Below are 56,934 nucleotides of genomic sequence, written 5' to 3'. Positions count from 1 at the left end.
GTTGCTGCTTTTGTGGCCCGGCTCCGACACCGCCGGGGCCGCCGGTCCGGGGCCCGATCGCGCTGCTGCCGCCTGTCGCCGCCTGGGGCGGTTCCTGCGCGACGCCGCCGACACCGGCCACGCCGTCCGTCCGGGACAGGGCCGTCGGCCACACATCCGTCCAGGCCACGACCTTGTCGCTACCGCTCGCCACGGTCCCACAGCATGGCGGACGTTGGGCCCCACGGGCCTCTCACCCCAACTTGTACACGCCCGCTGACTGCCGATTACCACCCGTCAAACCGGTCGACGGAGGCGTGATCGGAACGCCTCCGTGGCGCGCCGGACCCGGCCTCTGGTGGTGAATTCCCAGCAGCCAGCGCCCAGTTGAGGAAACTGGGGAGCGTGGCTCACCCATGAGCCGACGCAAGACCGGGAACAGTTGCGCAGCGGGCGCGGGAGTCCAGAAATGCGGCGATCTTGCTCGGGTTGAACACCCACATCACCTTGTGTATGCCTTCCCTCGAAGCGGCGATCGTCAGGATCGCGGTGGGAGAACCGTCGCGGTACATCATCACGCTCGTCCGGCCATTGGCCTGGACCAGCCCCAGGTCCGCCTCCCGCCAGAACCGCGGAGTGGCGGTCGCCAGGTTGGCCACACGCGCACGGCCCACCACAGGTACACGGGCGGCGCCTCGGAGACCATTGCCGTCGGACAGGCTGACGGTGTCAGGGGTGAGGACGGCTTCCAACGAGGCCACATCCCCGGTGCGAGCCGCTGAGACGAAGGCATCCAGCAGGCGTCGATGCTCCACCGCGTCCACACTCGCCCGCGGCTCGCCCCACAGACGCTTGCGGGAACGACTCACGATCTGGCGCACGTTGACGACGCTGAGCTGCAGGATCCCAGCAATCTCCGGATAGGAGTAGTCGAACGCCTCGCGCAGGACGTACGCGGCCCGTTCAGTGGGACTCAGCTTCTCCAGTACCAGCAACAGGGCCAACTCCAGTGCCTCCGCCCGCTGCGCGCCCACCTCCGGGTCCAAACTGGTGTCGACAGGCTCGGGCAACCAGGGCCCGATGTAGGTCTCCCGACGCACCCTCGCCGACTGCGCCACATTGATGGCCAAGCGGGTCGTCGCGCTCGACAGGAAGGCCACCGGGCTCACCACAACGGAGCGGTCGGTCTTCTGCCAACGCAGCCACACCTCCTGGACCACGTCCTCAGCCTCGACCACGCTGCCAAGCACACGGTAGGCAATCCCGAAGAGGCGCGCCCGGTGCTGCACAAAGGCAGAAACAGCCTCGTCAAGGTCACTCGTCGTAGGGGACGACTTGAGATACATGATTCTGTGGTCCTCGTTTTTCCGGATACGGCTTTCGCGTGGCGGGATCACTTCCCTACCGCGTGCAAGCAGGCTGATTCGACAAGCCGTCCCTGCGACGCGCTCCTCACGGCCGACTCGCGCCGGGCATGAGGCTCCGCTTGGCTTGTTCGGGTGCTGCGGGAAATGCGGCCACCAAAAGTCACGACTGGTTCCATCGCATCTGAACCAGAGATCCGAATCGGTCCCGCTCCTCCGACCGAACCGGCACATAGGAATGTCGCAGGCTGTTGTCAGAACAACGGCGGTCAGGCAGAGACATCGTGGTCTCGCGGCCCACCCCTTGGCTCACACCAGGACTCTGAGCAACAGCTGCACTTTTCTTCAGGTAATGGAATGCATTCTTCGCCAACCAGGCCATAATGAGTCACATTGGCGTGTAGGCGCATCGCATAATCGAGTGATTCCGCTGGCCGGCAGAGCGGCAGAGCCTGCCTCAGGGTGTCGGCATGCGGTCTCTTCCGAACATGGCCTTCGGCACAGCCAACGGTTGGCCATCGACCCCGCGCTGGGACGGGCAATGAATTTCGCAGCCTAGCCACAGGGAATGTGACAATGGCGTCCTCGAACCGAGGACGGTGGGAGCGCCGAAACAGCCCCCATTCGCGGCACCGGCCCTCTGTCGCGCCTCCATGTCCTAGCGCGGAATACCGACTGCGCCGTAGCGCTGCTCGCCGACACGCTTCTTGCTCTCGGCCCACGACCAGCCGACCGGCACGTAGACGTGCCACGGATGGCGGTTCGATCCGGACGGCCCAGGCAGCGGCGGACAGCACGCGCTCCAGCACCTCCTTCGGGACATGCCGGTCGGTGAATCCGCGCACCGCCCGGCTGCTCATGCGCGGCTGAGCAGTTCGGCGGCGAGGGCCCGCCCGCCTCATGGACGTCCAAGACCACCCGCCTCCCTCATCCGCTCGACCTGTCGAACCATTGACCGGCGAGGATCGAAAAATGTGACACGGAGCCCGACACACCATGAGCGGCAGTCACACACGGACGCTCCTCACACAGGCGCTCATGCGGTGGGCACCGCGTCCGGACAGCCCCGAACAGCCAGAGTGACCCCGCTCGCCCCTGAGACGCATCGCATGATCTAGTGATTCGACTCGACCGCCGGCCGACGGGCCCGCAATCGCGCAAACGCACCGTTGGGGGCAGTGAGGCTTTTCAGTACGGGCACCGGTCGAACGCGGCATCGCGCGACGGCAGTCGTGGTGGATCTTCCGCCGAGCACGATGGAGCCTGGTCAGACGTCACGGCGCCCTTGTGGGCTGATGCATGTCATGTCGGCGGGGTACCCATTTCCGCGTCCGGGCCGAGCGGCACGCAGCTATAACGAGACGTGGCTGGGGGTACAGGATGAGAGGAACGCATGGTCTCTGTAACCCATCCGACGCACGACATCGAGGTCACTGCCGAACGCCTCCAAGAGGATTCGGCCTGCCTGCGGATCCAGAAGCAGGCGCTGGAAAGGGAACTTGCTGCGATCGTGGCGCAACCTCGGCTCGGTGCGACGGGCTCTCAGCACCTTCGAGTCCTTGATGCGTGCCCCAGCTGCCGCGAAGCAGGCCCAGATTCCGAAGCCCGTCGTCCTGCAAACGGAGATTGCCTCCACCTGCACCTCGGGCGCAGAAGCCGCCGAGCAGGAGCGAGGACGCGGACCGTCCTGCTCCGGCCGGGGACGACCCGGGTACGACCAGCTCACCGAGCAGATCATGGAGCACTTCGCCGCAGCCGACGACGTCGATGTACGGGCCTTGATATAGCCGCCGCTCTGGGCCGTGACTCCGATAGCGGAAGCATCAATGGTGTTCGCAGCACACTCGAACGCCATGGGTCGGCGACAAACAAGGGGGTCGGGTCCGCCGAGTCGACCAAGGCCACTCATCGATGACGAGGCGAGCGTCGGGCCGCGGTCCACTGCCCTGAACTGCTGCTTCGCTCGCAGCGGGCCGAGGGGGCCCGCACTCCGGGTGATAGTGAGCGGCGCCCGGCAGTTCAGCCCAACGACCCCAGGAGCACAGCGAAGCACAAGGTCATGGCCACAGTGATCAGGATCATCGCGGTGAGCGTTCCTCGTAGCCATCGCATGAAGCGGACACGGTGCTGCTGCTGCACCTCGCTGATGTTTGCAGCGAGGTGGTCCGTCACCATGCGTGCGACGTATGTCTGTTCCTTGAGGTACCAGCTCGCGATATCCACCTTCTGCTCCTCGGTGAGCCCCGGCACCCGCGTGGTGAAAACCCTCACGCGCTGCCGTGCTGCTTCCAGATGAGCGTGCCTGTACAGGAAGGTCTCGATGTCGGTCAGGCCGCGTGCGGCCTCCTTACTGGTGTTCATGGTGTGCTCCGCAGGAAAGGCAGTAGGCCCGGGTGCGTGAAGGCGGAAACGCCCTCGGCGCTTGGTAGGTGGACGAAGGCAGGGACCGAAGCCGGACGCCGTGTAGAGGGCTGAAGCAAGCGGTAGGGGCGACAGACGTGGCAACCTCGTCGTACGACACCGGCCGAATGTCGGCGGGTGCGGCCCAGACGGCCGTGTCTTCGGTGGAGGCGTCGGCCATGTCGCCAGCGGACTCGAAGGGCTGGGTGGAACGGATGGTCGAGAAGGGCATTCGCGACTGCCTGACGGGCAGAGCGACATGGTGCCGTACACCGGCGACTACCTCTGTCGAAAGGAGGTTCGCCATGGTGCGGCACAACGTCTCCGTGACGGCCTCGTCATCGATCACCAAGCCCAAGTCCTCGGACAGACCTTCGTCCGTGAGTACGTAGCCTCCGCTGACGGCCGGAACCACAACCGCCTCATGTCCGTGAGATCTGACGCTCGCAGCGTTCTCGGTATCCATGCGCCCCCCGTCGTCGATCGCAACGGCCCTCATGGGGAATCCTTCCCTTGCATGACGGCTTCCCACGGGAGAGCCGTAAGGACACCGTCCATCGCACCGTTGTGGTGCGGCCTTCACAACAAATGGACCGAGCAGCTCATCCACCTGTGACAGGCGTCCTGCGGCTGCCGGATGAAGGGAAGCCCACGATGCAGCACGCGTGGCCGCATCGTGCGCGGCGACGTTCCCGTGAGCCGACGACGAGTCAGTCTGTGGCAGCTCGGATCGTCCGATCGGTCGGAAACACCTGCCGCGCCGCGCCACGAGCCCAGGCCCAGTTGCCGTGCTCCGTCTCCAGCCGAGCGGCATGCCTCCGCTCACCGCCCCCTCCGGCAGGCTGCTGCCGCCTGGCGTCGGCAGCCTCACGGCCTTTCCCGCGTGCTCATGCGGCCCTGCGGCCACTCGTCGGGCTCTCCCCAGGGCGCTGCGGATCGCCGCTCGTGACGAACGCGTCCCGTGGATGCTGGACGGAGGCGAGGGAGACGAGATCTCGGCCGAAGACCGCAGCCGTGAGCCAGACCGTGAGGACGCGGATCTTACGTTCCCACGAGGGCACGGCCAGGACGTGATAGCCCCGGTGCATCAGCCAGGCAGGAAGCCCCTTGATGACGATCCTCTTGTACTGGAAGATGCCCCGTCCCAGCCCCAAGGTCGCCACCACCCCCAAACTGCTGTGGCGGTAGTTTTTGATCCGCCCCCCGCGCAGGTCGGCCACGATGTTCTTCGCGAGGAGTCTGCCCTGCCGTACGGCGTGCTGGGCGTTCGGCACCGTGTGAGCCCCCGGCACCGTTGAAGCCAGGTCGGGAACGGCCGCGTCGTCCCCGGCCGCCCATGCATCCGAAACGAGTTCGCTGTCGGTACCCACGCGCAGATCGGGCCGGACCACAAGCAGACCTCGCTCGTCGATCGGAAGATCCGAGTGGTTGTGCACGACCGGATTGGAGGCATTGCCGGCGGTCCATACGACCAACGCGGAATCGAACTCCTCCCCGTTGGAAAGCACTACATGGCCGTCGGCGAGGGAGTGGATCTGCGTGTTGAGGTGAACGTGCGCGCCACGGCGTTCCAAAGAGCGCACCACCCAGGCGCCCGGCTTGTCCCCCACCTCGGGCAGAATGCGGCCCCGAGCCTCGACCATGTGGAAGGACAGCTCGTCGCTGTTCAGCTCCGGATACGACTTCAGCATCGCCGTCGCGAGCGACAGCAGTTCTCCGAAGCCCTCGACTCCGGAGAACCCGCCACCCACGCACGTCACGGTCAGCAGCCTTCGCCGCTCGGCGCCGGGAGGCAAGGACGCCGCCTGGTCGAACGCGGTCATCAGCCGGTCGCGGATGGCCACCGCCTCTTCGACGTGCTTCAGTCCGATCGCGTGCTGCGCAAGCCCCGGGATGGGGAAGGTGCGGGTCACGGCGCCGGCGGTGACGACGAGGGTGTCATAACGCAGTTCGTAGTCAGCTCCCTTGGCAGGCCGTACCGTGATCGTCCGGTCTGCATGGCGGATCGCGGTCACGGTCCCTGCGATCAACCGGGCACGGCGCAGGTGCCGCCGCAGCGACACGGCGGCGTGACGAGCCTCGACCGATCCGGCCGTCACCTCCGGCAGAAACGGTTGGTATGTCATGTAAGGGCGGGGGTCGACAACCGTGATCCGCGCCTCTGCTGTACCAAGCCTCTTTTCGAGGCCCCATGCAGCGTAGAAGCCTGCATAGCCGCCACCGACAATCACAATTTCACGCATCAGACCCTCTGTTTGTTGTTCGACACCTCTTAGACAAGACAGGGCCAGACGGTGTGACACAGCTTGTGGCAGTGGGATCCCGCACTCATGTGACAGCACAGGCACTGGCCGTGCCGCAATTTGCCGGTGCTCTGAGGCGGGCATCATCAACGAGGCAGAGCCTTGCAGGGCCTGGGCTTATCCGCCTTTGCCGGATCCCCTGATGAGCAGAAGGGTCCGCCGGAGGCCGGACAGTCAGGCGGCGTGCGCGGTGAAGGCTCGCTGCCGCCCCTCCGCCTCCACGAGGGCGAGCAACGACTCGTGAGCGGGTTGGACACAGGGCGCATCGAGTCGTACGTGGTCCGGGGCCTGTTGCAACCGCCGATCACACGACCTCGCGACATGCAGGATCCCGCCGACGCGGCGATCCGGTCAGCAGGAACAGCCCCGCCACACAGAGGGCGATCCATACCGACAGCACCACAATGCCGCTGGTCAGTCCGTCGTGGTGGAAGTAGGCGATGCCGTCCACCGCGCGGACGCCGCCGCCGGCGGGCATGACCGAAGCGAGCGGCGTCACCAACCGGGCAGAAATTCGGGTGGCAGCACGCCACCGCTGGTGGCGTTCCCCATGACCAGCATGAAGATCGACGCCAGCGGAGCTCCGACCGGACCGAAGATGCGGATCGGGAGCACGGTGGCTCCGCGACGGCCCCGCCGTCAGCATCACGAGGCCGCACCCGCCGAGCCGGACGGCACTGGAGAAGCCATTCACCGAGCGCAGCCAGACGGCGCGGGGCTCCCTGTGTCTCACACATGAGGCATGACCCACCAACGGTGCCCCATCCGTGCTTGCGCGCTCATAGGCGTTTGACAGTGCCCCGGACATCCACCATGCTTCCATTAATTCATTAGCACAAGCATGGTGGAACCGAGGAAGGCGACGTGATCGACTACCGGATCGACCGTGGCAGCGGCGTACCGGCCTACGTGCAGATCATCGAGCAGACCGAGCGAGCGCTCCGGATGGGCTTCCTCAAGGTCGGGGACAAGCTGCCCACGGCAAAGGAGGTGGTGGCGGCGACCGCCATCAACCCCAACACGGTACTCCGGGCCTACCGTGACTTGGAGCAGGCCGGCCTGGTCGAACTGCGCCGCGGTCTCGGAACCTTCGTGACGCGATCACTCGTCCGGCCCGGCACAGAGGACGACTCGCCGCTGCGCCGGGAGGTCACCGACTGGGTGGCACGCGCCCGGGCCGGAGGCCTGGAACGGGCCGATGTACTCGCCATGGTCACAGCAGTTCTGGACGCCTACGGCAACGAACACGACAGCCACACCCGGGCGACCGGGAAGGGAAGAAGGAGGACGCATGACCAGGCCTGACGCGCCGGCCGCGTTGCGCGCCACGGGACTCGGATTCCGGTACCGGCGGCGGAGCGGCTGGGCCCTGCGGGAATGCGAGTTCACCGTACCCGGCGGTCGTATCGCCGCCCTCGTAGGACGCAACGGCGCCGGCAAGAGCACCCTGCTGCACCTGGCCGGCGGCCTCCTGCAAGCCGGCTCGGGGAACTGCGTGTGCTGGGTACCGCGCCCGGCACGTCCGAGGCTCGCGCCCGGGTCGCCCTGCTCACCCAGGACAAGCCGCTCTACCCCCGTTTCACCGTGGCGGACACCCTGCTGATGGGCGAGAAGCTGAACTCCTCGTGGGACCGGACGGCCGCCGAGCGGATCGTCCACGAGGGCGGCATCCCGCTCGACGCCCGCGTCGGCGACCTGTCCCCCGGGCGGCGCACCCGCGTCGCGCTTGCCCTGGCCCTGGGCAAGCGGCCCGAACTCCTGCTGCTCGACGAGCCGTTGGCCGACCTCGACCCCGTGGCACGAGGCGAGATCATGGCGGAACTCATGGCCGAGGCCGCCGAGCGCGGCACGAGCATCGTGCTGTCCTCGCACGTCCTGCCGGAACTGGAGGAGACCTGCGACTGGGTGCTGGTGCTGCGCGACGGCCGCGCCGAGCTGAGCGAGGACGCCGAGGCACTGCGCGAGAGCCACGCCCTACTGACCGGACCCGCCGACCGGGCCGACGCCCTGGTCGGACAGCACACTGTCGTACAGCGCCGTACCGCCGGCAGGCAGCTGACCGCCCTGATACGGCAAGGCGGACCACTGCGCGGTGACTGGCACGTAGCACGGCCCAGGCTGGAGGACATCCTGATCGGCTATCTCCAGGCCGGCGAGACACCGGGGCATCCCGCCGCGGGCGAGCGGACGGAGGCGGCGGCGTGAAGGGCTCCTTCTGGCTCGCCTGGCGCCAGCAGCGCGTACCAGCAGGCATCGGCGCGGCCGCCCTGGTCCTCACCGCGGCGATCGCCGCGTACTACCGCTCGGGCATGCTGGACGCACTGCGCAGCGGGCTGTTCAACCACTGCGCCACCGGGCCGCTGTACTGCACACGGTCCGACACCGGCCTGCCGCTCCTGCTGGATGTCGAACCGCTGAAGTACCTCGGGGCGCTGAACATCGCCCTGCCCGTCGTCATCGGCGTCTTCTGGGGCGCCCCGTTGCTGGGCCGCGACCGGGAACTGGGCACACACCGCCTGGTCCTCGCCCAGGGTCTGAGCCGCGGTCAGTGGTTCGCCTCCCGGTTCGCCCTGGCCGCGGCGACCACGACCGTCCTGTCCGGCCTGCTCGCGGGAGCGTTCGCATGGTGGTGGCGACCGGCCGCCGACCGCAGCTACGGCCTGTTCTGGTACGACAACACGGCCCTGAGCGGCTCGGGCCCGCGCGTCGCCGCGGCCGCCCTGTTCGGCCTGACAGCCGGCACGCTGCTGGGCCTGCTGGCCCGCCGGGTCCTGGCAGCGATGGGCCTGACTCTGCTGGTGACGGGGATGATGACACTCCTGCTGGAGTGGACACACTGGACCCGGCTACTGGTCCCGCCGCGCACCTACGTCAGCGCCGGCGGCGCCCCCAAAGCGCCGATGGGCGATAAGTGGTCGACCGGTAACTACGGCCTGATCACAGCCTCCGGCCGCCACGACTCCGTGTTCAACTGCCCCTTCCCGTCAGGTGCCCAGCTCAAGGAGTGCATGACGGCGCACGGGTACGTGGCCCGCTTCTACGAGGCCAACCCGGCCGGTGACTACTGGACTTTCCAGTGGACCGACACCGCAGTCCTCGGCGGCCTGGCCGTGCTGCTCACGGTCGTCACCGTGCTGCTCCTGCGCCGCCGCGTCTGACGTCGTCGCCGTACCGTCTCCCTCACCCCTCACCCGGATCCCCCCTTTGTCTGTACGGAGGTCGCTTCGCCATGCCCGCCGACGCCAAGTCGCCGAAGAAACTGCGCCACAACCGCGCCGCCCTCACCCACAAGACCGGTTACGCCCTGCGCCACCCCGGCCGCGTCGTCCCGTACCTTCGCCGGGCCGGCCGGGACGCGTGGCTGTGTCTCAAGCACCCCGACCACGTCGGCTACTACCGGGCCGTGATGGCTTCGGACACCCGCCGCAACCCGGAGGCCGCAGTCGGCAGCCAGACCCACGACCGGTGGCTGGCGCTCGGGCAGATGCAGTTCGACCACCTCGTCGAACACGGCCTGCGCCCCGAGCACCGCATGCTCGACATCGGCCGCGGCAACCTGCGCGGCGGCTGGCACTTCATCGGCCACCTCCACACCGGCAACTACTACGGCTTCGAGGGCTGGGAGCAGCGCCCGCACGGCCCGTCGAAGATACGCGTCAGCCACTCGCCCCTACCCACTGTCTGCTGACACGGCCCCGACGTGCCGTCCCCCGAACCTCGCAATGAGCAGTCGCGCCTGACCACGATAGACGGGCTACGTCTGGTGGCAGCGCTGATGGTGGCCGCGTACCACTTCCTGGGAACGCCCACCCCGCACTTCTGGGGCAGAACCGAGCTCCGGGATCTCGCCCCGTTCCTGCACGACATCGGCGGCTACGGGTGGCTCGGCGTCGAGTTCTTCTTCCTCATCAGCGGCTTCGTGATCTGCATGAGCTGCTGGGGAAGAACTCCCGCACAGTTCGCCGTCTCCCGAATCTCACGGCTCTTCCCGGCCTACTGGTGCGCGGTACTCCTGGTCGTCCTGCTCGTCCTGGCCTCGCGGCTGGGCCATCGGCCCGCCACCACGCACATCGACCCCCGTACGATTCTGGGGAACCTGACCATGGCCCCAGGGCCGCTGGGGCTCGATCCGGTCGACGGAGTCAGCTGGACCCTCTGGGTGGAGGCACGCTTCTACCTGCTGATGGCCGCACTGCTCGTCTTCGGCCTGTCCTACCGGCGGGTGGTGGCCTTCTGCGGAGCCTGGCTCCTGGCCGGTGTCATCGCCCTTGAACTCCACTCGCCCCTACTCGACGACTTCGTACTGCCCCGGTACACCGGCCTGTTCGTCGCCGGGATCGTGCTCTACCTCATGCACAGGTTCGGACAGAGCCTGCTGCTCTGGCTGCTGCTCGGTTTCGCCTGGTGCTACCAGCTCACCGTGCTCGAACTGCGGGTGGCCGACCACGCCGCCGTACCCCCTGGCGAGGGCCGGCCCTCTTGGGCCGTCTGCGCGGTCGTTCTCACCCTCTGCCTCGGGCTGCTGGCCCTCGCCGGAATCGGCCCGCTCGCCGGACTGCGATGGCGTTGGCCGGTCACCGCGGGGGCGCTCACCTACCCCTTCTACCTCGTCCACCAGAGCCTCGGAATCCCATTGGCCAAGGGCTTGATCCGGGCGTTCCCGAGGCTGGGGCCGCTGCCCTCGATGGCACTGTCCGTCATCTGCATGCTGGGGCTGTCCCTGCTGGTCCACACCCTGGTGGAGCGTCGGCTCGGACGCCGTCTGAGGTATCGCCTGACACTCGACATGCGGCCGCGGGACCTTGCCGCGCAACCCGCTCTCACCCGCACGCGGTAACCCCGCAACCCCACCCCACCGAAGAAAGGGCTCGTATGTTCTTCAACGCACGTACAAGACGGTCACGCATACTCATCGCCGTCGCGGCAGCGGCGGCCGTCGTCCTGGCCGTCGCCGTGACTCTGGCCATGACGGTGACGACCTACGATCACACCTCGCCGCGCGCCGCCCGGGGCAAGGCATCGGGATCGGTGGCCGGGAACGTCGACTGCCGCAAGGCGAAGTGCGTGGCCCTCACCTTCGACGGCGGCCCCAGCCTGACGACCCCCAAGCTGCTGGACATCCTGAAGCAGGATGATCTGCACGCGACGTTCTTCGTCCAGGGCCAGGGCCACATCGCGAAGTACCCCGCGATCCTGCGTCGCATCTCGGACGAGGGGCACGAAATCGGCAATCACACGTGGTATCACGAGGTTTTGACGGATATCAACGAGAACGACGCCCGTCAGGAGCTGGCCCGGACACAGGACGCCATCGAGAAGATCACCGGCACCAGGCCCATCCTGATGCGTCCGCCGGAGGGCCGCACCAACCGCAAGGTGGCCAAGATCTGCCGGGACTTGGGGCTGGCGCAGGTGCTGTGGAGCGTCACGGCCAAGGACTACGAGACGACCGACTCGGCCCTGATCACCAAGCGGGTGCTCGACCAGACCCACCGCGACGGCATCATCCTGCTGCACGACCTGCACAAGGGGACCGTTCCCGCGGTCCCGGGAATCATCAAGGCGCTCAAGCAGCGCGGCTACACCATCGTCACGGTGTCACAGTTGCTCGCCCCCGCCAAGCCCCAACCCGGGATGGTGTACCGGCCCTGAGCCACTTCAACGGCGAGCCCTTATGCATCAAAGGTCAGAGCAAGGGTGCCATCCCGCAAACGCATCTGCACGTTTCGATGCGGCGCCCCCGAAGCGATCAGGATCCATGAAGTCGAGTAAGGTCACGTCCGCTTTGGTGAGACTCCGAGCCGGAGGGTCGAGTGCGGGGCCGAGTTCGTGCACGTGCCAGCGCAACCGGTTGATCACGCGGGTGCGTTCGGCGACCAGGTTGTCGCGGTGGTCCATGAGCAGGCGCACCTCTCTGCTCGCGTCGTCGAGGTGCGCGGTCGGCAGGTCCGGTTCCCGCAGTGCCGCTTTGGCTGCGACCAGGGCGTCGATGGGGTCGGACTTGCGTAGGTGCAGGCGGCGGTATGGCAGTGAGCCATGAGCTGGGGCGGGACGCGCACGATCCGCTCGCCGGCGGCGAGGAGATCTCCCTCAAGACGGCGTGAGAGCTGACGGCAGTCTTCCGCCGGCGAAGTGCGGATCACTCCCGCGGACGCGGGGGTGATCCGCTGCTCTCCGTCCCGTTGGCGTCTCCCGGCCTGTGCCCGCCACTGGGTATCCGGGCATGACGTCCAAGAGCAGCGGGAACTCTGTGGGACTTTTCTGGGACTTCCGGCCGCGTCAACGAGCACGAGCGTGAGACAGCCGAAAGGCCATCTACGCACGTCAGTAACACGAAGCCGCCCCGCATTCCAGGTCACGGGGTCGTCCGGTCTCTTCCGGGACAACTCACCATGTGGGCGCGCCCGCGATGTACTGGCGCAGTCCCTGCGGCAGTACTGCAGCATCTTCCGTGCCGCCATCGGCCACGAAGCGTGACCGGAGCACATGGTCGGCGGGCCTTCCAGAACACGCCCAACGATCACCACCCGGCAACCCTCCTGGGGAGAATCTGGGGAGCATGAGCCGCCGTGGGGAGCGCGTGGGGAGAATGGGCTGCGTGACGCGGCAGGATCCCGAAAGAGCCTGAAAGGGTTATCCAGGCAGGTCAGAGTCGGTGCCGAACTCATCACCGCAGGTCAGGGCATCTCGGTAGACAACTTCAAGAAGATCTCTTCGTCACCCGAACCAGCCGTCACCACGCACCCACCGAATCCCGGAGGGCTTCTGTGAGCCGACCTGGTCACACAGACGCCATCACCTGCACGTCGCGCCCCGACCCGAGTCGATCACCACGAGACGCGGCCCTCCCCCCGGGCCGTTCCTGCCCAGGAGGACGCCCACCACGCCACACGGACACCCGACCCATGCGCATAACCGCAGGTCAACGCACCCGGCCCCGTGGCTTCAGCGGTACTGGCGGGAGTTCGGGAGCGGGCAGGGGGGCGCCGTCGTAGCCATGTACCTCGCCGAAGCGGGTGCCCTCCATCCAGTCCTTGCGGCCCTCTTCGATTTCCTGCTGGGAACGGCCGATGAAGTTCCACCACATGACCAGCTCCTCCTCGAACGGCTCGCCGCCCAGGAGCATGAGGGACGCCTCCGACTCGGCACGCAGGGGGAGTTCGGTGCGACCGCAGCCGAGGTAGAGCATGGAGCCCGGGAGCATCGGTACGCCGTCGACGTGCGCCTCGCCGGACATGGACAGGACGGCGTACTCGAAGTCGGGCTCCAGCGGCAGTCGTACCTCGGCGCCGCTCGCGAGGGACAGGTCGGCGCCGACGATCGGGGTGTACGTCGTGCCGGGCGAGGTCGTGCCGTCGACGGTGCCCAGGATGAGCGTGGCCTTGAGGCCGGCGGCCGTGACGAGGGGCAGCTCGGCGTGGTGCTCGAAGTGCGGGTCGGTGTGGCGGTGGCCGTCGGGGAGGGCGACCCACAGTTGCGCGCCGTGCAGGAAGCGGGCGTGCGACTTGGGACTCTCCTCGGAGTGGCTGATGGCCCTTCCGGACGTCATGAGGCCCAGTTCGCGCGGGCGGATCGTCTGCAGGCCGCCCGTGGAGTCGCGGTGCAGCACCTCGCCCTCGTGGAGCCAGCTGACGGTCTGGAGTCCCATGTGCGGGTGCGGCGGGACCTGCATACCGGGCTCGTCGGCGATGTCGTCGGGCCCGTAGTGATCGACGAAGCACCACGCGCCGATCATGCGGCGGCCCAAGTTGGGCAGCAGGCGGCGGACTTCGGTGGACTCGCCGAGCTTGACCCGACGGGGACTGAGGAGTTCACGCACCGGCTCGGCCACCACGAAACCGCGGCCACCGCACAGCGCGGGAACTGCCTCGCGATCAAGATTGCTCATGGGCCACAACCTAGACCCGTCGGGGACCGTCCGTCAGGCCGTCCTCCCTCCCCTGGGCTCCCCCGGACCCCTCCGGACTCCCCCGGACGGGGGTACTTGGGCCGGAGTCGGTGCGGTCCTAGGACCACGGGCGGAGGTCGGTGGGGCGTTGGTCGGGGACGGCGCAAAATAGTAGCCATGGATATAGTAGCCATGTATGGTTTTTCTCATGAGTTCGACATCCGAGCACGCGACCCCCGGCTTTCTCGTCTGGCGCCTGTCCACGAAGTGGCGCGTGGCCGTCGATCGGGCGGTCGCGCCGCTGGGTCTGACCCACGCCCAGTACTCGCTGGTCGCGTCGCTGTACGGGATGCACAGGGCCGGGCGGCGGCCCAGCCAGCGTCAACTCGCCGATCACACCGGACTCGAACCGCTCTACGTATCGAAGCTGGCCCGTGTCCTGGAGGCGGCCGGTGTCGTCGACCGGACGCGCGATCCCGCCGATCCACGTGCGATCCGACTGTCGCTCACGGAGGACGGACGCGAGGTCGCACGGCGCGCGATCGGGGTGGTCCAGGGGCTGCTCGAACAGCTCCTGGAACCGCTCGGCGGGCTCGGCGGCGAGCGCACGAAGGCGTTCAGCCGCGAGCTGGCGACCCTGCTCGACGTATCGCTCGATACGCCGAGCGACTCGCCGAGCGATGCATCTCTCGACACACATCTCGATTCACATCCTGAGGAGTAGCCATGAGCATTCCCACTCCCCCGGTCGGCGGCCAGGTCCTGGGGCTGGCCCACTACGCGAGCCGCGCGGCCCTGGAGGCCGTGCTGGTCCGCATCGGAAGCACCTTCAACCAGTCGGTGGCCCTGCGGGCCGTCGCGGACCAGGGCGGCACCGTCGAGCGCGACCGGCTCGTGGGGCGGCTGACCGGGGCACTGAAGGTCGAGGAGTCGGCGGCCGAGGAGACCGTCGCGGAAATGACGGCCCTCAAGCTGCTGACGGAGACGGATGCCTCGCTGGTGTCGCTCACCGAGCACGGCCGTGAGGTGTTCGAGGAGATCCGCACGGCCGGGAACGAGATCGCGGCCCGGCTGTACGCGGGCATCCCGGCCGAGGACCTGGCGACGGTGGGGCGCGTGCTGACCCTGGTGACGGAGCGGGCCAACGCGGTGCTGGCCGGCGGATGACGCCCACGAGCGAGGTGGTGGAATATTCAACCATCGGGTGAGGTTCTGGCACTCGAAGGAGGTCAGCAGTGGACACGAAGTACTACGACCAGGGGACGGCCGCGGAGCGCTGGGAGCGGGCGCAGCTGTTCTTCGACGCCAAGGACTACGCCGGCGCGGCGCGCGTTCTGGGCGGCCTTGTGGACGAGGTGCCGGAGCAGACCGGACCGCGGCTGCTGCTGGCCCGCGCGTACTACCACTCGGCCCAACTGCGCCGTGCTGAGACCGAGTTGCGCGCGCTCGTCGAGCGTGACCCGGTGGAGCACTACGCCCGGCTGATGCTGGGGCGCACGCTCCAGCGCCAGGGGCGTCACGACGAGGCCGAGTCGCACCTGCGGATCGCCTCCGCGCTCGCGGGTGACTTCGAGCAGGCGTGACCGCCCTTGCGGGTGCGACCGCACCTGGGAGCGCGCAGGCCCGCTGAGGACGTGAACGTCTCCCGAGGGCATGAGCGTCGAGGGCGTGAACGTCTCCGAGAGCAGGACGAAGAGGCCGGGTGCCGGAGCGCCGTGGCCGGTCATCGAGGTGACCGGCCACAGCCACGGCACCCGGCCTCTGCCGTGTCACGCCGCGCGCGGCTCCATCAGCCGTGCCAGCAGGTCGTCCAGGCTGACCAGACCGGTCAGCCGCCCCGTGTCGTCGCGTACGACGGCGAGGGAGGCGCGGTGCAGGCGGAGCTGTTCGACGGCGTGGGCGACCGTGTCGTGCGGTGCCAGCTCCGGGACGGGGCGGGCCAGGTCGCGGGCGACCGCGGGCCGGCCCTGCGCGCGGGCGACCAGGGCGTCACGGGCGTGCACCGAGCCGAGGACCGTGACGCCGTCGCGGACCAGGAGGCGGGTGCGGTCACTGTCCCCGGCGACGCCCAGTACGGCGTCGATCGTGGCGTCGGCGGGGACCGAGGTGATCCGGTCGGCCGGGATCCGGAGGTCGCCGACCGGGTGCTGCGGTTCGGTCAGTGAGCTGGTGATCAGCTCGGAGTCCTCCTTGCTGATCAGCCCGAGCCGCTCCGACTCCTCGACGAGGTGGGTGAGTTGCTCGCGGTTGTGGACCGAGGCCAGTTCGTCGCGCGGAGTGACTCGGCAGAGCCGGACCAGCGCGTTGCTCACCTTGTTCAGCCCCACGATCAACGGACGCACCGTCCGGGTCAGGGCCCGGAACGGCGGCGTGAGCAGCATGGCGGAACGCTCGGGGTGCGCGATGGCCCAGGACTTGGGGGCCATCTCGCCGACCACCATGTGCAGGAAGACCACGACGAACATCGCGAGCGCGAAGGACACTCCGTAGCTCAGGCCACTGGGCAGGCCAGCCTTGTGGAGCAGTGGGTCGAGTTCGTGCGAGATCGCGGGCTTGGACACCGAGCCCAGGCCCAGCGTGCAGACGGTGATGCCCAGTTGGGCGCCCGCCAGCATCAGTGACAGCTCGCGCATTCCGGCCAGCGCGGCCCTGGCGCCGCGTTGCCCGGCCGCCGCGGCCTGTTCCAGCCGGTGCCGCTTGGCGGCGACCAACGCGAACTCGGCGGCCACGAAGAACCCGCTGCCGATCAGGAGCAGCACGGTCACGAAGAGCGCCATCGAGAAACTCATGCCTGCTTCTCCGCACTGTCCCCACGGTGCGTACGGTGGACGCGGTCCGTGCCGCCCACGCCATCCGTACGGTCCGTACTCTCCGTACTCTCCGTACTCTCCGTACTCTCCGTACTCTCCGTCGCCGGCAGACGTTCCAGACGGACCCGTTCCGGTACGTGGCGGTCCAGGGCCTGTACGTCGATCGAGACGCGGCCCCCGTCGGACAGTTCGACGACGACGCGGTCCTCGATGGCCGGGAAGCGACCTAGGCGGTCGACGATCAACCCCGCCACCGTGTCGTAGTCGTCCTCCTCGGGCAGGCCGATGCCGGTCGCCTCGGCGACCTCGTCCAGTCGGCGGCCGGCGTCGACGAGCCACCCCTCCCCGTCGGCGACCGCGATCTCCTTGACGGTGTCGGTCTCGTCCGCGATGTCGCCGACGAGTTCCTCGGCGATGTCCTCGTAGGTGACGACGCCCGCCACGCCCCCGTGCTCGTCGAGGACGACGGCGAACTCGTCGTCGTAGGCCCGCATCTGTGCCACGGCCTCGGGCAGCGGCAGGGTGTCGGGCAGCAGCAGCGGTCCGCGGCCGAGCGCGCCGGCCGTCGTGCGGGTGAACCGGTCGGCGGGCAGCCGCATGAGCTCGCGTACGCCCAGGACGGCGGTGATGTCGTCCGGGTGGTCGCCGAGGACGGGGTAGTTCGAGTGTCCGTGCTTGGCGATCAGCTGGACGGCTTCCGTGGCCGTCGCGCCCCTGCGGACGAAGACGGCGTCGGCGCGCGGCACCATCACCTCGTCGAGGGTGCGGTCGGAGAACTCCAGGGCGTGGTCGAGGAGGTCGGCGGTCTCGCGCGGCAGCTGCCCGTGCTCGTGCGACTCGCCGATGAGGTGGCCGAGTTCCTCGAGGGTCGCGCCGTGGTGGAGTTCCTCGACGGGCTCGATGCCGACCTTGCGCAGCAGCTTGTTGGCGGCGCCGTCGAAAAGCCGTACGACCGGGCCGACGACCTTCAGATACGCGAGCGTGGAGCTCGCCAGGGCCTTCGCGAGGCGCTCCGGGACGGCCAGGGCCAGGTTCTTGGGGGCCAGTTCGCCCAGCACCATCTGGAGCACGGTCGCGAACACGAAGGCCAGCACCACCGAGATGCCGGTGACGGCGCCGTCCGGGATGCCGGTCCCGGTGAGGACGGGCTTGAGCAGGGCGGACACGGACGGCTCGGCGAGGAAGCCGACGACCAGACCGGTCACGGTGATCCCGAGCTGGGCGCCCGACAGCATGAAGGACAGCCGCTCCAGCACCTTCAGGGCGCGGGTGGCGCGTCGGTCGCCCGCTGCCGCTTCCCGCGCGAGCGCGAGGCGGTCGGCGGCGACGTACGCGAACTCCTGGGCGACGAAATAGCCGGTGCCGGCGGTCAGGACGAGGACGGCCAGCAGGCCGAGTGCGGCACTCATCGAACACCACCCCACTGTGTGCCGCGCTCAAGAGAGATCAGGCGGGGTGGTTCGGGACTGTGTCCCGGGGGGTCCGTCGGTCTGGCGGACAAGGAAGCGCTCCTCCGGAGTCGGCGTGTCCCTGGGAAACGATTCTGTTCGCAAACGAGTTCCCAGCCGCCGACGTTCTTTCTACACGGCTGTAGGAACCACGAGGAGTGGTGGCGGAGCAACAGAGGAGTGGCGGCCGAGCTGCAGCGGCGTAATGGCCGAGCTACAGCGGCGGCAGCGGCGTGGCCGCGTGCAGGATCAGGACCATCGTCACGGCCGAGTTCGCCGACGACATCGCGGAGACGAGCGTGCCGACCGCGGCACCCCAGGCGGCCAGCCCCACGGACGTGAACACGGACGGCCAGCTGCGGGCCGCCGGCGCGGGGCGCAGCAGGGCGGCGACCCGGCGCGACACAGAACCCGCGGACGCGAATCCGGCGAAGCCGGTGAACGTGGCGAACGCCGGCACCGGGCCCCCGCCCGACAGCAGGGCCGCCTTGCCGATCGCCCGCGCCACCACCGTGCGGTTGCCGACCGACCGGGCCGCGTCCTCGTCCGCCCACCGCTCCGTGGTGTAGACGACGGTCGTACGCAGCGGCCGCAGGAACGGATTGGCGCGCGCCGCGAGTCGTACGGCGAGCAGGTGGCGGTGGTGAGCGGCCGTCAGGTGGGCCCGCTCGTGCGCGAACAGGGCACGGCGCTCGGGTGAGGTGAGGCCACGCAGCAGGGCCGTGGTGACCACCACGCGGTCGCGGCGTCCGCCGGGGAGAGCGTAGGCGTAGGGCTTCTCCTCGGGCAGTACGACCACGGAGCGGCTGGGCAGCGCGGCGAGCGCCCGCCGCGCGCGCTGGGCGACCCGGCGGTGGCGCCACAGGGTGCGTGCGCAGACCGCGAGGACCAGGACCAGGGCCGGGATCGCCGCCTTGCCCGCGATCTCGTCGTGCGGGACCGCCGCACGGACCTCCGCGTCGGACCAGCCGTCCGGGAGGGGGTTGCCGGGCAGCTGCGCGGTCCCGACGACCATGAGCAGGGCCAGGCAGAGTGTGCTGCACAGGGCCATGACGGTGGCGACCGCCGTCAGCAGCCGGGTGGCCGTACGCGGATGCAGATGCAGTTCGGCGAGGCGTGCCACCGGCCAGGCACTGAGTGGCAGGACGAGCGGCAGAAAGACGAAGACCCGCATGAGACGTCAGTCTTCCGTACCGTCGGGCACCCCGTCGGCCCCGCCCACCACATCGGCCCCGTCCGTCGCCTCGGCCCCGCCCGTCGCGTGGGCCGTCTCCAGGAGCGCGCGCAGGACCTGTTCGTCGTCCGGCGGCAGCGCGGTGACGAAGCTGGCGAGGACGGCCTCGCGGTCGCTCTCGCCGTCGAGAAGCCGGCGCATCTTGAGCGCGGCCAGGCCCGCGACGTCGGCGGTGGGCCGCCACACGAAGGAGCGTCCGCGTCGTTCGCGGGCCACCGCGTCCTTGGCGAGCAGCCGGGTCAGGATGGTGACGACGGTGGTGTAGGCGAGGTCGCCGCCGAGCCGTTCCTGCACCCAGGCGGCGGTCACCGGGGCCTCCGCCTCGCGCAGCGCGCCGAGCACCTGGCTCTCCAACTCGCCCTGCCCGCGGCGCCTGGGAGGCCGGTGCGGGTCCTCTCGGTCGCGCTGCGCCATGTCCGTCTCCCTCCGGCGTTCCCCTACCCGATCACGCTACCTGGCCTCCCTGGTTGCGCTTGCCACGGCGGTACGCGATCGCGCCGAGGACGACGTCCACGGCGACGAACACCGCGAGCGGGATGCCGAGCAGCGGGACGAAGTAGCCGAGCACGGCGACGGCCGCCATGAGCGGGACGAGGATCTGCGGCGGGACCTGCTGCCAGGCGCCGCGCGGGATGGGGCGGCCGAACGCGGAGGCACGGCCGCGCTGCCACCACATGCGGTAGCCCCACACGATCAGCAGGACGAGGCAGAGCGCGAGGGCCATCAGGGCGATCTGGTTGACGAGGCCGAAGAGGACGCCGCTGTGGGCGTCGATGCCCCAGCGCGTCAGTTTGGCGAGCAGCGGGTAGTCGGCGAAGTGGAGTTCGTCGGTGACCTTGCCCGTCGTCGGGTCCACGGCGACGGAGTCCTGCTTCTCGGGCCAGCTGCGCTGGACCTGCTTGACCACGTACGCCGTGGAGGCGTCGGCGGGTACGACGATCTCGACGGGGTCGCCGAGGCTCTCGGCGCGGGCGGCCGCGAGGATCCTGTCGAGGTCCCGGGGCGTGGTCGAGGCCGTGGTGCCGCCGGACCCCGTGCCGGTGTGGCCCGCGTGCTCGCCGCCGGCCGCCACCGACGCGGACACCGAGGGGGTCGCCTGGCCGAGCGAGGTCCTGAGTTCGTCGATGTCGGCGCCGGCGTAGGTCGACCAGGTGAGTCCGGTCGCCGACAGGAAGAAGAACCCGGCTGCCGCCCACACACCGACGGTGCCGTGCAGCCCGAGGGTGCGACGGCGCCCGGACATGCCCCGCACCTTGCGCTGGGCTCGCCGCCGGCCGAACCACAGCACCAGCCCGCCGGCCGCGATGACCCACAGCCAGCTCGCGGCGAGTTCGCTGTAGAGCCGGCCGTTCTCACCGAGATGCAGGTCACGGTGGAGCTCGTCGATCCAGGTGCGCAGCGGGAGCGCGCCGGTGGCGCCGTACTGCTCCAGCGATCCGCGCACCTTCGCCGTGTACGGGTCCACGAACACCGCGAGTGTGTGCCCCTCGCCGACGCCGGGGACGCCGGAGAGCAGCACCCTGGTCGTCGCGTCCGCTTCAGGCGACGGTCGTACGGCGGAGACCGCGCCCTGCGGGTGGGCCTTGCGGGCGGCGGCCACCTGCTCGGACAGCGGCAGCTTGTCGTCGCCGACCGGGACGGTCAGCTCATGCGCGTACACGATCTTCTCGGCCTGGTACGAGGCGGCGTACAGGAAGCCGGTCAGGGCCGCGACCAGCAGGAACGGGGCGACGAGTATGCCCGCGTAGAAGTGCAGGCGCAGGATCAGGGGGCGCAGGGCCGCCTTTCTGGTGGGGGCCGGGGCGACGGGTTTGGGGGACTCGTCCGTCGTGGTCGTGGGAGCGGTGGACATGGGCGGGCTTCTCCGGTCGGACGGTGAGGGGAATGCGGACAGAAGCGGGGACAGGAGTGGGACAAGGACGGGGCAGGGACGCGGACGGGGACGGGACGGGTACGCGGACGGGACAGGGATGGACTCGGGCCGTGGGCCGGGGAGTTGGACTCTCGGCCCGGAGTGGTCCGTGGTGGTCCAGAAGTCGGGGCGCAGGGGCGTCGAGTTCCCGGGCCGCCCTGTGGTCCGAGTCACACGTACAGGCGTGTGGGGACCCGGCAGACGCCCCTGGCGCCGCCTCGCTTGGCGCGATCGGTCTTGGCATCCTGGCGCGATGGCATCCGAACGTGACCCCAGCGCCTCCCGCCCCCTGAGCGAGCTGGTCGAGGAACTCCTCGACCATGAAGGCCCGTTGCCCATCGTCGCCGCCGGGGACCCGGTGCTGCGCCGCCCCGCCGAGCCCTTCGCCGGCCAGCTCGACCCGGGGCTCCTGACCCGCTTCGTCGCCGCCCTGCGCGCCACCATGCACGCGGCGCCGGGCGTCGGCCTCGCGGCACCGCAGGTCGGCGTGCCCCTGCGGATCGCGGTCATCGAGGATCCGGCGCCGGTCTCCGAGGAGGTGCGGGTGGTGCGCGGGCGGGTGCCGCAGCCGTTCCGGGCGCTGGTGAATCCGTCGTACGAGGGGGTGGGCGCGGGGCGGCCCGTGTTCTTCGAGGGGTGTCTGAGCGTGCCGGGGTGGCAGGCCGTGGTGGCCCGGCACGCCGAGGTGCGGCTGACCGCTCTGGACGAGCGGGGCCGGGCGATCGACGAGGTGTTCACGGGGTGGCCCGCGCGGATCGTCCAGCACGAGACGGATCACCTGGACGGCGTGCTCTACCTCGACCGTGCCGAGTTGCGTTCGCTGTCTTCCACCCAGGCGATGGCGGAGCGCTGGGCGCAGCCGACTCCTGCGGAGGCCGCCGCCGCTCTGGGTTTCGCCCTGCCCGACTGAGGGTGCGCGCCGCGGGCGCCTCCGGCGACGGCTGTGCGGCAACGAAGGCGGCGCGATGCCGCGCCCTGCGGGGGGCCCGGCGGTCCGGTCACGACCGAGCCGGCTGAGAACGGGACGCTCTCCGGGCCCGGCGCCGGGGGGCCGGACCCGGCTCAACCAGCCGGCAGGACCAGGGGCCGCGCCCGGCTGAACCCGACGGTGGGACCGGTGGCCGGACCCGGCCGAACCCGCCGACGGGGTCGGGGCCGGGTACGGGCGGCCCCGGAAAGCCACGGTCCCAACCGACGTCGAGCCCGAACCGCCGGACCCGTCGGGCTCGGCCGCGCCGCCTCGGACGGCCCGGCCCGGACCCACCGAAGTCCGGACGACCGCCGACGGCCCATCAATTCCCGGGTCCGAGACCCCCCGGGGGGGAAGCCGTCGACGCCCGAACGACCGGCCCCTGCCGGTCGAACCGAGCCGGCCCAACCGAGCCGGTCGAACCCGAACCCGAACCCGCCGGGGAGCCAGACCCCGCCAATCCCCGCCACCCAACGACAGGGCCCAGCCCGTCGATCCCGGACGGCCGAACCCCAAGGCCACCGGGACCCGAACAGCGGACGCCGAACGGGTGAACCCGGCCGTCCAGTTCCGGAGGGCCGGAATCCGCGCCCTCGGCGCTCAGGCCGCCGGCGTCCGAGCGGCCGGTCCTGGCCCGTCGATCACAGACGGCCGTACCCCGGCGACCGGCTTCGGCTACGCGTCCCGGTACATCTCCAGCAGCCGCAGCCACACTTCGCTCACCGTCGGGTACGACGGGACCGCGTGCCACAGGCGGCTGATCGGAACCTCGCCGGCGATGGCGATGGTCGCCGAGTGGATCAGTTCCCCCACGCCGGGGCCGACCAGGGTGAGGCCCACCAGGATCTCGCGGTTGATGTCGACGACCATGCGGGCCCTGCCACGGTAGCCGTCCGCGTACAGGCCCGCGCCCGCCACGGAGGACATGTCGACGTCGACGGCGCGGACGCGCAGGCCCGCGCGCTCGGCCTCGGCGAGGGAGAGGCCGACGGCCGCGGCCTCCGGGTCGGTGAAGACGACCTGGGGGACGGCTCCGTGGTCGGCGGTCGCCGAGTGCGCGCCCCAGGGGTCGGTCTCCAGGAGGGGCACTCCGGCGGCACGGGCGGCGATGGCGGCGCCGGCGATCCGCGCCTGGTACTTGCCCTGGTGGGTGAGGAGCGCGCGGTGGTTCACGTCGCCGACCGCGTACAGCCAGTCGCTGCCGGTGACTCGCAGGCTGTCGTCGACGTCGAGCCAGGAGCCGGGCTCGAGGCCGATCGTGTCGAGGCCGAGGTCGTCGGTGTGGGGCACACGGCCGGTGGCGAAGAGGATCTCGTCGGCCTCGATGCGGTCGCCGGTGTCGGTGAGGGCCACCACGGTGGAGCCCTCGCGCGTCACCGCGGTCACCGAGGTGCCGGTGCGGACGTCCGCGCCCGCCTCCTTCAGCGACTCGGCGACCAGCTCACCGGCGAAGGGCTCCATGCGGGGCAGCAGTCCCTTGCCGCGGACGAGGACGGTGACCTGGGAACCGAACGCCTGCCAGGCCGTGGCCATCTCGACGGCGACGACACCGCCCCCCACCACGATGAGCCGACCCGGCACCTCGTGCGCGCTGGTGGCCTCACGGCTGGTCCAGGGCCGGACCTGGTCGAGCCCCGGCAGGTCGGGGAGCAGGGCGCGGGTGCCGGTGCAGACGGCGACCGCGTGCCGGGCCGTGAGCACCTGCCGCTCGCCGTCGGGCCCGTCGACGGCCACCTTGCGCGGCCCGGCGAGGCGCCCGTGTCCGCGATACAGGACGGCGCCGATGCCGTCCAGCCAGCCGACCTGTCCGTCGTCCTTCCATTGGGAGGTGTAGTAGTCGCGGTGGGCGAGGACCGCGGGGACGTCGAGGGGGCCCTGCACCGCCTGGCTGAGGCCGGGCACGTGGCGGGCGTCGGCGCGGGCGATGACCGGGCGCAGGAGAGCCTTGCTGGGCATGCAGGCCCAGTACGAGCACTCGCCGCCGACCAGTTCGCTCTCCACGACCGCGGTGGAGAGGCCGGCCGCGCGGGCGCGGTCGGCGACGTTCTCCCCCACGGGCCCGGCCCCGAGCACCACGACGTCGTACGCGATGGATTCCGTTTCCGTCATGGGCCCAGTCTGGTTGTTGGTGTGCTCGGAGGCCACACGGGTACGTGCGCGGAATACGCCGCCCAGGGGTGGCGTTGTGCACACCGGCTTCGCCCCGAGGCCCGAGGCCCGACATCAGGAAGAGGTAGTCACGCCATGAGCAGCACGATGGAGCTGACCAAGGAGAACTTCGACCAGACGGTCACGGACAACGAGTTCGTCCTGATCGACTTCTGGGCCTCCTGGTGCGGGCCGTGCCGTCAGTTCGCCCCGGTCTACGAGAAGGCCGCGGAGGCCAACCCGGACCTGGTGTTCGCGAAGGTCGACACGGAGGCGCAGCCCGAGCTGGCCGCCGCCTTCGACATCCAGTCGATCCCGACGCTGATGATCGTCCGCGACCAGGTCGCGATCTTCGCCCAGCCCGGGGCACTGCCCGAGGCCGCCCTGACGGACGTCATCGGACAGGCCCGGAAGCTGGACATGGACGAGGTCCGCAAGTCCATCGCGGAGCAGCAGGCCAAGCAGGCTCCGCAGGGCGAGTAGGTCCACCGGGCCGCAGGGCGAACAGGTCCAGCGGGCCGCGGGCGGGCAAGTCCCGCACCACCCTTCCGTCAGAACGGGTACGGCGCCACATCTCCGCGCACCGTCGTCCAGCGTACGTCGGTGAAGGCCTCCAGGTTGGCCTCACCGCCGAAGCGGGCACCGGTGCCGGAGGCGGCGATCCCGCCGAAGGGGGCCACGGCCTCGTCGTTGACGGTCTGGTCGTTGATGTGGGCGATCCCGGTCGGGATGCGCTCGGCCAGGTCCAGGCCGCGCGCGGTGTCCCGGGTGACGATGCCCAGTGAGAGGCCGTAGGGTCCGGCGGCGGCGAGGGCCGCGGCCTCGTCGGCGTCCGCGAACGATCGTACGGGCGCCACCGGGCCGAAGACCTCCTCGGCGTACGCGGGCGTCGCGTCGTCGACTCCCGCGAGGACCGTCGGACGGTAGAAGAGCCTCTCATGCGTGCCACCGGCCGCGAGCTTCGCGCCGCGCGCCGTGCTGGACTCCACCAGCCCCTGGACCTTGGCGAGTTGGGCGCTGTCGATGATGGGCCCGAGGTGCACCTGCTCACGGTGCGGGTCGCCGACGGCGAGCGAGTCGGCCTTGGCGGCGAGCCGCTCGACGTACTCCTCGTAGAGGGAGGCGTGGACGAGGTGACGGCCCGTCGTCATGCAGATCTGGCCCTGGTGGAAGAACGAGCCCCACGCGGCCGTGGAGATCACCGCGTCGATGTCGGCGTCCTCAAGGACGATCAGCGCCGAGTTGCCGCCCAACTCCAGGTGGGCGCGCTTGAGGAGGCGGCCCGCCGCCTCGCCCACCGCGCGGCCGGCGGCGGTCGATCCGGTGAAGGAGATCACCGGCACGTTCGGGTCGGCGACCAGCGCCTGGCCCGCCTCCGGACCGCCGGGCAGAACGTGCAGCAGACCCTCCGGGAGCCCCGCCTCGGCGAAGACGGCGGCGAGCGCGAGTCCGCCGCAGACGGCGGTGCGCGGGTCCGGCTTCAGGACGACGGCGTTGCCGAGCGCGAGTGCCGGGGCCACCGAGCGGATCGAGAGGATCAGCGGGGCGTTGAAGGGGGAGATCACGCCCACCACACCGACCGGGACGCGTCGGGTGTAGGACAGACGCGGTGCCTCGGAGGGAAGGATCTGGCCGCTGGGGCGGGAGGCGAGGGCGGCGGCCTCGTAGCACTCCTGGGCCGCGACGTGCAGTTCGAAGTCGGCCTTGCCCGGGATCGAGCCGGACTCGCGCACGATCCAGTCGCGCAGCTCGTCGGCGTGGGCGGCGAACAGGTCGCCGGCCCTGCGCAGTACGGCGGCGCGCACGAAGTGCGGTGCCTTCGCCCACTCCGCCTGGGCGGCACGGGCGTCCCGCGCGGCCGTGCCGATGTCCTCGGCGGCGGCGAGCGTGACCGTGGCCAGCGTCTCTCCGGTGGCGGGTTCGGTGACGGCGTACTCACCGCCCGCCAGGGTGCGGGGCTGCCAGGTCTTGGGGTCGAGCAGCGGCATGTCGGCTCTCCGATCGTTCACTGTTGACCACCGGGACTCACGGTCCCAGCGGCAGTCCCGTGTAGTTCGCGGCCAGTTCGGCGGCCGCGTGGCGGGATGTCGTGATCCGGCGCAGCCGGGCGAGCTGGATCCGGTGGTCGAAGACATCCCCATTTGGTTGAGCGTGCAACATTCTAGTCATGTCGTACGAGAAGCGGGTGGCCTGCCATACCCGCTCGAGACACAAGTCCGAGTACTGGTCGAGAAGTTGGGTCGATCCCGTGCGATGCGACTCGATGAGCCCGCGGGCCAGCACCCGTACGTCGGAGACGGCGAGGTTGAGCCCCTTGGCCCCGGTCGGCGGCACGATGTGCGCGGCGTCCCCCGCGAGGAAGAGCCGGCCGTGACTCATCGGCTCGTGGACGTAACTCCGCATCGAGGTGACCGACTTGGAGGTGATGGGTCCGCGCCCCAGGCGCCAGTCGCCGTCGACCGCGAAGCGCGCGGCGAGTTCGTCCCAGATGCGCTCGTCGGGCCAGTCGGCGACGTCGGTACCGTTCGGGACCTGGAAGTACAGCCGGGACACGGTCGGCGAGCGCATGCTGTGCAGAGCGAAGCCGCCGACACCGCGCGCGTAGATCAACTCCTCGCCCGAGGGCGGCACATCGGCGAGGATCCCGAGCCAGGAGTACGGGTAGTCGTGCGCGTACGTGCGGCTCCCGTCGGCGGGAAAGGCGTTCCGGGAGATGCCGTGGTAGCCGTCGCAGCCCACCACGTAGGCACAGCTCAGGGCCTGTTCACGACCCTCGTGCACAAAGCGCACGACCGGCGCGTCGCTCTCCGGGCGCTCGACCGCGAGGGCCTCGGCCTCGAACAACAGCGGTGGCCCGGCGGCGAGTTGGAGGGAGATCAGATCTCGCACGATCTCCGTCTGGGCATAGATCGTGACGGTACGGCCACCGGTGAGGGCGGGAAAGTCGATGTGATGGCGCTCGCGGTCGAAGCGCAGCTCGATGCCGTGGTGGACCAGGCCCTCGGCGTCCAGCCGGTCGGCGGCTCCGCACGCGCGCAGGGCGTCGACCGAGCCCTGCTCCAGCATCCCGGCGCGCTGGCGGTGCTCGACGTAGACGCGCGACCTGCTCTCCAGCACGGCGCAGTCGATGCCCGCGCGGTGCAGCAGCCGGGCCAGCAGGAGCCCGGCGGGGCCACCGCCGATGATGCCGACCGTGGTCCGCATGGCGCGCCTCCCGTACCTGATCGGGCCACATCCGGTCCGAACGGGTCGGATGCGGCCGGGGACCAGCTACAGCCTCTCTCAGGTCGAGTCGCGGTGCACCACCCGCGCGCCCAGTACCTCGTGGCTCTCGGGCGCCGCGCCCGGTTCGCGCACCACCCGGTCGACCAGTTCCGCGAGGTCGCGCCCGGACGGCAGTTCGATGTGGACGGTGCTGAGGCGGGGCCGCAGCAGTCGCCCGAGCATGAGGTCGTCGGCGCCGATGACGGCCGTCTCGTCCGGGATGCCGACGCCCTCCTCCTGGAGGGCGCGCATCAGCAGCATGGCGTACTCGTCGTTGTAGGCGAACACGGCGTCCAGGCCGAGCGAGCGCCAGCGCGCCGCCAGCCGGGCGGCGGCCCCCTCCTCGTACGCGAGCGGCAGCGCGGTCGCCGTGGCGTCGGTGCCGGTCAGGGACCGGCGTACGCCGTCGAGCCGGGACTTGGAGAAGATCTCCAGGCCGGGTTCCTCGGGCACCACGACGCCGATCCGGCGGCGACCGCGGGCCAGCAGGTGGACGCCCGCGCCGTGGCCGACCTTGTCGTGGTCCATGAGCAGCGCGTGGGCGCCCTCGACGCGCTCGGGGCCGAGCGTGACGACGGCCCGGGCGCCGGAGCGCTTGAGGACGGCCACACCCTGCGGGCCGAGGTCGCTGCCGGGCACCAGCACGGCGACCGGCCGCAGCTCCGCCCAGGCGCGGGCGGCCTCGTCGCCGTGCAGGCCGACACTGCCGTACTGCACGACCGTGTAATCCAGACGGCCCAGCGCCCACTGAAGTTCGTTGAGGAACTGGCTGTAGAGCGGTCCCACGGGCACGCTCGGCGTGGGCATCAGGACCATACGGCTGTGTCCGGCGCGCAGGGAACGGGCGGCGGCGTGCGGAACGTACCCGAGTTCCTTGGCCGCCTCGTGGACGCGGCGGCGGGTGGGCTCGCTGATCCGGACGGCGCTGGTGTTGTTCAGTACGTACGAGACGGTGGCCCGGGAGACGCCCGCCAGGCGCGCCACATCGGCACTCGTCGGCACGGGGCGTTGTGCGGGCGTCGGCGGGACGGGCTGCTTCGGTATCTGCACCATGACGTCCCGCATCCTTGCAGAAACCCCGGGCATTCCTTCGCGCCGGGGGAACCTCGTGGGCCCGACATGCCGGAACACCCGCTTCCGCGAGGGAACTTCCGCATCTCGTGCGGGATGGCCCATGGTGCGGTTACCGTGCGGTAGACGACGTGCTCCGGAGGTGGTCACGTATGACTCACGACCGTGCCGCAGGTCTGGCGGAGTGTGCGCGCGCCCTCGCCCACGGGGAGGTGAGCGCACGCGAGCTGGTCGAGCGTGCGCTGGCCCGTATCGAGGCGACGCAGCACTCCCTGAACGCCTTCCGGGTGGTGCGCGCCGAAGCGGCGCTCGCCGAGGCCGACGCGGCGGACAGGGAACTCGCCGCCGGAGTGCGCAGGCCGCTGCTCGGGGTACCGGTGGCGGTGAAGGACGACATGGACGTGGCGGGCGAGCCGACCGCGTTCGGCTGCCGGGGTGTGTTCCCGCCCGAGGCCGAGGACGGGGAGGCGGTACGGCGGCTGCGCGCGGCCGGCGCGATCGTCATCGGCAAGACCAACACCTGCGAGCTCGGCCAGTGGCCGTTCACCGAGGGGCCCGCCTTCGGCGCCACCCGCAACCCCTGGCACGCCGAGCACACTCCGGGCGGCTCGTCCGGCGGCTCGGCGGCGGCGGTCGCGGCGGGCCTTGTCCCGGCGGCGCTGGGCTCGGACGGCGCGGGCTCGGTCCGCATCCCGGCCTCCTGGACCCACCTCATCGGCATCAAGCCGCAGCGCGGCCGGATCTCGACCTGGCCGCGCGCGGAGTCCTTCCAGGGCATCACGGTCAACGGCACCCTCGCCCGTACGGTCGCGGACGCGGCCCTGCTCCTGGACGCGGCGAGCGGCAACCACGACGGCGATCTGCACCGCCCGCCCGCGCTGCGGGTGTCCGAGGCGGCGGGCCGCGAGCCGGGCCGGCTGCGGATCGCGCTGTCGCTGAAGCCGCCGTTCACGGCGCTGCCCGCGCGCCTGGACCCCGTCGTACGGGCGCGGGTGGTCGCGCTCGCGGAGCGGCTCGCGGCGCTCGGCCACACGGTGGAGGAGGCCGAGCCGCGGTACGGGCAGATCGGGCTCACCTTCGTTCCGCGCGCGACGGCCGGGATCGCCGAGCGGGTGCGCGACCTGCCGCACCCGCACCTCCTCGACCGGCGGACCCTGGGCGCGGCCCGGCTCGGCCGACTGCTCGGCGGCGCGCCCCTGCGCGTGGCCAGGCGCGCCGAAGCGACCCTGCACCGACGGATCGGCGCGCTCTTCGACACGTACGACGTCCTGCTCGCGCCGACCACGGCCGCTCCCCCGCCGCGCATCGGTTCGATGATGAACCTGAACGGCTTCGGCACCGACCGGGCCATGATCGCCGCCTGCCCCTACGCCTGGCCGTGGAACATCCTGGGCTGGCCGGGGGTGAACGTCCCCGCGGGGTTCGTCGACGGCGGCCTGCCGGTCGGCGCCCAGCTCCTCGGTCCGGCGAACAGCGAACCGCTGCTCGTCTCCCTTGCCGCCCAGTTGGAGGCCGACCAGCGCTGGCACGAACACTGGCCGCCGCACGGGGCGCCCGCGGACTCCCCCGCGGTGTAGACGAGTTGACCGCACGTGCCGGTGGGCGGGTTCGGGGCTCGTGCCGGTGAGCGAGTTCGCCGCGAAGGCACTGACCAGGGGATTCCGGCCGTACGCTGGGCCCATGGACGATGCGTCGATGGTCGGGTTGATGGGGCGGGTCACCGGCACGGTCGGACCCGGGCTCGTCGGTGAGGTGATCGTCCGGGTCCGCGGCGGCGCCGAGCATTTTCTCGCGTACCCGGCAGCCTCGAAGGAGCGGATCGAGCGCGGCACGGTGGTGATGGTGGTCGAGTACCTGCCGCCGCGCACGGTGTACGTATCGGCCGCGTACGACAGTTGACGGCTCGTCTGTGCACGCTCCGCCCCAGGTGAGAGCGGTGTGCGTCAAGATTGCAACAAGGATCCGCCAGCGTCTGTACCGCGGTCTTGCACAGGAGCACACTCCCTTCGTTCGGTGCCGATAGGGCACCATCCAAAGGGGGCGTATGCCGATGGTTGTCGGCGTCGTAGCGGGGGCGGTTGTCCTCGCACTGATCTTCATCGTTGTGGTCTTCAAGCTCATGTGGCGTGTCGCGGAGCCCAACGAAGCACTGATCATCTCCGGTTCGAAGCATCGGACCGAAGGCCTTGAAGAGGGCATGGGATTCCGCATCGTGACGGGGCGCGGCACGCTGGTCCTGCCGGGTGTGCAGGCGGTACGGAAGATCTCGCTCGACCTCAACGAGACCGAGCTGCACGTGGACTGCGTGACCACCCAGGGCATTCCGCTGAAGGTGCGGGGCGTGGTCATCTTCAAGGTGGGCGACGACTTCGTGTCGATCGCCAACGCGGGGCGTCGTTTCCTCGACCAGCAGAAGATGATGTCGGAGCGGGTGCACAACGTGTTCGCCGGTCATCTGCGGTCCATCGTCGGCGGGTTGACCGTCGAGGACATGATCCGCGACCGGGAGAAGCTGACCGGCCAGACCCGGGCCGCGTGCGGTACGGAGATGGAGAAGCTCGGTCTGATCGTCGACTCGCTGCAGATCCACGAGATCGAGGACCCGACCGGGTACATCAAGAACCTCGCGATGCCGCACGCCGCCGCCGTACAGCGGGACGCGCGCATCGCGCAGGCGGAGGCGAATCGTCTCGCCACCGAGGCCGAACAGAAGGCCGCGGCCCGGATGTCGGAGGCGACCCGGGACAGCGAGATCCTCCAGGCCGGCTACCAGGCCGAGCGCGACAAGGCGGCGGCGAAGGCGCGGCAGGCAGGACCGCTCGCGGACGCCGCGGCCCGGCAGGACGTCGTCGTGCAGGAGACCCGGATCGCCGAGCTCGACGCCCTCCGTCGTGAGCAGCAGCTCCAGGCGGACGTCCGCAAGCCGGCGGACGCCCAGGCGTACGAGACGCGGGCCCGTGCCGAGGCCGAGCGTGACGCGCGTATCTCGGCGGCCGAGGCCAAGGCCAAGGAGACCGAGCTCGCGGCCGCGGCGGAGGCGAACCGGGTCAAGACGGCCGCCAACGCGGAGGCCGAGGCGACGAAGGCCCGGGGTGCGGCCGCCGCGACGGCGACCAGGGCCACGGGTGAGGCCGAGGCCGCGGCGGCTCAGGCCAAGGGTCTCGCGGCGGCCGAGGCGACTCGGGCGCAGGGTCTCGCGGAGGCGGAGACCATCAAGGCGAGGGCCGCGGCCCTCGCCGAGAACCAGGAGGCGGTGGTCGCCCAGCAGCTCGCCGAGAACTGGCCGGAGATCGTCCAGGCGGGCGCCAGCGCGTTCGGGAACGTCGACCACATGGTGCTGCTCAACGGCGCCGACGGTATGTCGGACCTGTTCGCCAAGGCGCTCACCATGGGCGGCACGGGACTCGGCCTCGCCCGTCAGCTGCTCTCGTCGATGAACCAGGACGGGACGGCCGGCAACGGTACGGGGAGCAACGGCGCCGCCGGGCTCAACGGGGCCGTGCCGCCGCGCACGGAGAAGGTGCCGGTGGAGGGGGACGGCACGGCGTGATGCCGAAGGAGAACGCCGGGGCCTGATCCCGGCGGGGCGACGAGGGTGTTCCACTCCCTCGTCGCCCGCTCTGCGTGGGCGGTTCGGCCCTCCGACGATCTGCGCGCGGGCCACCACGACCTGCTGATCGCGACCAGGCGGCCGCGCGGGCGCCTCGCGGCACTGCCGCTGGCGGCCGAGGAGTACCTCCTGGTCGCCGCTCCGAGCTGGGCGCGGCACGTCGAGGAGCACCCGTCGGCCGAGGACCTCTGCACCGCGGTCCGGGACGTCCCCCTGGTCACCTACGCCGAGGATCTGCCCATCGTGCGCCGGTACTGGCGCACCGTCTTCGGCAAACGGCTCGCGGCCCGGGCCGCGGTCACCGTGCCCAACCTGTACGCCGTCGTCTCGGCGCTCACCGCGGGTGCCGGCTACAGCGTGCTGCCCCGCTCCCTGTGCGAGGAACACCTCGCCGACGGACGCCTCGCGCTGCTCCACGAGCCGGTCGAACCGCCCCTCAACACCCTCTTCCTCGTCCAGCGGCCCGGCTCCGACGCCAACCCGGACGTCGTACGGGTCCGCGACCGCCTCCAACACGCGGCCCGGACCTGGTAGTCCACCATCTCGGCCACCCGCTCGGCGGGTTGGACGGGGCAGGCTCTAACGTGAGCCGCGTGACTGCCTTTACCGATGACACCGCCGAAGACGTTCCCGGCCGTTACGGCCCTTCCGCGACCACCGAGGCCGAACCCCGCGAGGTGGGCCGGGTGCGGACGCAGTACGCGCCCGCGCACGACGGCGACCCCGATCCCGGCGAGATCGTCTGGACATGGGTGCCGTTCGAGGAGAACGACGGGCGGGGCAAGGACCGTCCCGTACTCGTCGTCGCCCGCGAGGACGCCGGCACGCTGCTCGCCGTCCAGTTGTCGAGCAAGCGGCACGACGGGGACCGGGAGTGGGTGCCGATCGGGAGCGGGCCCTGGGACCGGTCGGGGCGGGACTCGTGGGTGGATGTGGACCGGGTGCTGCGGCTGCACGAGGACGGGATGCGCCGGGAGGCCTGTGCGCTGGATCGGATGCGGTTCAATTCGGTCGTACGCCGCTTGCAGGAACGGTACGGCTGGCGTTGAGGGCTCGTACGTGGGCGAACGCCTGCTCGAAGGACCCTCGCGTCGCCTGATCCCTCGTGCGGTCCAGGACGCCGAACACGACATGGTCGAAAGCACCCTCGAAGCGGCCTTCGACCAGCAGGTCGTGGAACGCGCCCGCCACCTGCGCCGGATCGTTCCGGAAGACGCCGCAGCCCCACGCGCCCAGCACCAGCCGGCGGTAGCCGTGGGCCGCCGCGGTCTCCAGGACGCGCTCGGCGCGCACGGCGAGGGCGGGTCCGAGTTCGGGCGCGCGCTCCGGGGCCGTGCGCAGGACGACTCCGGCGTTGGGGGCCGCGGCGGTCAGGAATCCGACCGCGTACGGCTCGTCGAGCAGACCTCCGCGGTCGTCGCGGAAGACCGGCACGGCGGGTGAGTGGATGACACGGTCCGTGTAGAACGGATCGCGGTGGGCGCGGTGGTGGTCGTAGAACTCCCGGGCCCGCAGCAGGCACGAGTACAGCGCGGAGGCCCGGCACAGGGCCTCCTCCTGGGCCTGCGCGCCGTTCAGGAAGCCGCCGCCCGGGTTGCGCGCCGAGGCGAAGTCCAGTACGGCCACCGGGTCGGCCGAGCGCCCCGCTTCCTCGCTCACGAGCCGTCGGGCGGCCTCCAGACTGCTCTCGCCCGTCACCTCGAACAGCGTGCTCGCGCGCGGTGCGCTCGCGGGGCCGGCGGCCGGTGCCCCGACCGGTCCGGGACCGTACACGCGCGTTCCCGCCTCCGCGGCCTCGACGGACGCGGCGATCGACACCGCGCGTCCGTCGGACGCGCGGTACCCGCCCGCCGCGACGATCTCCTGCGTCTGCTGCGCGAGGGCGCGCAGGCGCGCACTCATGGCGCGACCCCCGTACGCGCCACGAGGACGCCCCTCGCGATCTCCCCCGTCGCTCCCCCCGGCATTACCCGGGCGGATACCCCGGCCGATTCCCCCGTCGTGCCCATGAACGCATCGTGAGCGATGCTGGTCCTACGGCGCAACGGAATTTCCCAGCCTCGTAAACAGCGCCTCGCGGCCCGGCAAACAGCGCCTCCGGAACCCGCGAGCGATGATGTGCACCCTTGTGCGAACCGCCAAGAGGGTCTTGGGTGGGACGAGCGATGCCGGTCCGGCACCACAGACGTCGGGCCGGCGGCATGGTGGAATCTCAGGAGGATCCCGACATGTCCGATTCGGTGAGTGACTGTACGGAGCGCCGCTCCGCCGTCACCGAGGCCGAGGTGGAGGCGCTGGTCCGAGGCATCTGCTTCAAGACCGGACCGCCTCGTACCCTCGGTGTCGAAGTGGAATGGCTCGTCCACGAGCTGCGGCAGCCGCAGCTCCCGGCATCACCCGAACGACTCCAAGCGGCGTACGCCGCACTGCGGACCCTGCCCCTGCGTTCGGCGCTCACCGTCGAACCCGGCGGACAGCTGGAGCTGAGCTCCCTTCCCGCCGCCTCCCTGATGGAGTGCATCGGGTCCGTCTCTGCCGACCTCGACGCGGTACGCGCGGTACTGCGCGAGGCGGATCTCGGCCTCAGCGGGTACGGCCACGATCCCTGGAACCCCCCGAGCCGCTTTCTCCGTGAGCCGCGCTACGACGCCATGGAGCGGTACCTCGACCGGGCGGGTCCGGAGGGGCGGGCCATGATGTGCTCCTCCGCCTCCGTCCAGGTGTGCCTGGACGCCGGCTACGAGGAGCCCGGCCCCCTGGGGCACGGGCGCCGCTGGTGGCTGGCACACCAGCTGGGCGCGGTCCTGGTGGCCGCGTTCGCGCACTCGCCTGTGGCCGGTGGCCGGTACACGGGCTGGCGCTCCACGCGGCAGTCCCTGTGGGCGGCCATGGACCCGGGACGGTCCGCCGCGCCCCCGCTGGGCGGCGATCCGCGCGCCGCCTGGGCCCGGCACGTCCTGGACGCGCCGGTGATGTGCGTCCGGGCGCCGGACGGCCCCTGGGAGGTACCGGAGGGCCTGACCTTCCGGGCGTGGACGAGGTCCGAGACACCACCCGACCGGGCGGATCTCGACTACCACCTGACGACGCTGTTCCCGCCGGTCCGCCCGCGCGGACATCTGGAACTGCGCATGATCGACGCGCAGCCCGGCGACGACGGGTGGATCGTGCCGCTGGCGGTGACAGCGGCGCTGTTCGACGACCCGGAGGCCGCGGAGGTCGCCTACCGGACCGTCAAACCCCTCGCGGAACGCGCCGAGGCACGACCCGCTCCGTGCAACCCGCTGTGGAACGACGCCGCGCGGTACGGCCTGACCGACCCCGAGTTGCGTGAGGCCGCCGTCATCTGTTTCGCGGCCGCCGCCGAGGCGTTGCCCCGCCTGGGCGCCACCGCCGAGGTGCGGGAGGCCGTCGCGGAGTTCACGGACCGCTATGTGGCCCGGGGCCGCTGCCCCGCCGACGATCTGCTGAACCGCTTCCACAGCCGCTTCCATGGTCAGACCCATGATCAGGCCGATGACGAGCAGGACCGTGATCAGGCCGAGGGCCACCACGGCCGGTCCCACGGTCAGCTCGACGGGAAGGACATCCGCACATGACCGCCCCCGCTTCACCCACGGATCCGGAGTCGCTCCGCAAGCGCGCGCTCGACGCGCTGACCACGGCCCGCGACCGGACGGCGCTCCTGACCTCCTGCGTGGAGGAGCCCGAACTCACCGCGCAGCACTCGCCGTTGATGTCCCCACTGGTCTGGGACCTGGCACACATCGGCAACCAGGAGGAGCTGTGGCTGCTGCGCGCGGTCGCCGGGCGGGACGCGATGCGGCCCGAGATAGACGGGCTGTACGACGCGTTCGAGCATCCGCGCGCCGAGCGGCCCTCGCTGCCGCTGCTGCCGCCCGCCGAGGCCCGTCGGTACGCCGCAGAGGTACGCGGACGGGCGCTGGACGTCCTGGAGAGCACCGCGTTCCGGGGCACGCCGCTGACCGAGGCCGGCTTCGCGTTCGGGATGATCGCGCAGCATGAACAGCAGCACGACGAGACCATGCTGATCACCCATCAGCTCCGCAAGGGGCCCGCGGCCCTCACGGCGCCGAGCCCCGCTCCCGCGCCACCGTTCACGGGACCCACCGAAGCCCTGGTCCCCGGCGGGCCGTTCACGATGGGCACGTCCACCGAACCGTGGGCCCTGGACAACGAGCGCCCCGCCCACCGACGCGAGATCCCGCCCTACTTCATCGACACCACTCCGGTGACGAACGCCGCCCACCAGGCCTTCATCGAGGACGGCGGCTACGACACCGAACGCTGGTGGAGCCCGGAGGGCTGGTCCCACATCCGCTCGCACGGCATCGAGGCGCCGCTGTTCTGGCGCCGCGAGGGCGGACAGTGGCTGCGGCGTCACTTCGGTGTCACCGAGGTCGTACCGCCCGACGAACCCGTGCTGCACGTCAGCTGGTACGAGGCCGACGCGTACGCCCGCTGGGCGGGGCGCCGGCTGCCCACCGAGGCCGAGTGGGAGAAGGCGGCCCGCCACGACCCGGCGGCCGACCGCTCCACGCGCTACCCGTGGGGCGACGCCGACCCCACCCCCGCGCACGCCAATCTCGGCCAGCGCCATCTGCGTCCGGCCCCGGCGGGCAGCTATCCGGCGGGGGCGTCACCGCTCGGCGTACGGCAGTTGATCGGTGACGTGTGGGAGTGGACGTCGAGCGACCTGCATCCCTATCCCGGGTTCGCGGCGTTCCCGTACAAGGAGTACTCGGAGGTGTTCTTCGGCCCGGAGTACAAGGTGCTGCGCGGCGGTTCGTTCGCCGTGGACCAGGTGGCCTGCCGGGGGACGTTCCGCAACTGGGACTATCCGATCCGGCGGCAGATCTTCTCCGGATTCCGCACGGCCCGCGACGGGGACGCCTGATGTGCCGTCACCTGGCCTACCTGGGACCGCCGGAGCCGCTCGGGCGACTCCTCGTGGAACCGCCGCACAGTCTGTTCCGGCAATCGTGGGCGCCGCGCCGACAGCGGCACGGGACGGTCAACGCCGATGGCTTCGGAGTGGGTTGGTACGCCGAAGGGGATCCGGAGCCCGCGCGGTACCGGCGTCCCGGGCCGATCTGGGGCGACCAGTCGTTCGCGGACCTGGCCCGGGTCGTCAGGAGCACGGCCCTGCTCGGCGCCGTACGGGACGCCACCGTGGCGGGGGCGGACGGGGAGGCCGCGGCGGCGCCGTTCGCCGCGGACCGCTGGCTGTTCAGCCACAACGGCGCCGTACGGGGCTGGCCGGGCTCCCTCGCCCCGCTGGTGACCAGCCTGCCCCGGCCGAACTGCTGTCCCTGGAGGCCCGCTGCGACTCCGCGTTCGTCTGGGCGCTGCTCCTGCACCGGCTGCGCGCCGGTGACAGCGAGGGCCAGGCGCTGGCCGACACCGTTCTGGAGGTCGCCGAGGCGGCCCCCGGGTCCCGGTTGAACCTCCTTCTCAGCAACGGCGACACGATCACCGCGACGGCCTGGGGCGACACCCTCTGGTACCTCGCCGAGCCCGGCCGCCGCACCGTCGTGGCGTCCGAGCCGTACGACGACGACCCCCACTGGCAGGAGGTGCCGGACCGCACGCTGCTCGCGGCGAGCCGCACCGACGTCCTGCTCACCCCGCTCAAGGACCCGCACGCGCAGGAAGGCGCGCACGACCCCTTGGCATCCGCACGCACCAAGGAGCCCAGCACGTGAGCCCGTTCCTTCTCACCCGCACCCTGCCCGAGGACGCCACGGACGCCGCGCTGCGCGCCGACGTCCTGCACGGCCTCACCCACACCCCCAAGACGCTGCCGCCGAAGTGGTTCTACGACGCCCACGGCAGTGAGCTGTTCGACCGGATCACCGAACTGCCCGAGTACTACCCCACCCGGGCGGAGCGCGAGATCCTCATCGCCCGGGCCCCCGAGATCGCCGCGACGACCGGTGCGCGCACCCTCGTCGAGCTGGGGTCCGGTTCGTCCGAGAAAACCCGCCATCTGCTCGACGCGCTGCCGGGGCTGCACACGTACGTGCCGGTCGACGTCAGCGAGAGTGCCCTCACCCAGGCCGGGCAGGCGCTGATCGCCGAGCATCCGGGGCTCGGCGTGCACGCGTTGATCGCCGACTTCACGGGCGGCCTCGCGCTGCCGGGAACACCGGGGCCGCGGCTGGTGGCGTTCCTCGGCGGCACCATCGGCAATCTGCTGCCCGAGGAGCGGGCGACGTTCCTGGCGTCCGTACGGGCGCTGCTCTCCCCCGGCGACACGCTGCTGCTCGGTACGGACCTCGTCAAGGACGAGTCGGTGCTGGTCGCCGCGTACGACGACGCGGCGGGGGTGACGGCGGAGTTCAACAAGAACGTGCTGCACGTCGTCAACCGCGAGCTCGGCGCCGATTTCGACCCCGACGCGTTCGCCCATGTCGCCCTCTGGGACGACGAGCACGAGTGGATCGAGATGCGGCTGCGGTCGCTGACCGACCAGACGGTGAAGATCCCCGCGCTCGACCTCGCGGTCGAATTCGCCGACGGCGAGGAACTGCGCACCGAGATCTCGGCGAAGTTCCGCGAGGAGGGGATACGTCGCGAACTCGCCGCCGCCGGGCTCGACCTGGCCCATTGGTGGACGGACCGGGAGGGCCGTTTCGCCCTGTCGCTGAGCGTGGTCCGCTGACACCTGCCCGGGTGGCCGACTGTGCCTACCGGGGATAGTTGTCACCTACCGAGGCTTGATGTCACCACGATCGCGGCGCAGCAACGGAGTCGGGCAGCGCCAAGACGGGTGAAGGTGCGCAACTGATTGAGCAGCGTATGTGAGCCGCCGGAAAAGGCTGGTCTCCCCCTCACCCTTCGGTGAGGGGGAGCCATCTGTTCGCGCATACAGAACCTTCGACAGACGGTGGTCAGAGCCGCCACCGCGCTCCGCATGTCATGGGCGGAGCGGAGGCCCTGGCTGTGGTACCAGCGTGAGATGAAGCCCCGTTGGCGAGGGGTGTGACGGTGACGTCGGTGATGACGGCGTCGGTCAGCATGAGGGAGACCGTGAGGTGATTCGGCATGCTCCCGTACCAGCCGGTGGCGCTCTATTCGCCGTTTTGATCATGAAACTTCCTGTCCGAACGCACTGCTGAGCCGCCGTTGGGTGTGGTCCGTCGGTCAGGTGAAGAATTCGCCGTCGAAGTCGGGGGACGCGTCGACACGGCCGTCCGATCCGACGCGGACGTAGGCGAAGCGGTGGATGGCGGCGAGTTGATCGGGTGCGGCGAAGAACAGGGCGGTCGCCGGCACGTCGGCGACGACCCAGGTGGCGAGGATGTCGTTGGTCGGGAGGCCGGTGCGACCGTCGAGGACGTGGTGCAGGCCCGGTCCCCGGGCACGCCGGTTGGTGGCGGAGGCGCACACCGCCTGCTTCTCGAAGCCTTTGATCACGAACAGGCCGGTCGCCTCGGCCCCTCGGACGAGGGGGCCGAGGCGGAGATGCGGCACCTGCTTGGCATCGTTCCGATGGGGCGTCAGGTTCGGCCTCGAAGCATGTGCCCAACGTTGTCTTATGGCGCTCAGGTTCCGAACGGACGTCGCGGTGGTTCAAGTGCGTGCTGTGTCGGTTTTCCTAAGCTTCGACGGCAGAGGGAACACCCGGGCTGTTCCTGGACGGGTACACCACCAAAGACGAGAAACTCGTGAACCAAGAGAATTCCGGCCGCGCGGCCGTCATCAGGTACCGGCGCTGGCATGTACATCAGCAACGGGGTGATCGGCCGTGTGCGGGTCGGGCGCGCCCAGGACCGCCGGATCAAGGTGATCGTTGGTCACCGGGTCACCTCGGTGTCCGTCAGCACCGGCAACGCCCGCACCGGCAGGGGCGCGTGACGGGCGTCCATCCGGACAGCCGTGCTCCGCTGGAGCCCGCTCGCTGCTGATCAGCCGGTTCCACGCCTTCTGCGCACCGGGCGCGGACGCGGCTGGGCGACCCATAGGGCTGACGCGAAGACAGCCCTCCTCACTTTTGGACCCCTTTAGCACATAAGCATAATCAGCTCCTTGATCGTCGAGGAGCTGATTTCCTGAAATCCGGTGGTCGGACAAGGCTGCCGTGGAAAGCGGAGACATGATGGGCAAGAGTCCTTATGACTATGTCGTGGTGGGAGCGGGGACAGCGGGATGCGTGATTGCCTCCCGGCTTTCGGAACGCCCCGGCGTGCGGGTGTTGCTGCTGGAGGCCGGAGCCCGGGACGCAACCGAGACGATGGCATCTCCTTGGGGCTTCCTGGGGTTCGACCCGTCGTCCCTCTGGCTGGGCGCCTCGACCGTGCAGGCCGGTACAGGCAGGGTCGCTGACGTGCTGCGCGGCAAAGCGCTCGGCGGATCGTCGAGCATCAACGGCCTCTACCACCTGCGGGGGCACCGCTCCGGTTACGACGAATGGCCCGGCCTCGGTGCTCCAGGGTGGGGTTTCGACGATCTGCTGCCCTATTTCCGCCGCAGCGAGAGCACGCGCAGCCGTGATGCCTCCGTGCGGGGCACGGACGGGCCGGTCGTGGTCGCCCCGGTCCCGGAACCCCATCCCCTGGCCACGGCGGGCGTCGACGCCGCGGTGGAGGCTGGGTTCGCATGCGCCGATGACATCGGCAGCGGGCTGGAGACCGGGTTCGGATGGAGTGACATGAATCTGCCCGGCGGCGCCCGCCAGAGCGCGGCCGACGCCTACATCCGTCCGTTCCTCGACCGGCCGAACCTGGACGTCGTCACGGACGCGACCGTGCAGCGGCTGCGCACCACCGCGGGCCGCTGCACCGGCGTCGAGTACACCATCGGTGGGGAGCACCTGTCCGTCGATGGCGCCGAGGTGATACTGACCGCGGGAGCCATCGGTTCCGCACACCTCCTGATGCTGTCAGGGATCGGCCCGGCACAACACCTTGAGGAACACGGTATCGACGTCGTCGCCGACCTGCCGGGAGTGGGCTCCCATCTGCAGGACCATCCGATGGCGGGCGTGGTGTACGAGGCCATCCAGCCCGTCCCGTTCGTTCCTGCCAACCCGCCGGCCGAAATGATGGGTCTGCTGTACAGCGACCCCGCCGCGGCGCGGCCGGACCTTCAGGTCTACGTCGTCGCCGCACCGCTCCCGTCGGCATGGGGCCAGCCGCCGGCCAACGGCTACTCCATTGCTTTCTCCGCGATGGCTCCGCATAGCAGCGGCACCGTGCGCCTGGCGGACGCCCATCCCGGCAGCGCTCCCGTCGTCGACCCCGGCTACCTGAGCGACGACCGTGATCTGGAGATCATGCGCAAGGGCCTGGCCCTGGCACGCCGCATCGGGGAGGCCGAGGCGTTCGCCGACTGGCGCAAGCAGGAAGCGGTGCCGGGCTCCGGGACGAGCGGCGAATCCGTGGACGAGTTCATCCGCAAGGCCACCGGCCCCTACTTCCACTTCACCGGCACCTGCCGCATGGGAACCGACGCCGATGCCGTCGTCGACCCTGCGAACCTTCGCGTGCACGGAATAGCCGGACTGCGGGTCGCCGATGCCTCGGTGATGCCGTCCATCCCCTCGGCCAACACCAACGCGACCGTCTACGCCATCGCCGAACGGGCCGCCGAACTGCTCGACTGAGCCTTCATCAGCGCCCACGGCGCTTCCGCAACGCGCTCATCCCCCGACGCCTGGACCGCCGGCAGCTGGTCGGAGTCTCGACCGGCTGTCGGCATCCTGCTTGCCGAACTCAACGCGGCCTGCGAGCTCGACGGGTCCAAGGCCGGTGTGGACGGCTGACCCATACACGCGAAAGCGGGGGAGCTGACGCCGGTCCGTCGTCGGTCGGCCAGCGGAAGGCGGCCAGCAAGCACCACCCCATGGTGAGCCGCGGGGCGGTGGATCACCTCTCAGTTCGCCGGGAAGCGCCGCGTTCCTAAAGGCCGAGGGCCCCGCGGGCGCCGGCGGCGAGGTCACCCGGATCCGCGCCCTCATCGGCAACGTCCCGCCGCGGTCACATGCCCAGGACGCCCACAGCGCCGCCCTGCCCTGCTCGGGACACGAGTTGGGGGCATCCGCTGAACTGCGGTCGTACCTTTGTCACGCGCTTTCGGCCGGCCCGTGGCCCGGCAGGTGCCTGTTCGGCGAGGGCGAGGCTGCTCCGGTCGAGCGGGCGTACTCGGTGGGAGTCTGACCGTAGTGCTTCTTGAAGGTCCGGGTGAAGTGGCTGCTGTCCGCGAACTGCCAGTGTGCGGCGAGCTCCGAGATACTCAGGCGACCTGACGGCGCGGTGAGGGCGAGCCGGGCCTCTTGCAGTCGCCGGTGGCGGATGTAGGTGGCCACCTGTCCGCCCACCGCGGCGAATGCCCGGTGCAGCGTACGGACGGAGACGTTGAGTTCACGTGCAAGCATCGCAGGAGAAAGTTCGGGATCAGCGAGCCGGCGGTCCGCGAGGTCCTTGGCTGCCTGGGTGAGAGCGGGAGCCAGCCGGGGTTCCACGTCGTCGAACCGGCCCTTCGCCACCGCCTTGGCCAGCTCGATCAGGGCGCCGTGGGTGGCTTCCACACCGGCTGGGCCTAGGTCGGCCACAGTTGTGTGGATCATGTCCGTGAGGGCCGTCAGCAGGCGTATCTCGGCCGAGTCCGCCGGCCCGGTGATGACCCGGTTCCCGAGCAGGGGTTTGAGCTCGCCGGGGGGCAGGACCAAGAACTTCGCCTTGAGGTGCGCCGTCGTCTCGAAGGCCGTCAGGCGCCCGACGTGCCGGACGAGGAACTGCCCGGCCGGTACGGTCTGCTCGCCGCGACCGGGCGGGCCGCCCAGAGTCCATGCGCCGCGCTGCACCACGTACATGGCCACCAGATCCTGATCGCCGCCGGGGGCGTCCGCGGTCCGGGTTGCCGACGCGGCGTGAAGATCGGCGATCGCCGCGCCATGCACCTTGGCCACGTTGCCCTTGACCCGGAAGTCACCGATCGTGTCCGGGCTGAAGGCCGGCAGTTGGAAGACATCGTCGCCGATCTGCGTCTCCCACCCGCGCCGGAAGGCGTCGAGTCCCCGCGGTGCGGCGCCCGGGGCGGTCGAGTCCACTGCGAGCACCCCACGCGCGCCGTCGACCCCCGCTCCAGAACTGTGCATGACTCTCTGATCCCCTCACCGTCATTGCTTCAACGCCATCCTGTGGTACTCGTGTTCCGCAGGACGTCACCACGGCTCATGTGTGCACTGTGCCAATCTTCCTACAGACGACCCGCATGGCAACGGTCGAGGGACGGAGCTGATGCGTTCTGATTCGGCGAGATGAGCTGATCGCCTGCGTACGCGCCGCCGTGGCCGGTTCGTCCAGTTCGGCAACGAGAGACGCGACCCCTGATGATCAAGCTTCTCGAAGCCTTTGATCACGAACAGGGGTCGCGTTCGCGTGCCATCCCCCCAGTCGGTGTCCTGCAACGCCACTGCGCGGACACCGATTCCACCTGCCCGGAACCGTCACAGCTCCGCCCTCTCCGACCTGCGCGAACAACTCGGACTGACCTCCAGCACGCCGAACGCCTCCACACTGGGACGGCTTCTGGCCCGCTTGGACGGCGAAGCCCTGGACGACGCCGTGGGCGCCTGGCTCGCCCGGTACGCCGCCGACCCGGTCGACGAACCCGGTGACACCCTGGTCTGTCCTGCCGTCGTCGACCTGCCCCGGGTGTTCGCCGGTCAGCCCGGCGAGGGCGGGACTCTAAGCTTGGGGCGTGACGCTGCGCCAATTCGAGTACGTGATCGCTGTCGCGGAAGAGGGATCCTTCACCGAGGCGGCCAGGCGCCTCGGGGTGACACAGCCCGCCTTGTCGCACCAGATCCGGGATCTCGAACAAAGCTTGCGGGCGGTGCTGTTCGAGCGCGGCGCGGGAGGAGCGGGGCTGACAGCCGCGGGGGCAGCTTTCCTGGGCCACGCAGCGGCGGCGGTGGCAAGTGCGCGGCAGGCGAACTCGGCGGCACGGGCCGCCGGGCTCCTGACAGGAGGCGAGTTGCGCCTCGCGACGCTCCAGTCCGTCACGCTCGGCATCGTTCCCGCAGCCATCACGGTCTGGCGCCGAGCGCACCCTCTGGTGCCGGTACGACTTGAGGAGTACACGCACGCCGAGCTGCTCGCCGAGGCGATGAACCGAGGTGGTGCGGACGTGGCTGTCGGACCTCCGGCCCGTACCTGGAGGGGGCCGGTGCGGACCCTCGGGCACGAGGAATTCCTGATCGTGCTGCCCAGTGACGACCCGCTGCTCTCGCGCGACTCGGACGTCGTCGCGCTGGGAGAACTCGCCGACCGGCCCTGGGTGCTCTACGCACGGGAGGTCGGCCTGAGCCTGGTGGTGGACGAAGCGTGCGCGATGGCGGGGTTCACTCCCCGGGTGGCGGCCCGCATCCACTACACCGACACGGCGGTGGAACTCGCCGTCGCGGGGCTCGGGCCCGCGCTTGTTCCCGGGAACATGATCCCGCAGCGGTTCGCGGGACATGCGCGTCGTCCCGATCCACCCGTGCTGCGGGAACTCGCGGCCTTCACCCGCCCAGATCCGTCACCGGCGGCGCTGGCCTTCATCGAGGTGCTCGCCGAGCACGGCACGCTCTAACGTCCCAGCTCCGTGCCGCCGAGAGCCCGTACGAATGCCATGACGTGCGGCGCAGCAGGTCCGCGTGTGTAGGCCACCAGGTCGCAGCCGACCTCGGGTCGTGGCACGCGCCAGGTGACGGCGACGTCATCGCTCACGGACGCGCGGGGAACCAGTGCCGGCCCCAGCCCGGCGGCGGCGAGCCGAACCGCGGCGGCCGGGTGGTGGGTCGAGACGGCCGCCCGTGGGGTGAACCCCGCGCGTGCGCACGCTTGCAGAACCAGGGATGCCAACGGGTTGCTCTCGGAGTGCAGGACCCAGTCCCGATCCGCCAGCAGCGCGAGGTCCAGGGGGGTACCGGTGGCGTCGGCACACATGTCGTCGGCGGGGAGCACCACCACCAGTTCCTCCCGGTACAGGGGGTACACCTCGCCCGGCCAGCCGTCCGGGACCGGGCCGACGGCGAGGTCGGCGACACCCCGCAACATCTCCCTGGGCAGCCGGTCACCGTCAAGGAATTCCAGCATGGACACCTCGGCGTCGGGGTGGGCGTCCCGCCAGGCGCGGATGGCACCGGGCAGGACGCCGGAGGCCAGCGAGGGGAGCACCGCCAGCCGCAGGGAGACCGGCTCGCCGTCGTGGCCCGTCATGACGGCGCGGCGCGCGGCCGCCGCGGACCGTAGTGCGGTGATCGCGTGAGGAAGGTATTCGCGGCCCATCTGGGTCGGCAGAACGCGACCCGGCAGACGTTCCACCAGGGGCTGTCCGACCGCCTCCTCCAAGGCCTTGAGCTGGTGAGACAACGTTGCCTGGGACACCGAGAGGCGATGGGCGGCACGGGTGAACGACTCCTCTTCGACAACTGCGAGGAGGTACTCCATCTGCCTGAGTGTTCCCATGAACAAATGCTATGCCATCCATGCCGGCCATCACTTTGACTCATATCGATCGGGTCCTGATGCTGTGCACATGAGTTCGACACAGAGCTACCTGCCCACCGACCAGGAGACGGCGCCGCAGACACCCTTCGGACTCGGCTGGGCACTCTTCGCCCTGGCTCTGGGTGGTCTGGGCATCGGCATCGGAGAGTTCACCCCGATGGGCCTGCTGCCCACGATCGCCCAGGGCGTGGACGTGTCGATTCCCCGTGCCGGATGGCTGATCAGCGCCTACGCACTCGGAGTGGTCGTGGGAGCACCGCTGATCGCGGTCTTCGGCGGCGGCATTCCACGGCGCAGACTGCTGCTCGGTCTCATGGCGGTCTTCACCGTCGGCAACCTGCTGAGCGCCCTGGCCTTCGGCTTCCCGACGCTCCTTGCCGCCCGCTTCTTCGCCGGCCTGCCGCACGGTGCCTTCTTCGGTGTCGCGTCACTGGTGGCCGCGGAACTGTCCCCGCCGGACCGAAGGGCCCGCGCCGTCGCACGCATCCTGCTCGGCCTGGCCATCGCCAACGTCGGCGGAGTGCCCTTGGCGACCTGGCTGGGCCAGACCCTGGGCTGGCGCAGTTCATTCGGCCTGGTGGCCGTCGTGACGGGTGTGACCTTCACGCTGATCCGGCTGTGCGTCCCCCAGTCCGCCCAGCCGGAACCGACAACGGGCGCCCGGGCCCTGCGGGCCCTGCTGCGGCCCGGCGTCCTCCTGTTGCTGGGCGCGGCGGCGGTGGGCCTCGGCGGCATGTTCGCCGTCTACAGCTACATCACCCCCACCCTCACACACCGCGCAGGCCTTCCCTCCGGTGCCGTGCCCGCGGTACTGGCCGTCTGGGGCCTGGGGATGGTCGTCGGCAACCTCGCCGGCGGATACCTCGCCGACCGCTTTCCCGACAGCGCCCCGTTCGTCATCCTCACCGTCTTCGCCGCCTTCCTCGCCGTGTTCGCCGTGGTCTCCACGTCCCCCGTCGGCGCGGTCGTGGGAGTGTTCACGATCGGCACGAGCTTCGCGATCGTCCCTTGCCTGCAGAGCCGGCTCATGGATGTGGCGGCCGACGCCCAGACGCTCGCCGCCGCCGGCAACCACGCCGCCGGCAACCTGGCCAACGCACTCGGCGCCTGGCTCGGCGGCGTCGCGATCGACCTCGGCGGCGGCTGGGCATCCCCCGCCTGGGTCGGCGTCGCCATGGCTGCGGCCGGTCTGCTGTTCCTTGCCGCCGCACGGACCCAATGGCGGGACGCAGCCTGAGGCGTCGAAGCAGGCGAGGCGTCTCGCACGCGGGGGCGACGAAGTCCGCAGGAAAAGCGGGAATGCCTCCCCGAGGTCCGTACCGAATTCTTGCCCGCCTCGACGGTTCTGCCCGGGATCTCACACAAGCGCACCCGGCCTCACCGGCCGCAGACCAATGGCAAGGTCGAACGCCCAACCGCGCCCTGCTCGACGAATGGACTTACGCCCGCCCCCACATACACCCGGGTCACCCACGGTGCCCCGACGTCTCGCGCACCGCCGCGCCGTGAGGCACCGTGGAGTGACGCGTGGCGCACCCGCCACGGCGGAGAGGAGCACCCGCATGTCCGACCACACGTATCGGGTCACCGAGATCGTCGGCACCTCCCACGAGGGCGTCGACCAGGCCATTCGCAACGGGATCTCCCGGGCCTCGCAGACCCTGCGCAACCTGGACTGGTTCGAGATCACCCAGGTCAGGGGGCAGATCGTGGACGGGGAGGTCGAGCACTACCAGGTCGGCCTGAAGGTCGGCTTCCGCCTGGAGGACGGCGCCTGAGCCCCGGGGCCTTCCGAAGCCCGGGAGACCCATGGCCGCCTCGCCCCGGGCCCCTCGGAAACGGGGCCCTGGGTCCTGTCGTCGAATGGGCGTCACCGGGCGGACAGGGATGTGACGACAGGGCCTGGGCAGGGCGGCCCCTGGGGAAGCGACATCTCGGGCGGACCTGAGCCGCCCCCCCAACTCCCCCGACGGACCCCTAGGTCCGTCTAGGTCCGTCCCTCCCGCTCCTGTGCGTCCTTCAGTGCCGCGGACGCCGTGGCCCAGCGGGCTCGGACGACCCTGAAGCCGGCCCGTTCCGCCTCGTCGCAGACGAGTTCGTCGTCGTCGACCAGGACGTGGATCTCACGGTCGCGCGCGAGCCGGCGCAGGACGTCCAGTTTGGTGTGACGGGCGGGCCTGCGGTCGTCGTCTCGTCGCATCCAGACGCGCCCTGCGGGCAACCCCTGCGCGGCCAGCCACTCGACGGTGTCGCGGCGGCAGCGCTCGGGACGGCCGGTCAGATAGACCACCTCGCACTCCTCCATGCTGCGCAACGCCAGGGTCACCCCCTCCGCGAGCGGCGGATCCTGCGGCGCGGCAGCGAAGAACGCGTCCCAGTCCCGCGGCTTGCGCTCCAGGAACCGCTGCCGGTGCGCGCTGTCCGCGAGCGTGCCGTCGAGGTCGAACACGGCGAGTGGTCTGCTGGTCTTCTCCGTCACGCGGACCACCCTAAACAGCGCCGCCGACACCCGGCACACCACAGCCGCCGTCCGCCCCTGTGAACCCCCGGTCCTCTCCCGCCAACTTCCTTCACCACAAGCACTATTCACATCACCCAGCAAGCCCTTACCGTGATGCCTCGCACTGCATGTTGCACAGCATGTCGCACAACATTCGGTATTTCGAACGAGAGCAGGGTGGTGACGGGACACCACCGCCCGGTTCTTCGGCATGCGGAGGTCTTCGTGAACCCCCCACTCGACAGACGTCACTTCCTCGCCGTCACCGGCACGTCCACGGCCGCGATGACCCTGGCCGCGACCGGCGGCGGCACGGCCCACGTCTCGACCGGGACCAACGCCCCGGGCGCCCCGGTCGCCCACGACGCCGCCACACCCGTCCGGCCGTTCCCTCTCGGCTCGGTGACCCTCCTGGACAGCGCCTTCCGGGACAACCAGCAGCGCAACTCCGCCTATCTGCGCTTCGTGGACATCGACCGGCTGCTCCACACCTTCCGTACGAACGTCGGCCTGCCCAGCACCGCCCAGCCGTGCGGTGGCTGGGAGGGCCCGAGCGTCGAGTTGCGCGGCCACTCGACCGGCCATCTGCTCTCCGGGCTCGCCCTCGCCTTCGCCGACACCGGGGAGCGGGCCCTGCGCGACAAGGGCCACCGGCTCGTCGCGGCGCTCGCCGAGTGCCAGGCCGCCTCCCCCGCCGCGGGCTTCGGCGCGGGCTACCTGTCCGCGTTCCCCGAGAGCTTCTTCGACCGCCTCGAAGCCGGGACCGGCGTATGGGCGCCGTACTACACGATCCACAAGATCATGGCCGGGCTGGTCGAACAACACCGGCTGACCGGCAGCGGTCAGGCCCTCGACGTCGTGCTGCGCCAGGCCGAGTGGGTCGACCGGCGCACCGAGCCGTTGTCGTACGAGCAGATGCAGCGGGTGCTGGAGACGGAGTTCGGCGGCATGAACGACGTGTTCGCCGATCTGCACGCCCTCACCGGCGCCGCCAAGTGGCTCGCCGTCGCCGAACGCTTCACACACGCCCGCGTCTTCGACCCGCTGGCCAGGAACGAGGACAAGCTCGCGGGGCTGCACGCCAACACCCAGATCCCCAAGATGGTCGGCGCCCTGCGCCTGTGGGAGGAGGGTCTGCCCGACCGTTACCGCACGATCGCCGAGAACTTCTGGCAGATCGTCACCGACCACCACACCTACGTGATCGGCGGGAACAGCAACGGCGAGGGTTTTCACGAACCGGATGTCATCGCGGGCCAGTTGTCCAACAACACCTGCGAGAACTGCAACAGCTACAACATGCTGAAGCTGACCCGGCTGCTGCACTTCCGCACACCTCGGCGCACCGATCTGCTCGACTACTACGAGCGCACCCTGTTCAACCAGATGCTCGGTGAGCAGGACCCGGACTCGGCGCACGGCTTCAACATCTACTACACGGGTCTGGGCCCCGACGCCTTCAAGCAGCAGCCGTCCTTCATGGGCACCGACCCGGACGCGTACTCGACCGACTACGACAACTTCTCCTGCGACCACGGCACCGGCATGGAGACACAGGCGAAGTTCGCCGACACGGTCTACTCGCACGACCGGCACCGGCTGCTGGTGAACCTGTTCATCCCGTCGCAGGTCAACTGGCGTGACAGGAACATTACTTGGCGGCAGACCACCTCCTTCCCCGATCGGTCGTCGACCGTGTTGACCGTCACCGCCGGACGGGCCGCACACCAGCTGCTCGTCCGTATCCCGTCCTGGGCCGCGGACGCCCGCGCGACACTCAACGGCCGTGCTCTGCCCGACCGTCCGGAGCCCGGCAGCTGGCTGACCCTCGACCGGGAGTGGCGCGCCGGGGACCGGGTCGAGGTGTCGCTGCCCATGCGCACGGTCATGGAGCCCACGCCCGACGACCCCGACGTACAGGCGGTACTGCACGGCCCGGTGGTCCTGGCAGGGGCGTACGGAGACCGGGCGACGCCGTGGCTGCCGCGCCTGGACACCGGATCCGTACGGAAGGAGTCGCAGGAGCCGCTGCGGTTCACCGCCCGCGCCGACGGCCAGGACGTGTCACTGCTGCCGATCTCCCGGGTGCACCACCAGCACTACTCCGTGTACTGGCAGACCGGTGAACCACCGCCCCCGCCACCGGAGTTCGCCGCCTGGCACCGTTTCGACGAGACCTCCGGGAGCACGGCCGCCGACGCCACCGGGAACGGGAAGGCCGCCCGGCTCGTCGGCGGTGCCGCCTGGACGGCGGCCGGCGCCGACGGTGGCGCGGTGGCGCTCGACGGCACGGACGGGTACGTACGCCTGGCCGACGACCTCCTCGCGGGCGCCGCCGTCTACACGCTGGCCACCTGGGTGCGGCTGGACGGCCAACCCGGCGTCTGGAGCCGGGTGTTCGACCTCGGCACCGGCGTCACGGCCAACATGTTCCTCACCCCGCTCAGCGGCGACGGCACCCTCCGCTACGCCATCACCGCCGGGGGCGCGGGCGCCGAGCAACGCGTCGACGCCGCGCCGCTGCCCACCGACCGCTGGGTGCACGTGGCGGTGACGTACGGCGGCGGGACCGCCGTCCTGTACGTCGACGGGCAGGAGGTCGGACGGAACGCCCAGGTCACGGTGGATCCGCGCTACTTCGGCCATCACCTCCGTGCCGGGTACCTCGGCAGGTCGCAGTACGCCGACCCCTACCTGAGGGGTGCGGTCGACGACTTCCGTGTGTACGGCGAGACCCTCACGGCCGAGGAGGTCGCCGCCCTGGCCCAGGCCTAGGCGACGGCACCTCGACGTGTGCGCAGGACGGGTGGGGACGCGGACCCGCCGCGCCCCATCCGGATCAACAGAAACAAGGAGAGCCGCAGAAATGATCGCCCCCGACCGGAAGCCGTCCTCGACGCCGCTCGACCCGTCCCGCCGCAGTCTGCTGCGCGCGATGGTCGCGATACCCGCGACCGCACTCGTGCTGGGCGAACTGCCCGGCCTGCTCGGCTCGGCCGCCGCGGCCGCCCCCGTCCACGGCTCGGCCACCCGCTACACCATCGTGCCCTTCCTCAACAGCGACGACGGCACCGTGAACGTGTACCAGTCCGACGACGCGACCGACTTCCGGCTCGTCAAGTCCTCCGCCTACACCCCGCCCAGCAACCGCATCCGCGACGCCAGCGTGTTCAAGCACACCGACGGCTACTACTACCTCACCTACACCACACACACGTGGCAGGACGTCAGCACCACCATCGGCTTCGCCCGCAGCTCCGACCGGGCCAACTGGACCTTCCTGTACGACTACACGGTCCCGCTCACCAATCTGTCCCGCGCGTGGGCGCCCGAGTGGTTCGTCGACAGCGACGGCAGCGTGAACGTCATCGTGTCCTGCTCGACCACCGACAACGAGTGGATCTTCACGCCGTATGTGATGAAGGCCACCAACTCCGCGCTCACCGGCTGGAGTTCACCCGTCGCTCTGTCCGGCATCGGCGCCAACCACATCGACACGTTCATCGTGAAGATCGGCTCCACCTACCACGCGTTCCCGAAGAACGAGACGACGAAGTACATCGAGTACGCGACCGCCTCCAGCCTGACCGGGCCGTACACCGTCACCCGCACCGGCGACTGGGCCGGCTGGGGCGGCACCCGTGAGGGTCCCTCGGTGATCCAGCTCGACAACGGCGCCTGGCGGATCTTCTTCGACGGCTACGGCGACGGCAGTTACTACTACAGCGACAGCTACGACACCTTCGCGACCTGGACCGCCCCGAAGAAGCTGCCGGGCATCTCCGGAACGGCCCGCCACTTCACCGTGATCAAGGAGACGGTGTCCGGCGGTGGCGACCTGGCCACGGGCGTGACCCGTTCCTTCCGGTCGGGCAACTACTCCACCCGCTACTGGCAGGAACAGTCCGCGCTGCTCGACCTGCCCGTGGTCAGCAGTTCCAGCACCACCGCCGAGAAGCAGGCGTCCACCTTCACCGTAGTGCCGGGCCTCGCCGACGCGAACGCGTACTCCTTCCGGGACGCGGCCGGCACCTACCTGCGCCACTGGGACTTCCGTGGCCGCTTCGACGCCGACGACGGTACGTCGGCGTTCGCCAAGGACGCCACGTTCGTCATCCGCACCAGCACCCCCGACGGCGCCGTCCGCTTCGAGTCGTACAACTACCCGGGCTACTACCTGCGCCACTACAACTACCAGCTTCGTGTGGACGTGCCGGAGGGCACCGACCTCTTCCGCCAGGACAGCTCCTTCGTACCCGTGACGGCCTGGGCATGACCGCCGCAGCCGCATCAACATCCACAGCCACATCCACGGCCTCAGCCTCAGCCGAGGAAGAGAGGGAGATGAACCTGATGAGCGACAGCCCCAGCCCCCTTCAGCCGTCCCGCCGCACCGTGCTGGGGGCGATGGCCGCCCTCACCACCTCCTTCGCGATCGGCACCCCGTCCGCCCGCGCCGCGACCGGATCCGCTTACGTGATGGGCTACTTCACCGAGTCCCCGAACGGCCTCGGTGACGACTACGGCCTCCATCTCGCCGTCAGCACCGACTCGCTCCAGTGGATGCCGCTGAACCAGAACAACCCGGTCGTGACCCCGACCGGGGGCACCGGCGGCCTGCGCGACCCGTTCATCCTCCGTAAGCAGGACGGCACGTTCGTCGTGCTCGCCACCGACCTCAAGGGCACCGACTGGAGCCTGCAGAGCCAATACATTCATGTCTGGGACTCCGTCGACCTGCGCTCATTCACCGGCTACCGGCGGCTGAAGCTGCACGACATGGCCACCCACAGCTGGGCTCCGGAGGCGTACTGGGACGCGAGACGCGGCCAGTACGGGATCATCTACTCGGCCGTCAACTCCACGGGCCACAACGTCATCATGGTGAACTACACCACCGACTTCGCGACCGCGTCGACGGCCCAGGTCTTCTTCGACCCCGGCTACGACGTCATCGACGGCGACCTGGCCGTGGGCGTCGGCGGGGTCAACTACCTCTACTTCAAGAAGGACCAGACGCTGGTCGGCGCCAAGTCGACCTCCCTGGAACCGGGCAGCTTCACCGTGTTCAGCACACCGGTCGCGCACGGCGGCACCGAGGCCCCCATCCTCGTCAAGTCCCAGACGTCCAGCCCCTGGTACCTCTGGGGAGACACCTACACCCCCAACGGTGTCTTCTACGCCTGGCAGACCGGCGACCTGGCCGCGGGCACCTGGACCGCGGTCGACCAACGGCTCTACACCCAGCCGGTCAACTCCAAGCACGGCACCATCCAGCCGATCAGCACCACCGAGTACGACAACCTCCTGGCGGCGTACGGCAAGCCGAGCTGGAATCGCATCAAGTCCTACAACTACCCGGACCGTTACGTCCGTCACGTCAACTACGTCGGCCGGATCGACGCCTACCCGTTCGACCCGTACACCGACGCGGAGTGGAAGCTCGTGCCGGGGCTCGCCGACAGCTCCGGGGTGTCCTTCCAGTCCGTCAGCTATCCCACGCGCTATCTGAGGCACTACAACTACCAGCTGCAACTGGACGTCAACGACAGCACGACGACGTTCGCGCAGGACGCCACGTTCTACCGGACCGCGGGCCTGGCCGACACCTCCTGGTCATCTTTCCGCTCCTTCAACTATCCGGACCGTCACATCCGCCACGCAAACTACGTCCTGCGCATCGACCCCATCTCCACCAGCACAGAAAAGGCCGACGCCACGTTCTCGGTCGGCTACTGACGCTCCGTCATCCCTCAGTACCGAGTCCCCAGGAGACACCCCCATGTCACCTTTCCGAAGAGTCCTCGCCACACTGGCCGCGGCAGCCGCGGCCCTCGGTGGGCTTACGGCAACCGCCCCCGCCGCGGCAGCCGCCGACTCGGGCACCTTCAACGTGCTCAGCTACAACGTGGCCGGACTCCCCGAGGCCCTCTCCAGCGCCTCGACCCCGCGCGACACCAGCACCACGGCGATAGGCCAGCGGCTCGGCCCGTACGACATCGTCCACGTGGAGGAGGACTTCAACTACCACGCCTATCTCTACGCGGGCGACACCACGCACGCCTACCGCACACCCACCAGCGGTGGCGCCGGGATCGGCAGCGGGCTCAACACCCTGTCGAAGATCTCCTACGACACCGACGACTTCGAGCGGGTGCACTGGAACTCCTGCCAGATCGACTCGGGCGACTGCCTGACCCCCAAGGGCTTCACGTTCATGCGGGAACGGCTGGCCGAGGGCGTCTACGTCGACTTCTACAACCTGCACACCAACGCGGGCACGAACGACGGCGACCTGGCCTCGCGGGCCGACAACCTCGACCAGCTCACGGCCTTCATCCAGAGCCACTCCAAGGGCAACGCCGTGGTGGTCATGGGTGACACCAACACCCGCTACACGCGCACCGGCGACACGATCGCCGAGTTCGGCGCGGCCAACGGCCTGACCGACGCCTGGGTCAAGCTCATCCGCGGCGGCACCCCGCCCGCCAAGGGCAGCGAGGCGCTGGTCTGCGACCAGACCGGCGCCACCGTGCCCAACACCTGCGAGGTCGTGGACAAGATCCTGTATCGCGGCAGCAAGCTGGTCACGCTCAACGCCACGAGCTACAACAACGAGCACGCGAGCTTCCTGACCTCGGACGGGCTGATGCTCTCCGACCACGACCCGATCACCGCCAAGTTCACCTGGTCGCGCAACCCCTCCTTCCAGCTGAGCGACCAGTTCGGCGGCCCGCACGGGGACTACTTCAACGACATCGACAGCGTGCCGGCAGGCGCCAGGGCGACCACCCTCACCCTGCGCAGCGGCTCGCGCGTCGACCAGATGGGCCTGACGCTGAGCAACGGCACGACGCTGACCCACGGCGGCACGGGCGGCACCGCCTCGTCGCTCACCCTCGGCAGCGGCGAGTACGTCACCTCGGCGCAGCTGTGCCAGGGCGTGAAGGACGGCAACACCCGTATCTTCTCTGCCAAGTTCACCACCAACCTCGGCAACAGCCTGGCGGGTGGTACGACGACCTCGGACTGTGTGACGCGCACGGCGCCGTCGGGCTGGCAGATCGCCGGGTTCCACGGGCGCACGGGCGACGAGGTCGACAAGCTCGGCTTCATCTACACCCAGCGCTGACCGGACACGACCGAGCCCGTGGCCCCTGGTGTGCGCACACCAGGGGCCACGGGCTCACTTGCTCGACTCCTCCACGAGGCTCGACTCGTTCAGAGGCTCGCCTCGTTCAGAGGCTCGGCTCGTTCAGAGGCTCGGCTCGCCTACGAGGAAAGCCACTCGGTGGCGTTCAGCGCGAGGGCGGCGTTGGTGGCGCCGGTGTCGTTCCAGCCGTCGTAGAGCGTGTTGCCGGACTGGCCGGTGCCGTCGTCGATCGGCGAACTGTCGCCCCAGAAGGCGACCTTGCCGCTGCCGAAGGTGCTGGTGGCGAAGAAGGCCCCGGTGTTGCCCGAGTAACCGGAGCGGTAGAGCAGGCCCTTGACCGACGAGTTGTCGGCGGGCTTCAGCGTGGCCGTCGTACCGTTGGCGATGAGGCTCTTGGTGACGGTACCGAACGAGCCGTGCAGGACGGCGTCGGTGCTGTCGCTGATCGCCGCCGGGTAGCCCGAGCTGATGTTCAGCGAGTCGATGGAGAAGCCGAACGGGTCGGTGGAGTCGACGCTGTTGTTGGTCATCAGGTCGTTGAGGATCTTCACCGCGTCGTAGCCGTCGTTGTTGCGGTCGGCGCCGGTGTGGTCGGAGATCATGAACAGACCGCCGCCGTTCTTCACGAACGTCATGATCGCGGTCTTCTCGGCCGTCGTGAAGAGCGTGTTGGGCTCGGGCAGCACCAGCGTGTCGAAGTTCGACAGGTCGGTGGCCGAGGTACCGCCGTACGTCAGCTTGGAGCCCGAAGGCAGCGTGTCCAGGCTGTAGCCGCCGGTCTTCTGCAGAGCCACGCCCCATGAGGAGAGCGCGCCGGTCCAGTCGGTCTCGGAGGACGGCGAGGAGTCCTCGCCCAGCGGGTTCGGCTGGCTGGTGGAGACGATCCAGTCGGCGTTGCCCGCCGTCTCGGCGTGTCCGTTGTCGAACAGGACGTGATGGGTGGTGGCCGCGTGCGCGGGGGCGGCGGTGGTCGTCTGGAGCGCGGCTCCCGTGAGCAGCACGCCGAGCGCGGTGAGGGCGACGGCGAGTCTGTGGCGGGGCCTTGTGGGGGTGAGCATCCGGCATTCCTCCATGGGTGGGGGCGGGGGAAGAGGCGGTGCGGGGCGCCGATCTGCGCGCGTAGAACGGCCGTTGAACGACTGCCGTTCGACACAACGGTGGACAGTACCGACATGATCAAGGCCGCCGGCAGACCCTGCCGCGACTTATCATCAACCTCTTACCTGGCGCCACAACCGACTTGGGATTCGGGCCGGTTGACGGCTCGCGCGGTGGTCGACCGCGGCAGGTGGGCGCCGATCCGTCAGGACGCGTCGACCAGCCAGGGCCTGACCTGCCTGCGCGCCTCGTGCAGCCG

Annotated in this window: 47 protein-coding genes and 6 pseudogenes (1 of these 53 only partly in view); 31 read left to right on the top strand and 22 right to left on the bottom strand. The window is 70.2% G+C overall.

Annotated elements, in window-relative coordinates; genetic code table 11:
- Positions 1-389 precede the first annotated feature (389 nt).
- Entirely contained in the window at positions 390-1,325 is a 936-nt protein-coding gene (locus tag AAFF41_RS42315; RefSeq protein ID WP_319749241.1) for a sigma-70 family RNA polymerase sigma factor, read from the bottom strand.
- A gap of 1,547 nt (positions 1,326-2,872) precedes the next feature.
- On the opposite strand from AAFF41_RS42315, the gene AAFF41_RS42310 reads away from it, so the two are divergent.
- Positions 2,873-3,130, top strand: a complete 258-nt coding sequence (locus AAFF41_RS42310) for a hypothetical protein (RefSeq protein WP_343325718.1) — start codon at positions 2,873-2,875, stop codon at positions 3,128-3,130.
- A 232-nt stretch (positions 3,131-3,362) separates the two neighbouring features.
- Here the strand turns inward: AAFF41_RS42310 and AAFF41_RS42305 are convergent, their stop codons facing one another.
- From AAFF41_RS42305 to AAFF41_RS42295, 3 genes are all read right to left on the bottom strand, one after another.
- Positions 3,363-3,704: a hypothetical protein gene (locus tag AAFF41_RS42305; protein ID WP_343325717.1), complete on the bottom strand. Its 342-nt coding sequence runs from the start codon at positions 3,702-3,704 to the stop codon at positions 3,363-3,365.
- Between the two features lie 926 nt (positions 3,705-4,630).
- A complete protein-coding gene (locus tag AAFF41_RS42300) occupies positions 4,631-5,986 on the bottom strand; it encodes an NAD(P)/FAD-dependent oxidoreductase (RefSeq protein ID WP_319749090.1) in 1,356 nt (451 codons plus the stop codon).
- A gap of 364 nt (positions 5,987-6,350) precedes the next feature.
- Entirely contained in the window at positions 6,351-6,524 is a 174-nt protein-coding gene (locus tag AAFF41_RS42295; RefSeq protein ID WP_343325716.1) for a hypothetical protein, read from the bottom strand.
- 386 nt (positions 6,525-6,910) lie between these two features.
- Here AAFF41_RS42295 and AAFF41_RS42290 point away from each other — a divergent pair, with 386 nt between their 5' ends.
- The 6 genes and pseudogenes from AAFF41_RS42290 to AAFF41_RS42265 all read left to right on the top strand — a co-directional run bounded on the left by AAFF41_RS42290 (position 6,911) and on the right by AAFF41_RS42265 (position 11,698).
- Positions 6,911-7,351: a GntR family transcriptional regulator gene (locus AAFF41_RS42290; protein WP_319749092.1), complete on the top strand. Its 441-nt coding sequence runs from the start codon at positions 6,911-6,913 to the stop codon at positions 7,349-7,351.
- Positions 7,338-8,251, top strand: a pseudogene (locus AAFF41_RS42285) (ATP-binding cassette domain-containing protein). The gene AAFF41_RS42290 and the pseudogene AAFF41_RS42285 overlap by 14 nt, the downstream one beginning before the upstream one ends.
- Positions 8,248-9,204 (top strand): transporter, encoded by a 957-nt coding sequence (locus AAFF41_RS42280; RefSeq protein ID WP_319749094.1) that lies wholly within the window; start codon positions 8,248-8,250, stop codon positions 9,202-9,204. The pseudogene AAFF41_RS42285 and the gene AAFF41_RS42280 overlap by 4 nt, the downstream one beginning before the upstream one ends.
- Positions 9,205-9,275: 71 nt before the next feature.
- Positions 9,276-9,662 (top strand): annotated as a pseudogene (locus AAFF41_RS42275) (methyltransferase); the annotation flags it as partial.
- Positions 9,663-9,809: 147 nt separating this feature from the next.
- Positions 9,810-10,883, top strand: a complete 1,074-nt coding sequence (locus AAFF41_RS42270; protein WP_388415280.1) for an acyltransferase family protein — start codon at positions 9,810-9,812, stop codon at positions 10,881-10,883.
- A 35-nt stretch (positions 10,884-10,918) separates the two neighbouring features.
- Positions 10,919-11,698: a polysaccharide deacetylase family protein gene (locus AAFF41_RS42265; RefSeq protein WP_388415283.1), complete on the top strand. Its 780-nt coding sequence runs from the start codon at positions 10,919-10,921 to the stop codon at positions 11,696-11,698.
- A gap of 129 nt (positions 11,699-11,827) precedes the next feature.
- Here AAFF41_RS42265 and AAFF41_RS42260 read toward each other — a convergent pair.
- Positions 11,828-12,168: pseudogene (locus AAFF41_RS42260) on the bottom strand (IS110 family transposase); the annotation flags it as partial.
- 800 nt (positions 12,169-12,968) lie between these two features.
- On the bottom strand, positions 12,969-13,934 hold the full coding sequence (locus AAFF41_RS42255) for a pirin family protein (protein ID WP_343325714.1): 966 nt from the start codon (positions 13,932-13,934) through the stop codon (positions 12,969-12,971).
- A 208-nt stretch (positions 13,935-14,142) separates the two neighbouring features.
- Between AAFF41_RS42255 and AAFF41_RS42250 the strand changes: the two genes are divergently transcribed.
- The 3 genes from AAFF41_RS42250 (at position 14,143) to AAFF41_RS42240 (ending at position 15,517) form a co-directional block, all read left to right on the top strand.
- The gene (locus AAFF41_RS42250) at positions 14,143-14,658 is read left to right on the top strand and encodes a MarR family winged helix-turn-helix transcriptional regulator (RefSeq protein ID WP_319749097.1); all 516 of its coding nucleotides are present in this window, start codon (positions 14,143-14,145) and stop codon (positions 14,656-14,658) included.
- Positions 14,659-14,660: 2 nt separating this feature from the next.
- Complete coding sequence (locus tag AAFF41_RS42245; RefSeq protein WP_343325713.1) at positions 14,661-15,101, top strand: MarR family winged helix-turn-helix transcriptional regulator; 441 nt, start codon at positions 14,661-14,663, stop codon at positions 15,099-15,101.
- 68 nt (positions 15,102-15,169) lie between these two features.
- The gene (locus tag AAFF41_RS42240; protein WP_319749099.1) at positions 15,170-15,517 is read left to right on the top strand and encodes a tetratricopeptide repeat protein; all 348 of its coding nucleotides are present in this window, start codon (positions 15,170-15,172) and stop codon (positions 15,515-15,517) included.
- 186 nt (positions 15,518-15,703) lie between these two features.
- Here AAFF41_RS42240 and AAFF41_RS42235 read toward each other — a convergent pair whose 3' ends face one another.
- The 5 genes from AAFF41_RS42235 to AAFF41_RS42215 form a co-directional block, all read right to left on the bottom strand.
- Complete coding sequence (locus AAFF41_RS42235) at positions 15,704-16,723, bottom strand: hemolysin family protein (protein ID WP_319749100.1); 1,020 nt, start codon at positions 16,721-16,723, stop codon at positions 15,704-15,706.
- Positions 16,720-18,153, bottom strand: a complete 1,434-nt coding sequence (locus tag AAFF41_RS42230; RefSeq protein WP_343325712.1) for a hemolysin family protein — start codon at positions 18,151-18,153, stop codon at positions 16,720-16,722. Before AAFF41_RS42230 ends, AAFF41_RS42235 begins: the two co-directional genes overlap by 4 nt.
- 253 nt (positions 18,154-18,406) lie before the next feature.
- Positions 18,407-19,366 (bottom strand): M56 family metallopeptidase, encoded by a 960-nt coding sequence (locus AAFF41_RS42225; protein WP_343325711.1) that lies wholly within the window; start codon positions 19,364-19,366, stop codon positions 18,407-18,409.
- A gap of 6 nt (positions 19,367-19,372) precedes the next feature.
- Entirely contained in the window at positions 19,373-19,840 is a 468-nt protein-coding gene (locus AAFF41_RS42220) for a BlaI/MecI/CopY family transcriptional regulator (RefSeq protein WP_319749103.1), read from the bottom strand.
- Positions 19,841-19,871: 31 nt separating this feature from the next.
- On the bottom strand, positions 19,872-21,278 hold the full coding sequence (locus AAFF41_RS42215; RefSeq protein WP_319749104.1) for a PepSY-associated TM helix domain-containing protein: 1,407 nt from the start codon (positions 21,276-21,278) through the stop codon (positions 19,872-19,874).
- Between the two features lie 313 nt (positions 21,279-21,591).
- Between AAFF41_RS42215 and AAFF41_RS42210 the strand changes: the two genes are divergently transcribed.
- Positions 21,592-22,248: a peptide deformylase gene (locus tag AAFF41_RS42210; RefSeq protein ID WP_343325710.1), complete on the top strand. Its 657-nt coding sequence runs from the start codon at positions 21,592-21,594 to the stop codon at positions 22,246-22,248.
- Between the two features lie 735 nt (positions 22,249-22,983).
- On the opposite strand, the gene AAFF41_RS42205 is transcribed toward AAFF41_RS42210, so the two are convergent.
- Complete coding sequence (locus AAFF41_RS42205; protein WP_319749106.1) at positions 22,984-24,417, bottom strand: dihydrolipoyl dehydrogenase family protein; 1,434 nt, start codon at positions 24,415-24,417, stop codon at positions 22,984-22,986.
- A 135-nt stretch (positions 24,418-24,552) separates the two neighbouring features.
- On the opposite strand from AAFF41_RS42205, the gene trxA reads away from it, so the two are divergent.
- The gene (trxA, locus tag AAFF41_RS42200) at positions 24,553-24,939 is read left to right on the top strand and encodes a thioredoxin (RefSeq protein WP_054231635.1); all 387 of its coding nucleotides are present in this window, start codon (positions 24,553-24,555) and stop codon (positions 24,937-24,939) included.
- A 68-nt stretch (positions 24,940-25,007) separates the two neighbouring features.
- Here the strand turns inward: trxA and AAFF41_RS42195 are convergent, their stop codons facing one another.
- The 3 genes from AAFF41_RS42195 to AAFF41_RS42185 all read right to left on the bottom strand — a co-directional run bounded on the left by AAFF41_RS42195 (position 25,008) and on the right by AAFF41_RS42185 (position 28,773).
- Positions 25,008-26,444 carry an aldehyde dehydrogenase family protein gene (locus AAFF41_RS42195; RefSeq protein WP_343326442.1) on the bottom strand — a complete coding sequence of 479 codons (1,437 nt, stop codon included), beginning with the start codon at positions 26,442-26,444 and terminating at the stop codon, positions 25,008-25,010.
- Between the two features lie 37 nt (positions 26,445-26,481).
- Positions 26,482-27,660: a 4-hydroxybenzoate 3-monooxygenase gene (locus AAFF41_RS42190; protein WP_343325709.1), complete on the bottom strand. Its 1,179-nt coding sequence runs from the start codon at positions 27,658-27,660 to the stop codon at positions 26,482-26,484.
- A 78-nt stretch (positions 27,661-27,738) separates the two neighbouring features.
- A complete protein-coding gene (locus AAFF41_RS42185) occupies positions 27,739-28,773 on the bottom strand; it encodes a LacI family DNA-binding transcriptional regulator (protein ID WP_319749108.1) in 1,035 nt (344 codons plus the stop codon).
- A 170-nt stretch (positions 28,774-28,943) separates the two neighbouring features.
- Between AAFF41_RS42185 and AAFF41_RS42180 the strand changes: the two genes are divergently transcribed.
- The 5 genes from AAFF41_RS42180 to AAFF41_RS42160 all read left to right on the top strand — a co-directional run bounded on the left by AAFF41_RS42180 (position 28,944) and on the right by AAFF41_RS42160 (position 33,450).
- Entirely contained in the window at positions 28,944-30,368 is a 1,425-nt protein-coding gene (locus AAFF41_RS42180) for an amidase (RefSeq protein ID WP_319749109.1), read from the top strand.
- Positions 30,369-30,471: 103 nt separating this feature from the next.
- Positions 30,472-30,690, top strand: a complete 219-nt coding sequence (locus tag AAFF41_RS42175) for a hypothetical protein (RefSeq protein WP_060900915.1) — start codon at positions 30,472-30,474, stop codon at positions 30,688-30,690.
- A 145-nt stretch (positions 30,691-30,835) separates the two neighbouring features.
- Positions 30,836-32,341 carry a flotillin family protein gene (locus tag AAFF41_RS42170; RefSeq protein ID WP_319749110.1) on the top strand — a complete coding sequence of 502 codons (1,506 nt, stop codon included), beginning with the start codon at positions 30,836-30,838 and terminating at the stop codon, positions 32,339-32,341.
- Between the two features lie 45 nt (positions 32,342-32,386).
- Positions 32,387-32,935: a substrate-binding domain-containing protein gene (locus tag AAFF41_RS42165; RefSeq protein WP_343325708.1), complete on the top strand. Its 549-nt coding sequence runs from the start codon at positions 32,387-32,389 to the stop codon at positions 32,933-32,935.
- Positions 32,936-32,994: 59 nt separating this feature from the next.
- The gene (locus AAFF41_RS42160; RefSeq protein ID WP_054231629.1) at positions 32,995-33,450 is read left to right on the top strand and encodes a type II toxin-antitoxin system PemK/MazF family toxin; all 456 of its coding nucleotides are present in this window, start codon (positions 32,995-32,997) and stop codon (positions 33,448-33,450) included.
- On the opposite strand, the gene AAFF41_RS42155 is transcribed toward AAFF41_RS42160, so the two are convergent.
- Positions 33,404-34,303, bottom strand: a complete 900-nt coding sequence (locus AAFF41_RS42155) for a TIGR02452 family protein (protein ID WP_319749111.1) — start codon at positions 34,301-34,303, stop codon at positions 33,404-33,406. The genes AAFF41_RS42160 and AAFF41_RS42155 overlap by 47 nt on opposite strands.
- A gap of 326 nt (positions 34,304-34,629) precedes the next feature.
- Here AAFF41_RS42155 and egtA point away from each other — a divergent pair, with 326 nt between their 5' ends.
- The 4 genes and pseudogenes from egtA (at position 34,630) to egtD (ending at position 39,086) form a co-directional block, all read left to right on the top strand.
- Positions 34,630-36,000, top strand: coding sequence for an ergothioneine biosynthesis glutamate--cysteine ligase EgtA (gene egtA, locus AAFF41_RS42150; RefSeq protein WP_319749112.1), 1,371 nt, complete (start codon positions 34,630-34,632; stop codon positions 35,998-36,000).
- Complete coding sequence (egtB, locus tag AAFF41_RS42145; protein WP_343325707.1) at positions 35,997-37,319, top strand: ergothioneine biosynthesis protein EgtB; 1,323 nt, start codon at positions 35,997-35,999, stop codon at positions 37,317-37,319. Before egtA ends, egtB begins: the two co-directional genes overlap by 4 nt.
- Positions 37,319-38,127 (top strand): annotated as a pseudogene (egtC, locus tag AAFF41_RS42140) (ergothioneine biosynthesis protein EgtC). Before egtB ends, egtC begins: the two are co-directional and overlap by 1 nt.
- The gene (egtD, locus tag AAFF41_RS42135) at positions 38,124-39,086 is read left to right on the top strand and encodes an L-histidine N(alpha)-methyltransferase (protein ID WP_319749115.1); all 963 of its coding nucleotides are present in this window, start codon (positions 38,124-38,126) and stop codon (positions 39,084-39,086) included. Before egtC ends, egtD begins: the two are co-directional and overlap by 4 nt.
- A 482-nt stretch (positions 39,087-39,568) precedes the next feature.
- Here egtD and AAFF41_RS42130 read toward each other — a convergent pair whose 3' ends face one another.
- A complete protein-coding gene (locus AAFF41_RS42130) occupies positions 39,569-39,898 on the bottom strand; it encodes a hypothetical protein (protein ID WP_343325706.1) in 330 nt (109 codons plus the stop codon).
- A 246-nt stretch (positions 39,899-40,144) separates the two neighbouring features.
- On the opposite strand from AAFF41_RS42130, the gene AAFF41_RS42125 reads away from it, so the two are divergent.
- Both AAFF41_RS42125 and AAFF41_RS42120 read left to right on the top strand, forming a co-directional pair.
- Positions 40,145-40,282 carry a hypothetical protein gene (locus AAFF41_RS42125; RefSeq protein ID WP_319749117.1) on the top strand — a complete coding sequence of 46 codons (138 nt, stop codon included), beginning with the start codon at positions 40,145-40,147 and terminating at the stop codon, positions 40,280-40,282.
- A 241-nt stretch (positions 40,283-40,523) separates the two neighbouring features.
- Positions 40,524-42,029 (top strand): GMC family oxidoreductase, encoded by a 1,506-nt coding sequence (locus tag AAFF41_RS42120; RefSeq protein WP_319749244.1) that lies wholly within the window; start codon positions 40,524-40,526, stop codon positions 42,027-42,029.
- Positions 42,030-42,488: 459 nt separating this feature from the next.
- On the opposite strand, the gene AAFF41_RS42115 is transcribed toward AAFF41_RS42120, so the two are convergent.
- Positions 42,489-43,523, bottom strand: coding sequence for a helix-turn-helix domain-containing protein (locus AAFF41_RS42115; protein WP_343325705.1), 1,035 nt, complete (start codon positions 43,521-43,523; stop codon positions 42,489-42,491).
- 605 nt (positions 43,524-44,128) lie between these two features.
- On the opposite strand from AAFF41_RS42115, the gene AAFF41_RS42110 reads away from it, so the two are divergent.
- Positions 44,129-45,004 (top strand): LysR family transcriptional regulator, encoded by an 876-nt coding sequence (locus AAFF41_RS42110; protein ID WP_343325704.1) that lies wholly within the window; start codon positions 44,129-44,131, stop codon positions 45,002-45,004.
- Here the strand turns inward: AAFF41_RS42110 and AAFF41_RS42105 are convergent.
- A complete protein-coding gene (locus tag AAFF41_RS42105) occupies positions 45,001-45,882 on the bottom strand; it encodes a LysR family transcriptional regulator (RefSeq protein ID WP_319749120.1) in 882 nt (293 codons plus the stop codon). The two genes, AAFF41_RS42110 and AAFF41_RS42105, sit on opposite strands and share 4 nt — an antisense overlap.
- A gap of 70 nt (positions 45,883-45,952) precedes the next feature.
- Between AAFF41_RS42105 and AAFF41_RS42100 the strand changes: the two genes are divergently transcribed.
- The 3 genes and pseudogenes from AAFF41_RS42100 to AAFF41_RS42090 all read left to right on the top strand — a co-directional run bounded on the left by AAFF41_RS42100 (position 45,953) and on the right by AAFF41_RS42090 (position 47,702).
- Entirely contained in the window at positions 45,953-47,161 is a 1,209-nt protein-coding gene (locus tag AAFF41_RS42100; RefSeq protein WP_319749121.1) for an MFS transporter, read from the top strand.
- 114 nt (positions 47,162-47,275) lie between these two features.
- Positions 47,276-47,379, top strand: a pseudogene (locus AAFF41_RS42095) (integrase core domain-containing protein); the annotation flags it as partial.
- Positions 47,380-47,486: 107 nt separating this feature from the next.
- On the top strand, positions 47,487-47,702 hold the full coding sequence (locus AAFF41_RS42090) for a dodecin (RefSeq protein WP_054231621.1): 216 nt from the start codon (positions 47,487-47,489) through the stop codon (positions 47,700-47,702).
- A 209-nt stretch (positions 47,703-47,911) separates the two neighbouring features.
- On the opposite strand, the gene AAFF41_RS42085 is transcribed toward AAFF41_RS42090, so the two are convergent.
- The gene (locus AAFF41_RS42085) at positions 47,912-48,403 is read right to left on the bottom strand and encodes a phosphatase domain-containing protein (RefSeq protein ID WP_319749122.1); all 492 of its coding nucleotides are present in this window, start codon (positions 48,401-48,403) and stop codon (positions 47,912-47,914) included.
- A 246-nt stretch (positions 48,404-48,649) separates the two neighbouring features.
- Here AAFF41_RS42085 and AAFF41_RS42080 point away from each other — a divergent pair, with 246 nt between their 5' ends.
- From AAFF41_RS42080 to AAFF41_RS42065, 4 genes are all read left to right on the top strand, one after another.
- Positions 48,650-51,199 (top strand): beta-L-arabinofuranosidase domain-containing protein, encoded by a 2,550-nt coding sequence (locus AAFF41_RS42080; RefSeq protein ID WP_343325703.1) that lies wholly within the window; start codon positions 48,650-48,652, stop codon positions 51,197-51,199.
- A 91-nt stretch (positions 51,200-51,290) separates the two neighbouring features.
- Positions 51,291-52,700 (top strand): glycoside hydrolase family 43 protein, encoded by a 1,410-nt coding sequence (locus AAFF41_RS42075; protein ID WP_343325702.1) that lies wholly within the window; start codon positions 51,291-51,293, stop codon positions 52,698-52,700.
- A gap of 77 nt (positions 52,701-52,777) precedes the next feature.
- The gene (locus AAFF41_RS42070; protein ID WP_343325701.1) at positions 52,778-54,163 is read left to right on the top strand and encodes a glycoside hydrolase family 43 protein; all 1,386 of its coding nucleotides are present in this window, start codon (positions 52,778-52,780) and stop codon (positions 54,161-54,163) included.
- 43 nt (positions 54,164-54,206) lie between these two features.
- Positions 54,207-55,556: a jacalin-like lectin gene (locus AAFF41_RS42065; protein WP_343325700.1), complete on the top strand. Its 1,350-nt coding sequence runs from the start codon at positions 54,207-54,209 to the stop codon at positions 55,554-55,556.
- 146 nt (positions 55,557-55,702) lie between these two features.
- Here AAFF41_RS42065 and AAFF41_RS42060 read toward each other — a convergent pair.
- Together AAFF41_RS42060 and AAFF41_RS42055 are read right to left on the bottom strand one after the other, a co-directional pair.
- A pseudogene (locus tag AAFF41_RS42060) lies at positions 55,703-56,635 on the bottom strand (hydrolase); the annotation flags it as partial.
- 245 nt (positions 56,636-56,880) lie between these two features.
- Positions 56,881-56,934: the 3' end of an RNA polymerase sigma factor gene (locus tag AAFF41_RS42055; RefSeq protein ID WP_097287451.1), read on the bottom strand. The gene runs 498 nt beyond the window's last position; only the last 54 of its 552 coding nucleotides appear in the window; the start codon falls outside the window, past its right edge — the gene reads right to left on this strand; it ends in the stop codon at positions 56,881-56,883.

Source organism: Streptomyces mirabilis (assembly GCF_039503195.1).
GTDB lineage: Bacteria > Actinomycetota > Actinomycetes > Streptomycetales > Streptomycetaceae > Streptomyces > Streptomyces mirabilis_D.
This window is presented reverse-complemented; position numbering and strand designations above follow the sequence as displayed.

Bases quoted from the DNA above. Each gene is read 5' to 3' on its own strand.
- AAFF41_RS42315 (WP_319749241.1), bottom strand. From the start codon at position 1,325: ATGTATCTCAAGTCGTCCCCTACGACGAGTGACCTTGACGAGGCTGTT.
- AAFF41_RS42305 (WP_343325717.1), bottom strand. From the start codon at position 3,704: ATGAACACCAGTAAGGAGGCCGCACGCGGCCTGACCGACATCGAGACC.
- AAFF41_RS42300 (WP_319749090.1), bottom strand. From the start codon at position 5,986: ATGCGTGAAATTGTGATTGTCGGTGGCGGCTATGCAGGCTTCTACGCT.
- AAFF41_RS42295 (WP_343325716.1), bottom strand. From the start codon at position 6,524: ATGCCCGCCGGCGGCGGCGTCCGCGCGGTGGACGGCATCGCCTACTTC.
- AAFF41_RS42265 (WP_388415283.1), top strand. From the start codon at position 10,919: ATGTTCTTCAACGCACGTACAAGACGGTCACGCATACTCATCGCCGTC.
- AAFF41_RS42255 (WP_343325714.1), bottom strand. From the start codon at position 13,934: ATGAGCAATCTTGATCGCGAGGCAGTTCCCGCGCTGTGCGGTGGCCGC.
- AAFF41_RS42250 (WP_319749097.1), top strand. From the start codon at position 14,143: ATGAGTTCGACATCCGAGCACGCGACCCCCGGCTTTCTCGTCTGGCGC.
- AAFF41_RS42245 (WP_343325713.1), top strand. From the start codon at position 14,661: ATGAGCATTCCCACTCCCCCGGTCGGCGGCCAGGTCCTGGGGCTGGCC.
- AAFF41_RS42235 (WP_319749100.1), bottom strand. From the start codon at position 16,723: ATGAGTTTCTCGATGGCGCTCTTCGTGACCGTGCTGCTCCTGATCGGC.
- AAFF41_RS42230 (WP_343325712.1), bottom strand. From the start codon at position 18,153: ATGAGTGCCGCACTCGGCCTGCTGGCCGTCCTCGTCCTGACCGCCGGC.
- AAFF41_RS42225 (WP_343325711.1), bottom strand. From the start codon at position 19,366: ATGCGGGTCTTCGTCTTTCTGCCGCTCGTCCTGCCACTCAGTGCCTGG.
- AAFF41_RS42220 (WP_319749103.1), bottom strand. From the start codon at position 19,840: ATGGCGCAGCGCGACCGAGAGGACCCGCACCGGCCTCCCAGGCGCCGC.
- AAFF41_RS42215 (WP_319749104.1), bottom strand. From the start codon at position 21,278: ATGTCCACCGCTCCCACGACCACGACGGACGAGTCCCCCAAACCCGTC.
- AAFF41_RS42210 (WP_343325710.1), top strand. From the start codon at position 21,592: ATGGCATCCGAACGTGACCCCAGCGCCTCCCGCCCCCTGAGCGAGCTG.
- AAFF41_RS42205 (WP_319749106.1), bottom strand. From the start codon at position 24,417: ATGACGGAAACGGAATCCATCGCGTACGACGTCGTGGTGCTCGGGGCC.
- trxA (WP_054231635.1), top strand. From the start codon at position 24,553: ATGAGCAGCACGATGGAGCTGACCAAGGAGAACTTCGACCAGACGGTC.
- AAFF41_RS42195 (WP_343326442.1), bottom strand. From the start codon at position 26,444: ATGCCGCTGCTCGACCCCAAGACCTGGCAGCCCCGCACCCTGGCGGGC.
- AAFF41_RS42190 (WP_343325709.1), bottom strand. From the start codon at position 27,660: ATGCGGACCACGGTCGGCATCATCGGCGGTGGCCCCGCCGGGCTCCTG.
- AAFF41_RS42185 (WP_319749108.1), bottom strand. From the start codon at position 28,773: ATGGTGCAGATACCGAAGCAGCCCGTCCCGCCGACGCCCGCACAACGC.
- AAFF41_RS42180 (WP_319749109.1), top strand. From the start codon at position 28,944: ATGACTCACGACCGTGCCGCAGGTCTGGCGGAGTGTGCGCGCGCCCTC.
- AAFF41_RS42175 (WP_060900915.1), top strand. From the start codon at position 30,472: ATGGACGATGCGTCGATGGTCGGGTTGATGGGGCGGGTCACCGGCACG.
- AAFF41_RS42170 (WP_319749110.1), top strand. From the start codon at position 30,836: ATGCCGATGGTTGTCGGCGTCGTAGCGGGGGCGGTTGTCCTCGCACTG.
- AAFF41_RS42155 (WP_319749111.1), bottom strand. From the start codon at position 34,303: ATGAGTGCGCGCCTGCGCGCCCTCGCGCAGCAGACGCAGGAGATCGTC.
- egtA (WP_319749112.1), top strand. From the start codon at position 34,630: ATGTCCGATTCGGTGAGTGACTGTACGGAGCGCCGCTCCGCCGTCACC.
- egtB (WP_343325707.1), top strand. From the start codon at position 35,997: ATGACCGCCCCCGCTTCACCCACGGATCCGGAGTCGCTCCGCAAGCGC.
- AAFF41_RS42125 (WP_319749117.1), top strand. From the start codon at position 40,145: ATGTACATCAGCAACGGGGTGATCGGCCGTGTGCGGGTCGGGCGCGCC.
- AAFF41_RS42120 (WP_319749244.1), top strand. From the start codon at position 40,524: ATGGGCAAGAGTCCTTATGACTATGTCGTGGTGGGAGCGGGGACAGCG.
- AAFF41_RS42115 (WP_343325705.1), bottom strand. From the start codon at position 43,523: ATGCACAGTTCTGGAGCGGGGGTCGACGGCGCGCGTGGGGTGCTCGCA.
- AAFF41_RS42105 (WP_319749120.1), bottom strand. From the start codon at position 45,882: ATGGGAACACTCAGGCAGATGGAGTACCTCCTCGCAGTTGTCGAAGAG.
- AAFF41_RS42100 (WP_319749121.1), top strand. From the start codon at position 45,953: ATGAGTTCGACACAGAGCTACCTGCCCACCGACCAGGAGACGGCGCCG.
- AAFF41_RS42090 (WP_054231621.1), top strand. From the start codon at position 47,487: ATGTCCGACCACACGTATCGGGTCACCGAGATCGTCGGCACCTCCCAC.
- AAFF41_RS42075 (WP_343325702.1), top strand. From the start codon at position 51,291: ATGATCGCCCCCGACCGGAAGCCGTCCTCGACGCCGCTCGACCCGTCC.
- AAFF41_RS42070 (WP_343325701.1), top strand. From the start codon at position 52,778: ATGAGCGACAGCCCCAGCCCCCTTCAGCCGTCCCGCCGCACCGTGCTG.
- AAFF41_RS42065 (WP_343325700.1), top strand. From the start codon at position 54,207: ATGTCACCTTTCCGAAGAGTCCTCGCCACACTGGCCGCGGCAGCCGCG.